This is a genomic window from Sulfitobacter sp. S223 (assembly GCF_025143825.1).
GTDB lineage: Bacteria > Pseudomonadota > Alphaproteobacteria > Rhodobacterales > Rhodobacteraceae > Sulfitobacter.
In genome coordinates this window covers 343612-400479 of sequence record NZ_CP083560.1, presented here as the reverse complement: position 1 = coordinate 400479, position 56868 = coordinate 343612, and the positions used below count along the sequence as shown (strand labels likewise).

The following is a 56868-nucleotide window of genomic DNA, read 5'->3' as shown; positions in this document are numbered from 1 at the left end:
CGGCCCTGACGCACGCCCTAGCCGCCCCAAAGGGCCGAAAAAGTAACTCGGCTCCTGCCAAACGGTAGACGACCAAACGATAAAAGCCGGAGCAGATGCTCCGGCTTTTATCGTTTGGTCGCTGCAAAACCAGTCGGACCGCCCCCTACCAAAGAGCTGCATCCAAATCGTCAGGAGCAGCTGTTGTGAGTCGCTATGTTGGCTGGCACACAACTGACAGGCACATGCCCAGCCTTTTATCAAAAGCCGGACAGAGCAATTTCGCCAAAACCAGTTTAGCCCTTGCCCTTCCATGGTACCAGGATTCGCTCCGCCCCGCGCATCAGCATATCAATGCCAAAGCCGATCACGCCGATAAGAATGATCCCGAGAATAACGATGTCAGTGTTCTGGAACTTGGACGCGACCATGATCATCATGCCTGCACCCTTTTCCGCCGCGACCAGTTCGGCCGCAACAACGGTGCCCCAACAAACGCCCATCGCCACACGTGCGCCGGTAAAGATTTCCGGCAGCGAGTTCGGAATAATCACGTGGCGCATAATCTGCCATTTGCTGGCCCCCAGCGAATAGGCCGCATGAACCTTGGAGATATTTACCCCCGATACACCCGACCGCGCGGCAATTGCCATGATCCAAAGCGCAGCAAGGAACAGCAGTATAATCTTGCCCGTCTCTCCGATACCCGCCCAGATAATGACCAGAGGGATCAGCGCGAGTGGCGGCACAGGGCGCATGAATTCAACAATCGGGTCAAACCACCCGCGAAACCAGTTGCTAAGGCCCATGGCATAGCCCAGCGGAATGCCCACAATTGCGCCACAGATAAAGCCTGCGATCACACGAAACAAAGACCAGCCAAGATGCCCCAGCAGTGACGTCCCGCGGAAGCCTTCGTCCAACACTTTGCCCGTACGTTCAATCACGGCCTCTGGCGACGGCAGATAAAGCGGCTCCATCTGCAGCCCGTTGTCCGGCGCAAAATTCGGCGTCCCCTTATCAGAGATTGTGACCGATCCACCTTTGATCTCAACCGTATCACCGGGCTGAACAGGCGTGCCATTGATCGCAACGATTTTCGCGCCGTCTTTCTTTTTCAGCTCATCATTCTTGTCGAATGAAACAAGCTGGCTTCGGTATTGAGCCACTTTGATGCTGTCGTTCTTTGCAAAGCCCTCGCCTGGCTCTATCGCGGGCTTGTCGGGGGTTTCTTCGCGGCCATGCACCAGAACGGCAACTGTGGCCGTATCGCTGTTTCCATTGGCCTCAACCGTATATTCAAAAGAGGTTTCGCCTGCAAATGGTGCAGGCGCGTGCAGAAATTCCGGCAGGTATTTCGAACCAGTGAACATCCCCCAGAGCAGGAACAACGTCAGGATCGAAAGAATGCCAGCCGCACGATTGGGCCGCACCGCGCTTTCATCGCCAAACGTTACTGTTTTTAGCGCGGTATACCCGTCCTTCCCCGTTCCAACGCGGGTAAAAATAAAGGCTGCAACGACAAAGATTCCGACATAAACAGCCAGCACGATAAAACCGGTCATGCCTTTTCCTCCATGCGGCCCATGATCTCTTCTTCCATGTCCCAGATCATGGCAAGGATTTCCTCACGCCTGACCGCAAACTCGGGGTGCTTCTTTACTTCACGCAGATCGGCATCCACGCCCAACTCAGCGAATGGCAGGCGGTATTCTTTATGAATGCGGCCGGGGCGCGGTGCCATAACGATCAGACGTTCCCCCAGCAACAGCGCCTCCTCAACCGAGTGTGTGATCAGGATGATGGTCTTTCCTGTTTCTTTCCATAGCTTCAGAACGAGGCTCTGCATCTTTTCGCGCGTCAGCGCATCAAGAGCGCCAAGCGGTTCATCCATCAGAATAACATCGGGATCATTTGCCAGACAGCGGGCCAGTGCCACGCGCTGCTGCATGCCGCCAGACAGTTCGTAAACCGCCTTTTCTTTAAAATCCTGCAAGCCAACCACATCCAAAAGATGGTTTACGGTTTCCGCCTTTTCCTTCGCCGGCATACCCTTCATCGAAGGCCCGAATCCAACGTTGTCACGAACGCTCATCCATTCGAAAAGCGCGCCCTGCTGAAAGACCATACCGCGTTCCGCATCCGGTCCTTTGATCTCGTGACCATTCAGTGTCATCACGCCTTCTGTCGGAGCCAGAAAGCCCGCAACGATATTAAGCAACGTTGTCTTGCCACACCCCGACGGCCCCAGAACGCTTAGCAGTTCGCCAGCCTTAAGGTTAAGCGACACATCTTTGAGCGCCTGTACTGATCCACCGTTGGGCAAATCAAACCGCATCGATAGTTTATCTATAACGAGTCCGGACATGTCCCTGCTTTCCGGCCGCAGCTTACGGCCCTGCTGGGCGGGGTTGGCCCCGCTTCGATTATTTGGGAAAGTCCGGCACACGGATGCGCGCCGGACTGAGTTAATCCTTTAAGGGATTACATGCCTTTTACAGCCATCAGTGGACCTGTATTCACAGTTCCTTCATAGCTTTCCAGTGACTTGTCGATAGAACCGCTATCGAGAAAGACCTGTGCGACGCCACCCATAAAGGTCTGGCTGCCGCCACCGAACCACTTGTCGCTCAGCTGCTCTTCGACCGATGGGAAGGAGAATCCGGCCATCGTCTCAGCCGTTGCGGTCTCATCCATACCAGCATCTTTTGCGATCACTGGCAGCATTTTCGCCGCATCATCGCCACCAGCATTCCACATCGCGTTGGCGTCAGCCGTCACCTTGAGGAATTTCGCCAGTTCGTCACCGTTTTCGGAAACGTAGGACGCAGGGGCAGAGGTTACGTCGAAAACCAGAATGCCCAGCTCTTCTTTTTCGGCACCAGTCAACAAGATGTTGCCGGATTCTTTCATACGGCGCAGCGCACCGCCCCAACCACACGACATGTCAACGGCACCCTGGCTAAGCGCAGCAGCGCCTTCCGCAGGCGCCATATCGACAACAGACATGCTGCCCACATCTACACCAAAGTGATCCATCTGCTTGAGAAAGCCATAGTGCGCAGCGGTGCCAAGCGGCACGGCAACTTTTTTGCCAGCCAGTTCGGACGCGGAATCCTTATCAATCTCAAGGCCGGAGGCGACAACGCAGTTGTCATTCTCGGAGTATGACACAGCCACATCAACGATCTGGATGTCCTGACCACCCGAAGTGGCAACCACAAACGGCGGCACACCCTGGCTGACGGAAATCTGAACATCACCCGAAGCCATGGCCGCGGACATCGCCACACCGCTGTCAAAGCTGACCCAGTTGATCTTCTTTCCAAGCGCCTCTTCGTATGTGCCCATCTCTTTTGCGTATTGGAATGGCATCGGCCATTCGAGGAAATAGGCGACGGTAATTTCACCATGGCCTTCGGCAAATGCGGCGGCGCCAGTCATGGAAATTACGGCGCCGGCGGCAAATGCGCTCACTGTTTTTTTCATCATATTAGTATTCTCCCAGTTACATTTTATTGCCCGGCTTTGTTTGCAAAGCTCGGGATGCGTGTTGTAGAAACCACAACCGACGCAGGCATCCTGAGCGAAGGCCCCGTCACTTGCAACTTATTTCACTGTGGTTTTCGGCTGCCAGACCGCGTTCACACCACCGTTCCTAACAGCCTAGACGTACGGCTCAACACAGCTCGCAGAAGCGTCACAGGGAAGGTCGTGCATTCCCGCAAAGATGCCCAACGAATGCGCAGACATTGCTGCCTAGCCCAAGCTTTCATCACTCTGACTGCTCCCCCCTGAAAACAAATGACCAGTTCAACCACCCGCATGAGTCCAGTCTCTCCCCCGAAAAGTTCCTCAAACTGGCCTGCTGAAAAATTAGGCAGCCGTTTTCACACAAGATCATCGCTGAAACGGCAGAAATACGTGGTTTTTGCATACGGAACGAATGTGGACCTAATCATCTCACGCCTCTGGCCCTATTTTTCTTGAACGATTTCTCGTCTGCTATGGTAAGAACGGGCCTGAGCTACGCCCATTTCCCCATTCACCACTCCATTCGAAAGGTCGCCATCATGGACGGTACATTCAACGAAAATGACATCTCCCGCGTCGTCGAGGCCGATCGCGCCCATGTTTGGCACCACCTAAGTCAGCACAAAACCTATGAAACAACAGATCCTCGGATCATCGTTGAAGGTAAAGGTATGCGCGTTTGGGACCAGCACGGCAAAGAGCACCTTGATGCTGTGTCGGGCGGCGTCTGGACTGTCAACGTCGGCTATGGCCGCGAATCGATTGCAAATGCAGTGCGCGACCAATTGGTGAAATTGAACTATTTCGCGGGCTCCGCCGGCTCTATCCCCGGTTCGATCTTCTCGGAAATGCTGATCGACAAGATGCCGGGCATGAGCCGCCTCTACTACTGTAACTCCGGCTCCGAGGCGAACGAGAAGGGTTTCAAGATGGTACGCCAGATTGCGCACAAGCGCTATGGCGGCACCAAGCACAAAATCCTGTACCGCGACCGTGACTATCACGGCACCACAATCGGCTGCCTCTCGGCCGGCGGCCAGGATGAGCGGAACGCACAATACGGACCGTTCACGCCAGGATTTGTCCGGGTTCCTCACTGCCTTGAATATCGCTCTCACGAGCAGGAAGGCGCACCGATAGACGGCTATGGCGTTTGGGCTGCAAACCAGATCGAAAAGATCATCCTTCAGGAAGGCCCTGAAACAGTCGGCGCATTGTGCCTCGAGCCTGTGACAGCAGGTGGTGGCGTCATCACACCGCCCGACGGCTATTGGGAACGCATCCGCGAAATCTGCGACCAGTATGACATTCTGCTACACATTGACGAAGTTGTATGTGGTTTGGGCCGGACCGGCACATGGTTCGGCTATCAGCACTACGGGATTAAGCCGGACATGGTGACAATGGCAAAAGGCGTTGCCTCGGGCTACGCCGCCATCGCTTGCCTTGTGACCACCGAAGAGGTGTTCAACATGTTCAAAGATGATGCAGCAGACCCGATGAACTACTTCCGCGACATTTCTACTTTTGGCGGCTGCACAGCAGGTCCGGCGGCGGCGATCGAAAACATGAAGATCATCGAACGAGAAAACCTGCTGCAGAATACCATCGACATGGGTGCCTACATGACCGGCAAGCTCGAAGAGCTTCAGGACAAGTACAGTGTGATTGGTCAGGTCCGCTCAAAGGGTTTGTTCCTAGGTGCAGAACTGGTTGAAGACCGCGAGACCAAGACACCCATGCCAGAGAAAATGTTGCAGGCCGTAGTTGGTGACTGCATGCAGCAAGGTGTTGTCATTGGAGCCACCAACCGCTCCGTGCCGGGCAAGAACAACACGCTTTGCTTCTCACCTGCCCTGATCGCGACAAAAGACGACATCAACCAGATCATTGATGCCGTTGATAGCGCCATGGGGCGCGTGTTCGGCTAGGCGCGACACGACATTAAGCACGCAAAGGCCCTGTCATCAGACAGGGCCTTTTTCATGCCACCAGTGTCATGTTGTCGGCTACCACGACCATCAATCTAGTTTTCACAACGCTCGGCGCTTGCTAGCAATAGGATCGGGGTTATTCGGCATTCTGTTTTGCCAACAGCGCCTGCTTCATCAAACCTATCAGTACATTTCGCTCTTCGCTTGTCAGACTGGGCAGTATTTCTTCCTGCAAGGAATTTACAACGGGCCTGAGCTTTTCGAGAAGCGCTAGTCCATCAGCGGACAGAGCCAACCGGAATGCGCGCCGGTCCTGATCATCAGGGGTCCGCAGGATCAGGCCCTTATTCAACAGCCGCCTTACCACACCACCGATTGTCGCGCGGTCATACCCGATCCGCCTTGCAAGGCCTGTTTGATCGAGATGGGGGTATCTTTGCAGCGTATCCAAGGCGGCGAACTGGACCGATGTAATATCATATCCGGCCTCTTTCATTCGCTCCTGAAAGACACCGACAGATTGCTGCTGGAGCCTGCGAATAAGGTGTCCGGGCATTTCGGATAGGGACGGATCAACAGGCATAAAGGCACCTCCAAAACATGTATGCATACATACTATGTTGACGTAACCGCTTAGCGCAAGCTAATTAGTAAGCATACTTACCACCAAAGGATTCGCCTCATGCAATATCACCTCAACGGTTTTCAGAGTGGCGATCCATCCGTCGCGCCAGAGGTAGCGCACGGCGACAATGTGGATGTTTTGATTGTTGGCTGCGGGCCAGCCGGCCTAACGCTTGCGGCACAACTGGCGGCTTTCCCCGAAATCTCTACCCGCATCACCGAGCGTAAGTCAGGCCCGCTCAAGATTGGGCAGGCTGATGGTATCGCATGCCGCTCTATCGAGATGTTCGAGGCTTTCGGATTTGCCGAAAAGGTGCTGAAAGAAGCGTATTGGGTCAATGAAGTCGCGTTCTGGCGACCCCAACCAGACGGCAATGGCCTGCACCGCGCGGACAGAATTCAGGATGTCGAAGACGACTTGTCCGAGATGCCCCACGTCATCCTCAGTCAGGCACGCGTGCACGATTTCTATCTGGAGGTCATGAAAAATTCAGCAAGAAGACTGGAGCCTGACTATAACCGCGAACTGCAAAACCTCACCCGAACTGACGATCCCGACTATCCGGTCACTGCAACCTTTCACTGCCTCGACACCGGCAGCATCGAAATCCTGAAGGCGCGTTATGTTGTTGGATGTGACGGGGCGCGTAGTACTGTACGGAAATCTCTTGGCCACACCTTAAATGGTGAAGCGGCGCGGCAACTGTGGGGGGTCATGGATGTCCTTGCCGTTACAGACTTTCCCGACATTCGCCTTAAATGCGCGATCCAATCAGCTGATCACGGCAGCATCCTGATCATCCCGCGCGAAGGCGGCTATCTGGTTCGCATGTACATCGAACTGGACACACTGCACGAGGACGAGCGTGCATCCGACCGCGCAGTAACAGCCGACATGCTGATCGAAAAAGCACGCGACATTCTCGCGCCCTACACGCTGGATGTGAAAGAAGTGGCGTGGTGGTCTGCGTATGAGATTGGCCAGCGTGTCTGTGACGGGTTTGACGATGTCCCCGATGCCGAACGCGGCGTTCGCGCGCCACGCATCTTTATCGCGGGGGACGCCTGCCATACGCACAGCCCCAAGGCGGGACAGGGTATGAATGTTTCGATGGCAGATGCCTTCAATCTGGGTTGGAAACTGGCGGCTGTCCTCCGCGGGCAAGCCAACCCGACGCTGCTGCACAGCTATTCGCAAGAACGCCAAGCAAAAGCGAAAGAGCTGATTGAGTTTGACCGAGATATGGCGCGCCTGTTCAGTGCGAAACCCAAGAATGCCGAAGAGGCCGCTCAGTTCCAGAGCTATTTCAAGAAACATGGGCGCTACACGGCGGGGGTCGAAACACGTTACGACCCATCCGATATTACCGGCGACGAAAACCACCAAGCTCTGGCAAAGCACCTCAAGGTCGGCATGCGGTTCCATTCTGCTCCCGTCATCCGGCTGGGCGATGGCAAGCCGATGCATCTGGGACATACGATAAAGGCAGATGGACGCTGGCGGCTGTTTGCTTTTGCAGGCGCGGAAGATTTTGGTCAGCCAGATGGTCAAATCGCACAGCTATGCCAATACCTTAGCACCAACCCGGACAGCCCGATAAAGCGGTTTACAGCGCAAGGTCATGACGTCGACAGCCTGATAGATTTCCGTGCGATATTCCAGCAAGCGCATCAAGACATGAGGATCGACACCCTCCCTGATCTATTGCTGCCAAGGAAGGGTCGCTATGGCTTGATTGACTATGAAAAAGTGTACTGCCCTGATGTTAAAGTCGGGCCAGACATCTTTGACCATCGCGGCATTGACCGCACCAAGGGCGCTGTGGTGATCATAAGGCCCGACCAGTTCATTGCCGCTGTGCTGCCTCTTGGTCACTTCGACAGGCTTGCCGGGTTCTTCAACAATATCATGATCCAGCAATAGCAAGAGAGCACTCTCATTTCGCAAACCCTTAGGTCCAGATTGCGCGAGAATTAAGTCCAAGCTATAAGATTAGCTATGGCTCTTCCGGTCGAAACCTTTTTCCTGCAGCCTGACGCACAAGGCACTCTGCAATCGCAGATCCAGCAGATGATCGCCCAAGGCATCCTGTCGGGACGTTTCCAACATGGAGAAAAGCTTCCCTCGACGCGCAAGCTGGCCGCTCATCTGGGGGTAAGCCGCATCACAGTGACCATCGCCTACACCGAACTGCTGGCGAATGACTATCTAATGTCGAAGGGCCGTTCGGGATACTATGTCTCCGAAAATGCACCAAGCCCGCCATCCTTCTCACCCAGCCCCGATACCTTGGATGCGGTGGATTGGACCCGCGCCATCGGGCAACGGTTCAGCGGTGGGGTGACCCCAAGCAAACCACAGGATTGGCCAAGTTATCGCTATCCTTTTGTCTACGGACAGGCGGATCAATCGCTGTTTGATCATGCCAACTGGCGGCTCTGCGCGCTACAGGCACTTGGCCAGCGCGATTTCAGCTCGATGACCAGCGACTACTATGATCAGGATGATCCGCAACTCATCGAATTTATCGCCCGACACACCCTGCCGCGCAGGGGAATCACAGCAGCCCCCGAGCAAATCTTGATAACTCTGGGTGCGCAAAATGCGCTTTGGCTCACGGCACAGGTCCTGCTGACGCAACGCCGCCGTGCGGCGCTTGAAGATCCCTGCTACCACGCTTTGCGCGATATTCTGGTGCAGTCACGCTGTCATGTGACCCCTGTTCGCGTAGATAAAGACGGGCTGCCACCCGAAGCTGTTCCGCCCGACACCGATGTCATTTTCACCACCCCCAGCCACCAGTGCCCAACCAATGCCACCATGCCGATGCCCCGACGCCGGGCATTGCTGGCCCGCGCGCGCGAGATCGACGCGCTGATAGTCGAAGACGATTACGAGTTCGAGACATCCTTCCTGAGACCCCCCTCGCCTGCGCTGAAGTCGCTCGATACCGATGGTCGTGTCATCTATGTGGGCAGCTTCTCCAAATCCCTGTTTCCGGGCCTGCGCCTTGGCTATCTTGTCGGATCAGAGCCATTCATCCGTGAAGCCCGTGCCTTGCGTGCATCGGTGCTGCGCCACCCGCCCGGACACATCCAGCGCACCGCAGCCTATTTCCTGTCACTTGGCCATTACGATGCGCTGGTGCGCAAGATGGGCAATGTGCTGCATGAACGACGCACCGCAATGGAAGAAGCCATCGCGCAATATGGCCTCACTATTGCAGGACAAGGCGCGCACGGAGGATCATCATTCTGGATGCGCGCGCCAGATGGAATTGACACCCGAATCCTTGCTACACGCCTGCGCAACCGCAGCGTCCTGATCGAACCCGGGCATTCATTTTTCGGCGGCGAAGACCAACAACGTAATTTCTACAGGCTCGGCTATTCCTCAATCCCGACAAGCCGCATATCAGAGGGAATGAAAGCGCTTGCATCCGAAATTGTTTCCATGACCCATAGTGGCCATATTCCGGCGTGAAATCTGGCCCTAACCCTTTGACCGTAGACCCCGTAACCTGCCCGATAACCAGATTCGTATTCATACAATTCAAGGATCACCTGCGATGAAAATGACCACCGAAGAAGCTTTCGTCAAAACGCTCCAGCGCCACGGTATCCAGCATGCGTTTGGTATCATCGGGTCTGCCATGATGCCCATCTCGGACATTTTCCCGAAGGCTGGCATCAAGTTCTGGGACTGCGCGCACGAAGGGTCGGCCGGTATGATGTCTGATGGCTACACACGGGCCACTGGCAAGATGTCGATGATGATCGCGCAGAACGGCCCTGGCATCACCAACTTTGTGACCGCCGTGAAAACCGCGTACTGGAACCATACCCCGCTGCTTTTGGTCACGCCACAAGCAGCAAACAAGACCATCGGTCAGGGTGGATTTCAAGAAATGGAGCAGATGAACCTGTTCGCCGATTGTGTGGCTTATCAGGAAGAAGTGCGCGACCCGTCCCGCATTGCCGAAACGCTCAATCGTGTCATCATGCAGGCGAAACGTGCCTCTGCCCCCGCGCAGATCAACGTGCCGCGTGATTTCTGGACTCAAGTGATTGATATCGAAATCCCCGAAGTAGTTGAATTTGAACTACCTCAGGGTGGAGAAAAAGCGGTCGCAAAGGCAGCCGAGATGCTCTCTACCGCCAAGTTCCCTGTGATCCTGAACGGCGCTGGTGTGGTGCTGGCAAAGGGCGGGATCGAAGCCTCTCGTGTCTTGGCCGAAAAACTGGATGCACCTGTGTGTGTAGGCTATCAGCACAATGATGCATTCCCCGGTAACCACCCGCTGTTCGCAGGACCGCTGGGTTACAATGGTTCGAAGGCGGGGATGGAGCTGATCTCGAACGCTGATGTCGTGCTTTGCCTTGGCACACGTCTAAATCCTTTCTCTACCCTTCCCGGTTACGGCATTGATTACTGGCCCACAGACGCGAAAATCATTCAGGTCGACATCAACCCCGACCGCATCGGACTGACTAAAAAGGTCACAGTAGGTATTGTGGGGGACGCAACCAAAGTCGCGTCTGCCATCACCGCCCAACTGGCTGACACGGCGGGCGATACTGATCGCGATAGCCGCAAGGCGATGATCGCCCAGACGAAATCCGCTTGGGCACAAGAGCTCACGTCGATGACGGATGAGCAGGACGATCCAGGGACCACATGGAACCAGCGTGCCCGCGCGGAAAAACCCGATTGGATGAGCCCCCGGATGGCATGGCGCGCAATCCAGCAGGCCCTGCCGCAAGAGGCGATTATTTCCTCCGACATCGGCAACAACTGCGCCATCGGCAACGCCTACCCTTCCTTCAGCGAAGGGCGCAAATACCTTGCTCCAGGTTTGTTCGGGCCCTGTGGCTATGGCCTGCCTGCGATCGTGGGTGCGAAGATCGGCCAACCAGATGTGCCGGTTGTCGGTTTCGCCGGTGATGGCGCCTTTGGCATTGCAGTGAACGAACTGACAGCCATTGGTCGCGGTGACTGGCCTCCGGTGACGCAAGTCGTCTTCCGCAACTATCAGTGGGGTGCGGAAAAGCGGAACTCAACATTGTGGTTTGACGATAATTTTGTCGGCACTGAACTGGACACAGACGTGTCCTATGCAGGCATCGCACAGGCCTGTGGTCTGGAGGGCGTCGTTGCCCGCACGCAGGATGAGCTGACCGCAGCACTGGCAAAAGCCATTGATGATCAAATGAACCACGGCAAAACCACACTGATCGAAGCGATGATCAATCAGGAATTGGGTGAGCCATTCCGCCGCGATGCAATGAAAAAACCTGTGTCTGTCGCCGGGATTGATCCTGCTGACATGCGCGATCAAGCTGTCTGAAACGTGCATGTAGCAAAACAACACGAAAGGCGCAGTTCCACATGAGCGTTTTGCGCGACCTTCGGAAACGCGCAGCCGAACGGCCAGCCCACATCGTCATGAGCGAGGGGCAAGACCCTCGGATTGTGTCTGGCGCGCTTGCCGCTCTCGACGCCGGTTTGGGGCCTATCACTTTGGTGGGTCCCAAGACGGCGATCCTCGCGCTCCTTGCTCAGGTTAATGCAACGGGGCGGGAAGGGTTATTTATTCAGGACCCGCAAACGTCGCCTCTGACAGAACGATACGCAGCACTTTATTCTGACCTGCGTCGCCACAAAGGCCTGAACAAAAGAATCGCCGAACGGCAATCCCGCGATCAGATGATATTCGCAGCCCTAATGGTTCATGCCGGTGATGCGGACGGTACGGTGGGGGGATCTATTTCGACAACCGCGCGGACAGTGAGTGCCGCCGAGACGATGATCGGCAAGGCACCCGATGCAGAAATTGTTTCCTCGATCTTTTTGATGGAGTTTCCCGAAAACCATCCATCCGGCCGCAAGGTGATGGTGTTCGGCGACTGTGGACTTGTCATTGATCCCAGCGCGGCCGAATTGGCTGCCATTGCGGCTCAATCCGCAGAGACATGCAAAAACCTTGTGGGCATTGATCCAAAAGTTGCCTTGCTTAGCTTTTCGACCAAAGGCTCTGCAAAGCATGAGCGCGTGACCAAAGTCACCGATGCTCTGGCGCTACTTCAGGCTGCTCATCCTGACCTGCCCGCAGACGGAGAGTTGCAGTTCGACGCCGCGTTTGTGCCCGCCATCGGAGCGTCCAAAGCGCCTAAATCTACCGTAGCAGGTTCGGCGAACGTGATGATTTTCCCCAATCTTGATGCTGGCAACATCGGCTATAAAATCGCCCAGCGCATTGGTGGCTGTGAGGCTATCGGCCCCATCCTTCAGGGTCTCAACAAGCCTGCCAATGATCTTTCGCGTGGATGCAGTGCGGCGGATGTGACCAACATGATCGCCGTGACCACTGTACAGGCCGCAAAATAAACCGTCAGGAGAGACTTATGCCGCATAAACAACCGGTGCTGGACCTAAGCCCGAAAGTCTCCGACGAGGTCAGAAAAACCACCTGCTACATGTGTGCCTGCCGCTGTGGCATCAACGTCCACATGAAGAAAGATCCGCTTGGCGATCTCAAGGTCGCCTATATTGAGGGCAACCGCGACCACCCCGTTAATAAGGGTGTCCTTTGCGCCAAAGGTTCTGCCGGCATTATGCAGCACAATGCCCCTTCCCGCCTGCGCAGCCCCATGAAACGGGTGGGGGAACGTGGCTCTGGCGAGTTTGAGGAGATCAGCTGGGACGAGGCCTACACCATCGCGGAAAGCTGGCTGCGCCCCATTCGTGAGACGAACCCGGAAAAGCTTGCGTTCTTTACCGGACGCGATCAATCGCAAAGCTTTACCTCACTCTGGGCCCAAAGCTTTGGCACCCCTAATTACGCAGCTCATGGCGGGTTCTGCTCGGTCAATATGGCTGCTGCTGGTATCTATACGATGGGGGGCGCGTTTTGGGAGTTTGGCCAACCCGATTGGGACCACACAAAACTGTTCATGCTGTTCGGTGTGGCAGAAGATCACGATTCAAACCCTATCAAAATGGGCATCGGCAAGATCAAGGCGCGCGGTGCGCGGGTAATCGGCGTCAATCCCATCAGAACCGGATACAACGCGGTGGCCGATGACTGGGTCGGCATCACCCCCGGCACTGACGGCCTGTTTATCCTGTCGATGATCCACTGCCTGATCCAAGCAGGCAAGATCGACCTGCACTATCTGGCGCAATACACAGATGCTGCCGTTCTAATCAACGGAGACGAAAAATCCCCGGAATACGGGCTCAAGCTGCGTGATACCGACGGCAAAGAGCAAGTTATCGACCGCATTACCGGAAAGCTTGCGCCATTTGACCGCAAAGGCGTGAAGCCTGACCTTGCAGCCAGCCACCGTGCCAAAGGCATCACGCATCGCCCTGTTTTTCACCAAATGGCCGCGATGTATCTCGACAACCAATATGCCCCCGAAGCCGTGGCAGAACGCTGCGGTATATCGGCCCAACGTATTCGCGCACTGGCCGCTGAACTTGCCCGTGTGGCATTCGAAGAAGCGTTTGAGCTTGATCATGAATGGACCGATTTCCGTGGTGAGCATCACAAAACGATGACGGGTCGCCCTGTCTCCTTCCATGCCATGCGCGGCATCTCTGCCCATGCCAACGGATTTCAAACCTGTCGGGCATTGCACACGCTACAAATCTTGCTTGGCACCGTAGAGGTGCCCGGCGGTTTCCGGTTCAAGCCACCCTATCCAAAACCCGCCACGGCCCATCCCAAGCCACACTGCAAGGTCACAGCCGGTGCCTCGCTGGACGGTCCGCACCTTGGATTTGTGCACGGCCCTGATGATCTGGCGCTTAAGGATGATGGCAGCCCGGCGCGTATCGATAAGGCGTTCACATGGGAAAATCCGATGTCCTCCCATGGCCTGATGCATATGGTGATCTCGAACGCCTATGCAGGCGATCCGTACAAGATCGACACCTTGTTCATGTACATGGCCAACATGTCGTGGAACTCTTCCATGAACACGACAGGTGTCACACAGATGCTTACCGACAAGGACGAAAGCGGCGAATACGTCATCCCGCGCATTATCTATTCCGATGCCTACAGCTCCGAAATGGTCGCCTATGCCGATCTGATCCTGCCCGACACCACCTACCTTGAGCGACATGATTGCATCTCTCTGCTGGACCGCCCCATTTGTGAAGCGGATGCGATGGCAGACGCAATCCGTTGGCCTGTGGTGGAACCTGACCGCAACGTCAAAGGTTTTCAGTCCGCACTATGTGATCTGGGTGCACGCCTTGGCCTGCCAGCCTTCACCAATGAGGATGGCACCCAGAAATACGCCGATTACGCCGATTACATCGTCAACCATGAACGCCGCCCCGGTGTCGGGCCGCTGGCCGGTTGGCGCACAGGGGAAAACGGGCTGCAAAACGGACGCGGTGATGTGAACGCTTCCCAGCTCGATAATTACATCGCCAACGGCGGTTTTTTCGTCGAACATATTCCCGAAGGCGCGAACTACTACAAACCGTGGAACGCAGACTATCAGAACTGGGCAGTGAAGATGGGGCTTTATGACAGCCCGCAGCCCTATCTTTTTACTCTCTACTCTGAACCGATGCGCCGATTCCAGCTGGCGGCCGAAGGCCACGGCAAACGGCAGCCACCCGACCATTTGCGCGCCCAAATTAAGGATAAGATGTCGCCACTGCCGATCTGGTACGAAACCGACCAGCATGGCAACGAAGGCTACACCATTACAGCGCTCACACAGCGCCCGATGGCAATGTACCATTCATGGGGAAGCCAGAATGCGTGGCTGCGTCAGTTGCATGGCCGCAACCCGATGTATCTACCATCAAAGCTAATGCGCGCGCATGACCTGTCTGATGGCGACTGGGCCGAAATCACATCGCCCCACGGCGCGATTACCGTTCCCGTCATGGAGATGGCCGCGTTGAATGAAAATACGATCTGGACATGGAATGCGATTGGCAAGCGTAAGGGCGCATGGGCGCTTGATGAAAATGCGCCGGAGGCGACAAAGGGCTTCTTGCTTAATCATCTGATCCACGAACTCCTGCCCCCGAAAGGCGACGGGCTTCGTTGGGCAAATTCGGACCCGATTACCGGGCAGGCTGCTTGGTTTGATCTGAAGGTAGCCGTCAGAAAGGTTGACGCCCCGGCTGACAGCGAGTCACAGCCAAGCATGCCACCGATGAAATCCCCCGTCGGCAAAGGCCCGTCAGAGCTGAAATGGAAGGTAGGGAAATGACCGCACCACGCTGCACCCATACAGTCGAAGGCTGGAATGGCGTATCCTTATATGTGCCTGAGTACGGTAACGCGAACGGCATCCCCGTCATTCTTGTTCACGGCTGGTCACAGGCACACCAAAGTTGGGCGCGACAGTTTTCCGGACCTCTGGCAGATCACTGCCGCCTTATCGTACCTGATCTGCGTGGCCACGGGTTGTCAGACAAACCGGCCGATGCTGAGGCCTATAACAACTCCGCCCCGTGGGCCGGCGACCTGCACGCCATCATTGAAACCCTTGGGCTAGAGCGTCCGCTGTTGATTGGTTGGTCTATGGGCGGTTGGGTGGTGCAAGATTATCTGCGCGTGCATGGCGATGGGAATATTTCAGGGTTTAGCCTGATAGGTTCTTCCGGTTCGACCGGGCGCTACAGCCCCGTAGCAGCACTTGGACAACGCGAGAACGATACAGCCGTCCGCGCCAGCGATATGTACGAGGAAGAGTTGGGCGCCAATCTTGCAGCCACTCTGGCCTTCCTGAAGGCCTGCTTTGCAACCTTGCCTGACGCAGATGATCTGGCAATCATGACAGGTTTCAACATGCTCTGCCCCCCTCACGTACGGCTTGCAGCGCGCAAGCGACACGAAGACTACGGCCCCGATCTGGCTAAAACATCGGTACCTGCGCTGGTGCAATGGGGCATTCACGAACGTCTTGCCGTCTCACCTATGCCTGAAAAAACCGTTGAGGCCCTGCCAAACGGGCGTGCGATCAAATATACCGACAGCGGCCATGCGCCTTTCTGGGAAGAAACAGAAGCTTTCAATGCCGATCTGCTGACCTTCGCTCAAACCTGCTATGCAAAGGACAGTCACCTATGACAATGCTCCCGACACATACCGACAAAAAGCTTGGCCTTGTCATTGATTTGGACACCTGTGTGGGCTGCCATGCCTGTGTAATTTCCTGCAAGGGCTGGAACACCGAGAACTACGGCGCGCCATTGTCGGATCAAGACCCCTACGGAGAAGATCCGTCAGGCACATTCCTCAACCGCGTCCACAGCTACGAAGTACAACCCGAACAGGGTACAGCCCAGCTGATCCATTTCCCCAAATCCTGCCTGCATTGTGAGGACGCCCCTTGCGTTACCGTCTGCCCGACCGGCGCCAGTTACAAACGCGTTGAGGACGGCATCGTGCTGGTGAACGAAAGTGACTGCATCGGTTGCGGGCTTTGCGCCTGGGCGTGTCCCTACGGCGCCCGCGAAATGGACGCAGCCGAAGGTGTCATGAAGAAATGCACACTCTGCGTGGACCGCATATATAACGAAAACCTGCCGGAAGTTGACCGCACGCCGTCATGCGTCCGCACATGTCCTGCGGGTGCGCGCCACTTCGGGGACCTTGGCGATCCGGAATCAGATGTAAGCCAGTTAGTTGCAGCGCGCGGCGGCATGGACCTAATGCCGGAGCAAGGCACAAAGCCTGTGAACAAATACCTGCCGCCCCGCCCCAAAGATCAGCTTTCCCATCAAGAACCGCAGATCGACGTTCTTGCCCCCTTCCTAGAGCCGGTCGCGACAGAGGCCACCGGCTTTCTGCGCTGGCTCGACAAGACACTGGAGAAACTCTGATGCATCCGGCACCCTCCGTCATCTTTTTCTCCACCTTCTCCGGTCTCGGATTTGGCCTGCTGGTGTTTTTGGGCCTCGGTATGCCGGGCAGTACAGGGTTCAGCGCATTCGCGTTTTTCACCATTGCCTATTTGTTGGCGGTGGGCGGCTTGATTTCGTCCACCTTTCACCTCGGGCATCCTGAACGTGCGCTGAAGGCATTCACGCAGTGGCGCACAAGCTGGCTATCGCGCGAAGCATGGTGCGCAGTTGCCGCTCTTGTGATCATGGGGATCTACGGTGCCGGACTGGTGTTTTTCGGACAGCGCTGGACACTGTTAGGCTTTCTCGGGGCAGCGGCCTCCCTTGGTACTGTGTTCACGACCTCAATGATTTATGGCCAACTCAAAACCGTTCCCCGCTGGCACAGCGCCTATACACCAGCCAACTTCATATCGCTGTGTCTGGCAGGCGGCGCACTATTGTCTGGACAGGTCATACCGGCAGTCGTGCTGCTGGCCATAGCCGGCAGCATTCAAGTAGTCACTTGGTTCAAGGGTGACAGCGCGCTGGCAAATAGCGGCACAGACATGGCAACGGCCACCGGTTTGGGCAACATCGGCAGCGTTCGCGCGTTTGAGCCACCCCATACCGGCACCAACTATCTGTTGCGCGAATTCGTTTATGTGATCGGGCGCAAACACGGGCAGAAACTCCGCATTATCGCAATTCTGCTGATGTCCGTACTTCCCGTCATTTTCCTGCTTGTGCCGTTCAATCACTGGATCGCACTGCTTGCTGTGATCTCTCATATTGCTGGTGTCCTGACCGCGCGCTGGCTCTTTTTCGCACAGGCTGAGCATGTTGTCGGCCTCTACTACGGCAAGCGATAACGGCGATTGTCATAGCGTTACGCGCGCACCTGCTAGGACGAAGGCCCTATCAAACTTTACCTACCGGTCCGAAAATCGATTGGATACACAGACGCCTTGATGCCCTTTTTCAAGGAGGACCTCATGATTGCGACTAATCGGCTGAACAAACGGCAGTTCTGGGTTACAGAAATCGGCAAAATCATAGTCCGGCGTTGTGCGGAACTCTTTCATCGCGCCCCGCAGCATCGGATTTAGTCTCTGGACAGCGCGTATTCACGCCATATCCCAGACAGAATGGTCTCTTACAGGTTCGTGACGTCTAAAGCGGCAGACGCTTTTCAACCATGCGCGCCATTATCGAGGCGCCTACAGGCAGGATTGCAGGATCCAGAGTGAAGGACGGATTGTGCAGCGACACTTTTCCGGCGTGTCCGACAACACAATAGGCGCCTGGCACGACTTTGAGCATGTCAGCGAAATCTTCGGACCCGGTGGCAGGCTCATCTTTCGAAAAGATATTTTCAGGCCCCACAATTTCGGCGGCGGCTTCCAGATAGGCATCCGACAGGTCATTATCGTTGATCAGCACGTCAAAGACATTGCGCAGTTCCAGTGTGATCTTCACATCATGCGCTAGGGCAAACCCATCGCAAAGGGCCCGCATCCGGTCTGCGGCCAATGCGTAAATCTCGTCCTTGAAATACCGGATCGTGCCTGCAAGCGTCGCGACCTCGGGGACTACGTTATAGGCCGCTCCTGCATGCAGCTGCGTCACTGAAAGCACGCAGGTATCCAGCGGGGGGACGTTACGGCTGAGGATCGTCTGAAACTCGGTCGCGAGGCTCGCTGCGATGATCAGCGCATCCCGCCCGTCCGAAGGGCGTGCCGCATGGCTACCCTTGCCCGTCACTGTGATGTCAAAGAACGCCGCACCAGCCATCGCAACCCCTTTGCAAATTCCCACCTTGCCCGGTTGGCCGTTTGGCGTGTTGTGCATCCCGTAAATCTCATCGCAGGGGAATTGTTCGAACAACCCGTCAGCAATCATCTGCCGCGCGCCGCCAAGGCCTTCTTCGGCAGGCTGGAACACGATTACCGCGGTGCCGTCGAACTCACGCGTGGCAGCCAGATGTTTGGCCGCACCCAACAGCATGGTGGTATGCCCGTCATGGCCGCAGGCGTGCATGACACCATCGTTCTTGGAGGCGTACTCCAATCCCGTAATTTCATGAATTGGCAGAGCATCCATATCCGCACGAAGCCCCACGCGGCGGTTGCCCTTTTGCTTGCCGTGAATCAGCCCCACAACACCGGTCTTGCCCAAGCCAGTATATACTTCGTCCACGCCGTATTCATGCAGCTTCTCCGCGACGATGCGGCTTGTCCGCACTTCGGTAAAGCCTATTTCGGGGTGCGCGTGAAGATCACGAAAAATCGCGGTCAGCTCATCTGTGCTTTGGTCAATCAGGGGCAGGATATTCATCAGGCGGGCTCCGGACATGAGGGGTTTATTCCACCTTATGTCCGAAACTTTCCGATGTGTAGGCCGCTGTTTTTACAGCAAACCAGCGTGCTTGAGGCCCGCGTCAATCAGCTTGCGCGTCTCGTCGCCCAACGCTGTCAGTGGCAGGCGCACTTCTTCGGAGCACAGATCAAGCCGCGACATGGCATACTTAACACCAACCAGGCCCGGCTCGGTAAAGATCGCTTGATGCAGCGGCATCAGTTTGTCCTGAATCTCAAGTGCTGTTGTGTAGTCACCCGCAGCGCACGCCGCTTGCAATTGTGCACCAAGCTTTGGCGCGACGTTCGCAGTGACCGAAATACAGCCGACGCCACCCTGAGCATTAAAGCCGTGCGCAGTGGCGTCTTCACCTGACAGTTGAACAAATTCTTTGCCACAGGTCAGGCGCTGCGCGCTCACACGCGCGAGATCACCAGTCGCATCTTTGACGCCGACAATACGCGGCAGCTTGGCCAGTTCACCCATTGTTGCCGGGCTCATGTCGATGACCGAACGGGGCGGAATGTTATAGATAATGATCGGCAATTCGCAGCAATCATGCACGGCAGTGAAATGCGCGATCAGACCGCGCTGCGTCGGCTTGTTGTAATAGGGCGTGACCACAAGAATACCGTCGGCACCGACCTTTTCGGCGTGCTGCGCCAAACGGATGCTTTCCAGCGTGTTGTTGCTGCCCGCACCCGCGATTACCGGAATTCTGCCAGCAGCGGCTTTTACGACCTCTTCGACGACCATCTCATGCTCACGGTGGGTCAACGTCGGCGATTCGCCCGTGGTACCCACCGGAACAAGTCCGTTAGAGCCTTCGCCCACATGCCATTCGACAAGTTTCTTCAGCGTTTCAATATCCAGCTCGCCGTTGCGAAACGGCGTGACGAGGGCAGGCATAGAACCTGAAAACATGTGCACGCTCCTTTATGTGCTGGAGACCGAAAGGCCACCTGAGATGAAGGCCCTCCACGAACGGGAGTGACCGGAGAAAGACCGCCTGCACGCGGACACGTGAATTGAACCCGCGCACATATAGTCTATGTTGCAAGGCTGTACTGTGAGCGAGGTAGGAAATGCAAGCCATGAGACACTATCTGACCGGCCTGTTGCTCGTCTGTGCCATTGCTTCCACTGCCGCCGCCGAACAACGGCCACGCCCGTTAGGCTGGGCAATGGATGCCCTGCGGGGCGGCGATATTGCTGCGGCGGAGCGGATTGCCGAACGCGACGGCCCTGTCGCACGCGATGTGATTGTCTGGCATCGCCTGCGTGCTGGCGAAGGTAGCTTTGCCGAGCTTACCAGTTTCCTCGGCCGCCGCGCCGATTGGCCAGGCATGGATTATCTTCTGCGCCAGTCGGAACCAGAAGTGATCAAGCAAAGCGAAGAGGAAATCATCGCCTTTTTCGATCAATACCCCGCGCAAACGCCGATGGGCGTTTTGGCCCATGCCCGCGCACTGTCCGCGAAAGGGCTTACCGGTCCGGCACAAGCCAACGTTGTGCTTGCATGGCGCACGATGAGAATGAACGCCAATTCACAGGCCGCCTTTCTGGAAGATTATGCAGAGCTTCTAAAACCGCATCATGACGCCCGTCTGGACGCGATGGTTTGGGAACGCGAATATGACGAAGCGCGCCAGATGTATGGCGTTGCCAGCAAAGAAGCAGAGCAAGCCGCCGAATCGCGGATTGCTTTCTATCGCCGCCTGGACAGTGCTGTTGATACCTACGAAAGCCTGCCAGTTGCGCTTAAGATCACTGGGGGCGTGAACCACGCGCGGTTTGAATGGCGTATCCGCAAAGGACGTGAAACAGACGCCAAGGATTTGATGCTTGAGGCTTCGCGCAGTGTTGAAGGGCTAGGCAATCCGGCCGCATGGGGCAACCGCCGCCGTGCGCTAGCACGCGACGAGATGCGTTCAGGCGATCCGAAACGCGCGTATGCGATGGCCTCACAACACTGGCTGACCGAAGGGTCCGACTTCGCGGATCTGGAATGGTTGTCGGGCTATATCGCACTGCGTTTCCTCAAAGACCCAACGCTCGCGCTGAAACACTTTAAGGCGCATGATAGCGCGGTAGAATCGCCGATCAGCCAAGGCCGCGCAGGATACTGGCAGGGTCGCGCACTGGAAGAAGCAGGCGATAATGAAAACGCCACTGCCGCCTACGCTATGGGAGCCAAGTTCCAGACCTCATTCTATGGCATTCTGGCCGCTGAGCGTGCGCGCATCCCCTTTCCGGAAAAGCTGTGGGGTGAGCCACCTGCACAGGACTGGCGCACCAGTCCGCTTGCAAAGGCACCGTTGTTTGAAGCCGGATTGCTGTTGCAGGCCTCTGGCGAAATGGACCTTGCCGAACGTTTCTGGACCCATCTGGCAGACCAGCTCCTTGAGCCGGATCTGGAACTGTTGGGGCAAGCAGCCATTGATGTTGAGCAGCCCCATATTGCGGTGATGATCGGCAAACGTGCAGCGCGTCGCGGGCTCGAAATCGCCTCGGCCTATTATGCGCTTCATCCTGCCGGAGAAGCGGACCTGCCGATGGCCCCTGAAATGACTTTGGCCATTGCGCGGCGGGAAAGCGAATTTGACCCCGTGGTTCAATCCTCTGTGGGCGCGCGCGGGTTGATGCAATTGATGCCCGCCACAGCAAAGGAAGTGGCGCAGGGCCTTGGCATTCTGCCTCAGCACACCACTGACAGGCTCACGGCCGATCCCGTCTATAACGCGCGCCTTGGCTCACAATATCTGTCCGAACTTGCCGGGCGCTTTGATGGCAACGTCGTGATGATGTCAGCAGGCTATAACGCAGGGCCAAGCCGACCGATCCGCTGGATGGAGCAATTCGGCGATCCGCGTGATGGCGACATTTACGTCGTTGACTGGATCGAAATGGTCCCCTTCCGCGAGACGCAGAACTACATCATGCGGGTGACCGAAAGCTTGCCTGTTTACCGCGCGCGGCTCGGGCTCGATCCCCTGCCGATCCCCTTCTACGAAGAGCTGACAGGCTCAACGTTGAAGGCGTTCGCGCCAAAAGGTGAATAGGCCCGCCGCCACGATGATTGCGCAGCCGATGGCGACATTGGCACTGACTGTTTCACCAAACAGCGTAACGCCGATGGTGGCGGCAAACACCAGTTGGAGATAGGCGAAAGGCTGCACCGCACTTGCCTCTGCCACCTCATAGCAGCGGATCAGCAACCAGTGTCCGGTCACACCGGTAAAGCACAGACAGATCATCCAAACCCAGTCACGACCGCTCATCGGCTCCCAGAACCACAGGCCTAGCGCCGTCATCGCAACAGCCCCCACAGTTCCGGTCCAGAAAAAGCTGGTGGCAGTGCTGTCGCGCCGCCCCGCATAGCGGGTCAGCAGGCCATAAACTGCAAACATCGCCGCCGCCAGCAGCGGGATTAGCGCGCGTACATCAAACACTTCCCGACCGGGTTGAAGGATAATCATCACCCCGATGAATCCCACACCGATCGCAGCCCAGCGCCGCCAACCGACACGTTCACCCAACACAGGACCGGACAGGGCCGCGACCAACAGCGGATAGCAGGTGAACACGGCATGGCTTTCTACCAGACCCAGAACCGTGAAAGCGACAACCATCACACAGATCTCTAGCGACAGCAGCAACCCACGCGTGATCTGGATCAACGGTTGTGTCGTGCGCGCCGCAACCAATATGCCGCCTGCGCGCCGTTTAGCGATCGCGATCACGAAAGCCGCAAAGAACCAATAGCGGATCATCACGATCATGAGCACATTGTATTCGCCCGCCAAATGCCTTGAAAGGCCGTCCTGCACCGCAAAGACAAGCGTTGTGGCGATCATCAACATGATACCCAGCGGGATGTTGTTGCCTTGGCTCATTTCAAGACAGCCTGTGTCATGTGTCGTTTGCGGCCATAGCCCTGAACGCGGCGCACTTCAAACCCAGCTTCCTGCAAGCCGCGCCGGACAAACCCCGCAGCAGTGTATGTGGCCGCCGTACCGCCCGCGGCTGTGTGACCCGCCACCTGTGCCATCAGCTCAGGTGACCAAAGTTCAGGGTTCTTAGCGGGTGAAAACCCGTCAAGAAACCAAGCATCCGCGCGACCATCCCAATCGGGGAGCGTCTTGCGTGCATCGCCCAAGATCACACGCAGCTCAAAATCAGGACCATCCAGTTTCGCGGGAAACATATCCACCTCCATCAGATCACTTGGCAGACCTTCAAATGCGCCCAAGGCCGCGTGCAGATCGGCCACAGCCATCGGGTAGGCTTCGAAACTGGTAAACCGTAATTTGCCACCGCAACCGCAGGCACGGAAGGCTTGCAAAGCCACGAGAAAGTTCAATCCTGTGCCGAACCCCAACTCGGCCACATGAAAGCCGTCTGCAAACCGTTCAGGCAGGTCATTTCCGGCTAGGAAAACATGGCGGGTTTCATCCATGCCATTTTCAATGCTGAAATAAGGGTCGTCAAAACGCGTTGAAACAGGCACCCGCCCGTCACGCCATTCTATCTGTGCCGTCTGGTCCTGCACGTGTATGCCCTGTACCTGTATGTTCAGCGCAATCTGCGCCATCAAGGAGGCAGGAGCAATGACAGATATCACCATTCGCGGCGCGGGTATCTTTGGCCTTTCGGTAGCTTGGGTCTGCTGCCAGCGTGGTGCGCGTGTGCAGATCGTTGATCCGCACGGGGCTGCAGCAGGCAGCAGCGGCGGTATCGTCGGTGCATTGGCCCCTCATGTTCCTGAAAACTGGAATCCGAAAAAGGCTTTCCAGCTAGAAAGCCTGTTGATGGCAGAGAGCTTCTGGGCCGAAATCGCCAATGCAGGCGTCAAGAATCCCGGATACGCAAGGACTGGCAGGCTCCAACCCATTGCCGATCCAGCTGCCCACGTCTTGGCCCAGCGCCGCGCGGAGACAGCGCGTGAGCTGTGGCGCGACCACGCAACGTGGGAGGTTGTCACCGCCCAGCATGGCGACTGGCAGCCAAACAGTCCTGATGGCCACCTTATCCACGACAGCCTCAGTGCGCATTTGCACCCTCGTCAGGCCTGCGAAGCAATTGTCGCTGCATTGCGTGGCTTTGGGGTTGAGGTGATGCCGGAGAGCACAGACAAAGGTGCCGTCCTCTGGGCGACGGGTGTGGCGGGCCTTGAGGCATTGAATCGTGATCACACACGCAGTGTTGGCAACGGCGTAAAAGGCCAAGCCGCCCTGCTCCGCTATGATGCAGCAGGCGCGCCGCAGCTTTTTGCAGGTGGCGTGCACGTCATTCCGCATCTGGATGGCACAGTCGCGATCGGCTCCACGTCCGAGCGCGACTATGACGATCCCAAAAGCACCGATACGAAGCTTGATGACGTGATTGCAGCAGCTTGCGCAGCGGTGCCTGCCCTTGAAGGCGCGCCAGTCATCGCCCGCTGGGCCGGTGTGCGTCCGCGCGCCCGCTCTCGGGCACCTATGCTTGGCGCATGGCCCGACCGTCAGGGGCACTTCATCGCAAACGGCGGTTTTAAAATCGGATTTGGCATGGCCCCCAAAGTCGCCCATGTCATGGCCGATCTGCTGTTGGACGGTTCAGACACCATTCCCGAAGGTTTTCGGGTGGAGGACAACCTATGAGCCCCCGTTTAAATAGCCTTGATCATTTGGTGCTGACGGTGGCCGATATTCCCGCCACGCTTGCATTCTATTCCCATGTTCTTGGCATGACGCATACCGGTTTTACCGCGGCAGACGGCAGCGCGCGCCATGCGCTGTTCTTTGGCGATATGAAGATCAACCTGCATCAGCAGGGAGCGGAATTTGAACCGAAGGCGCGAAACGTCCAAACCGGTTCTGCCGATCTGTGTTTTCTAAGCGATACGTCACTGGATGAATGGAAAACGCACCTGACGGATCAGGCGATCCAGATCGAAACAGGCCCGGTGCGCCGTACAGGTGCAACCGGGCCTATCAACTCTCTTTATGTTCGCGATCCCGATGGTAATCTTATCGAAATCAGCGTGCTTGCTTAGCGTGCAATCTCTGCGCGCAGCCCTTCCATCAGCTCTGTCAGTTCCTTGATGTAAATCTCACCGGTAAGATGGCCGTTGGCATCGAATTGTTCATAACTGGCTGCAACATGGATCTCTGGCCCTTGCAGAATACGTGTCCGGAACGGCACCATAAAGCTGCGAAGCATCCGCTGCGACCGCTCACCGCCAGATCGACCCGCAGCCGCTGACATAATCGCCACAGGCTTACCGCCCCACGGCTTCACCTGAGACCGGCTGATCCAATCAAGCGCGTTTTTCAAAACGCCAGACGGACCACTGTTATATTCAGGTGTGGAAATGATAACCGCATCTGCATCCGCAATCTGCCGGGCAAGCGCATCCACCGCCGCAGGCACGCCGTGTGCTTCTTCGTCATCGCCATTGTAAAGTGGCAGGTTCACGTCTGCCTCAGTGTATTCAGCTTCGCCAAACAGACGTGCTGCCTCAGCCAAAAGCAGAGAATTGTGGCTGCCTTTGCGCAGGGAGCCGGAGATGCCGAATAGTTTTATAGGTGCCATCGAATTGATCCTCGTTCGATTAATTTCTTACACTGCAAATTGTGGCTAGCGCCGTCATGCTCAAGGGGGGCTTGCGCGCAGCCACTGTGCGAGCATGCAGAGAAGGCGCAAAATAAAAGCCCCGGCACCCTGCGGTACCGGAGCTTTCCATGTCTTGTGTTGCCGAGTTAGCTTGCGTTCGGCAGGATCACGATTTCAACACGACGGTTTTGCGACTTACCCTGGGGGTTCAGGTTGCTCGCAATCGGCTGGCTTTCGCCGCGACCAAACGCCTGAATACGTGCTGGTGACACGCCATTGCTAATCAGCACAGATGAAACCGCATTGGCGCGGCTTTCTGACAGTTGCTGGTTGAACGCGGCTTCGCCATCGCTGTCTGTGTGACCAATGATCTGGATGGTCGAGTTCGGGTAAGCTTGAAGGTTGCCCGCAACCGCGCCCAGATCGCGCTGCAAATCAGGGCGTACGTTGCTTGAGCCTGTCGCGAACAGAATGTCCTGCGGCAGGGTAACAATCAGACGGTCGCCTGTGTTGTTGATTGTCACGTTGTCGTTGCCAAGGCTGGCACGCAGGTCGCGTTCTTGCTTGTCTAGGATCGCACCGGCGCCAGCACCAAGAGCGCCACCGATAAGGGCGCCTTTCAGCGCGCCATTGTCACGGTTGCCGTCACCCTTGGACAGGGCACCGATAACGGCACCTGCACCGGCACCAATCAGTGCGCCATTTTTCAGACGCTGGTTCGGATCGCTTTCTGGCGCCAGAATTGAACCGTTAGGGGTGGTGCAAGCGCCCAAAGCAACAACTGTCGCCATGGCGGCCAAAGCTGGGAATTTCAAAATAGTCATAGTTTACTGCCTTACTGTTTCGGCTCCGTTCGGGCGAAGCATCTTGTCGATAAACGCAATATAAAACGTAAAGGTTCCCAACAACACGTCACTTTGCGGAGAGTAAGCGACAACCCGCGCACCCAAAGCTGTGTCAGCGGCACTCTGTGCGCGCCGCCTCATACCCCAACATCGCGCGTTTGATAGGTAGCCCCCAATGATAGCCGCCCAGCTCACCCGATTTGCGCAATACCCGGTGACAGGGAATAAGATACCCAATCGGGTTTCGCCCGACAGCCGTACCAACCGCGCGCACGGCCTTGGGTGTGCCAATGGCCTTGGCTATTTCACCGTAAGTTGTGACTTGCCCCTCCGGCAGCTTTAGCAACGCCTCCCATACTTTGATCTGAAAGGGTGCTCCAATGAGGTATAGCGGAGCCTTATCAAGGGTTCGGTCCATTCCGAAAGCCGCCAAGACCCAAGGGCGCAGCCGCTGCGGGTTTTCGGTAAAGGTTGCGGCTGGCCACCGCGCCCGCAAATCGGCCATTGCGGCATTCTCGCCCATCTCGGCTGCCAGCGACAGGCCACAAATCCCCTTGTCAGTGCCCATCACCAGAACGGCTCCGAAAGGGCTATCAAACCAGCCCCAAGAAATCTCCAGCCCCGCCCCACCACTGGCGTACTCCCCGGGGCTCATTGCCTCCCAGCGCACAAAAAGATCATGCAGACGGCCCGTACTAGACAGCCCCGCTTCGTGCGCCGCTTCCAATGTAGTGAGCCGCGCACGAAGCAACGCCTTGGCATGGCCCAGCGTCAGATATTGCTGATAGCGCTTGGGCGAAACGCCAACCCACGCCGAGAACAACCTCTGGAAATGTGCAGTGCTCATTCCAAGCTGAGCGGCCAGCGCGTCAAGCGACAGCGGGTCTTCGGCACAGTCAATCAGTGTGATCGCACGTGCAATGACACCGTAGTGGTAGGTGTTCTCGGGAATATTCGTACTTTGCGGCATCTGTTTCATACAACCATAATATGCCCCTGCCCGCTTGCACGCGACCCGAAACATGCGCATACCTTCCGCCCATGGAAAAAGCGTCAAAACAGCTCGATTATCACACCATCCGCGCCATAATGGAGCGGTTTCAAGAGGCTGAACCAGAGCCGAAAGGCGAGCTGGATCATGTAAACGTCTATACGCTTGTCGTGGCAGTGGCCCTGTCAGCGCAGGCCACGGATGCCGGTGTAAACAAAGCAACCCGCGCCCTGTTCCAAATCGCTGACACACCGCAGAAAATGCTGGATCTGGGGCTCGAAGGTCTGACCGAGCATATCAAGACCATCGGCCTGTTCCGCCAGAAGGCGAAGAACGTCATCAAGCTGAGCCAGATATTGGTGGATGAATATGACGGCGTGGTCCCAAATTCCCGCGCAGCTCTACAATCGCTGCCGGGTGTCGGACGCAAAACCGCGAACGTAGTTCTGAACATGTGGTGGCACCAACCCGCCCAAGCGGTGGACACCCACATTTTTCGTGTCGGCAACCGCACAGGCATCGCACCGGGTAAAACCGTCGAGGCCGTGGAGCGTGCAGTCGAGGATAACATCCCCGCCGACTTCCAGCTTCATGCCCATCACTGGCTCATCTTGCATGGCCGCTATCACTGCAAGGCGCGCAAACCACAGTGCCGCACCTGCATCATCAAAGACCTCTGCCAATACAAGGACAAAACCGAATGAAGACCTATGACCTCGTCGGGATCGGCAATGCCGTTGTAGATGTAATCACCCATGCGGATGATACGTTTCTCGAAAACATGAGCATCGACAAAGGCATCATGCAACTGATCGAACAGGACCGTGCAGAGCAACTTTATGCTGCGATGAACGACCGCCTGCAAACGCCTGGTGGCGCTGTGGCGAACACCATCGCGGGCGTCGGTGCATTGGGCCTGAAAACCGCCTTTATCGGACGTGTGCGCGATGACGGGTTGGGCAAATTCTATGCGGATGCCATGACCGACAACGGCATCGACTTCGTGAACCCGCCCGTCGCTGGCGGCGACCGCCCCACCTCGCGTTGCATGATTTTTGTTACTCCGGACGGAGAACGCTCGCTGAACACCTATTTGGGCATTTCCACTGGCCTCACATCCGAAGATGTCCCGACCAAAGTTGCCGGCAACGCCAAGATCATGTTTCTCGAAGGGTATCTTTTTGATCATGACGCAGGCAAAACCGCCTTCCGCGAAGCGGCCCGCGCGGCCAAAGCAGGCGGCGGCATGGCTGGTATTACCATCTCCGACCCCTTCTGCGTCGAGCGTCACCGCGCCGACTTCCTTCAGATGATCGAACACGAGCTGGACTTTGTGATCGGCAACGAAGCGGAGATCAAATCCCTGTTCGAAACCGATGATCTCGAAGAGGCCATGGCCAAAACTGCCGCCCTCTGCCCAATCATGGTCTGCACCCGCAGCGGCGATGGTGTGACCTTGATCCGTGAAGGTGAACGTGTAGACATCCCCGCCCCCGCCCGCATCACCCCCGTCGATGCCACAGGCGCAGGCGATCAATTCGCCGCTGGCTTCATCTACGGCATGGCAACCGGCCGCGACCTTGAGACGTGCGGACGCATGGGCAACCTCTGTGGTGCCGAAGTAATCTCCCACGTCGGACCGCGCCCGGCCACGGACATGATGGAGATTTTCCGGCGTGAAGGTCTCGTCTAATGCTCGAAAACGGATCTTATAATGTGCCGCCAAACAAGTTGGCTGTGATCGTCACGCACCTTGAGATGCACGCGCGCCCGGACACGAAACAAATAGAGCTGCCGAAAGGCATCACATTCCGCCAAGTGACGCCCACACTGGACTGGTACCGTGATATTTTCACCCGCGTCGGCACGCTGGATTGGCTTTGGTACGGGCGGCACAAACTGTCTGATACCGCACTTCAGGCCATCCTTGACGATCCGGCAATCGCCTTTTTCACCCTGTCAAAAAACGGCGTCGACGAAGCCCTGCTGGAACTTGATTTCCGCACAGCAGGTGCATGTGAGCTGGCCTATTTCGGCCTGACCTTCAAGCTTATCGGCTCCGGTGCAGGCCGCTATCTGATGAATCAGGCGATTACGCGGGCATGGGATGCCGACATCAACCGCTTTCATGTGCACACATGCACAAGCGATAGCCCGCAAGCTTTGGAATTTTATCGCCGCTCAGGTTTTACAGCGTACAAACGCGAGGTCGAGATTGACGATGACCCGCGAACAACCGGCGTGATCCCTAAAACGGCTAGCCCGGCTATACCGATCATCTAGAGGGCTTGCAGGTTTTTCCACCAAAGCAAGCTTTCACCGCGCTGATCATCTTTTGCGTGGGGTTGGAAAATAGGTAACCGCCGCAAGGATTAGTCGCGATCACTTCGCCATCAGCGTCAAGCTCTACAAACGCTAGAACGTCAGAGCTATCCTTAACATTCGCGCACCATGGGCCATAGCAGGCAACCGCCAATGTTACCGGTCGGTCAAACGGGGTCGAAAAACCGTTACGGGACAACGAATTTCCCGTGAACTGTGCCTCAATCAGCGTCATCTCCGGAGTCGCCTGCTGGTTTTCGAAGTCAACCTTAGGCAGCTTTTGATCATCAAAGGATAGTTGCCCACGGACAACGATAAACAGCGCCTCGTCTGCCTGCGCCTCCAGAAACGCGGCCTCTACCGAATGCGGCATGCACGACAATGCCGTAGCCGCAACCGGCATACAGGCGATGAGCAGAGCGAAGACCGCCGATTTCAAAGCAATTCACCGAATTCGCCCAGCACCCGCGCATAGACTTCACGTTTAAACGGAACGATCCCTTCAAGCATCGCATCGGCCTCCAGCCAGCGCCACTCGCTGAACTCCGGATGTTCAGTCTGGATTTTGACCTGATCATCGCGGCCCTGAAAGCGCAGCAAGAACCATTTCTGTTCCTGTCCGCGAAAGCGCCCCTTCCAGATTCGTGGTACAAGGTCATGCGGCAGATCATAGGGCAGCCATTCAGCGGTTTCCGCTTCGACCCGCACCAGATCACGCGTGATGCCAGTCTCTTCCTCAAGCTCGCGCAGCGCCGCATCGCGCGGGTCTTCTCCCGGATCGACCCCGCCCTGCGGCATTTGCCAAGCTTCGGTATCCCTGTCCAACCGTTGCCCAACGAACACTTCGCCAGTCGCATTTACCAACATAACCCCGACACAAGGCCGATACGGTAACTTCTTGATCTCTTCCGGTGTCATGCCCGTCCAGTCCTCTAATCCGATGCTTACCAGACCCTACAACACTCCCCCCTAGACCGGAAGCAGCCCGGCCCTGACGCGGCGTTTTTAATGACAAGGTGACAGACCACCGCCATGCTGCGTCAAAATTCATAACCAAACAGGGTTCCACCATGTCCAGCTACCCCAATATGCTTGCCCCGCTTGATCTGGGCTTCACCACTTTGAAGAACCGCGTGCTTATGGGCTCCATGCATACGGGGCTGGAAGAAACCAAAGACTGGAACCGTGTGGCGGAATTCTATGCCGCACGAGCGCGTGGCGGTGTGGCCCTTATGGTGACAGGCGGCATCGGCCCCAACCTTGAAGGGTCGGTTTTACCTGGTGCTGCCATGATGGTCAGCGATGATGATGTCGCAAACCACAAGATCGTCACAGACCGGGTGCACGAGGCAGACGGCAAAATCGCCATGCAAATCCTGCACGCCGGCCGCTACGCCTATGGTCCGAAATGCGTGGCCCCTTCTGCGATCAAATCCCCCATCTCTCCTTTCCCGCCAACCGAACTTGACGCTGCCGGTATCGAGAAACAGATCGCGGACATTGCCGCCTGTGCAGGCCGCGCCCAAGAGGCAGGCTATGACGGGGTCGAGGTCATGGGCTCGGAAGGGTATTTCCTTAACCAGTTCCTCGTGACGCACACAAACAAACGCACAGACGAATGGGGCGGCTCCTATGAGAACCGTATGCGCCTGCCGATTGAGGTCGTAAAACGCGTACGCGAGACTGTAGGTCCTGACTTTATTGTCATCTACCGCTTGTCGATGATCGACCTCGTGCCCAACGGCTCAACCTTCGAAGAAGTCGTGCAGCTTGCGCAAGAAATCGAAAAAGCGGGCGCAACCATCATTAACACAGGCATCGGCTGGCATGAGGCGCGGATACCCACAATCGCCACCTCCGTACCCCGCGCGGCTTTTGCATGGGTCACGAAAAAGCTGATGGGCAAGGTGTCGATTCCCCTCATTGCGTCGAACCGCATCAACACCCCCGACGTCGCCGAAGAAGTCCTTTCCACCGGCTGCGCCGACATGATCTCTATGGCGCGTCCGATGCTGGCCGACCCCGACTTTGTCATAAAGGCCGCAACAGACCGTGCCGCACAGATCGCCCCTTGCATCGGCTGTAACCAAGCCTGCCTTGACCATACATTCGGCGGCAAGATTTCGTCTTGCTTGGTAAACCCGCGCGCTTGCTATGAAACAGAGTTGGTCCTTGAACCAGTCGCAACAGCCAAAACAATCGCTGTCGTGGGTGCAGGCCCTGCAGGTCTGTCAGCCGCCATCGCTGCGGCAGAACGCGGTCACACTGTCACCGTTTTTGACCGGGCGTCTGAAATCGGCGGCCAGCTTAACCTTGCTAAACAAGTCGCGGGCAAAGAGGAGTTCTGGGGCTTTGTCGACTGGTACCGGACCATGGTTGCGCACCATGGTATCGAGGTGAAGCTCAATACCGAAGTCTCTGCCAACGATCTTACCGATTTTGACGAAGTTATCATCGCCACAGGCGTCGTGCCGCGCGATCCGCAGATCGAAGGCCAGAACCGTGATAACGTTTATAGCTACATCGACGTTTTGAAAGGTAATGCCAAAATCGGCAATCATGTGGCGGTTATCGGCGCTGGCGGTATCGGTTTTGACGTTTCGGAACACCTTGTTCACGATGGTGAAAGCACGACACTGAATCTGCCCGAATGGATGGAGGAATGGGGTGTCGCCGATACAGCTGAATATCGCTCCGGCCTAGCACCCGAAGGGCCGCAGCCGCATAAACCAGCGCGTGCAATTACAATGATGCAGCGCAAGCCGTCCAAACCCGGCAAAGGTCTTGGCAAAACCACCGGCTGGATTCACCGCGCGTCCCTGACCATGAAGGATGTCCAGATGATCGCAGGCGTTAACTATGAGCGCATCGACGACGAAGGCGTCCACATTTCCTTTGGCGAAGCCCGTGATAAGCCGCAGGTTATCCCCGCAGATACTGTGGTGCTTTGTGCTGGACAGCTCTCTGACCGGTCGCTCGCTGATGCATTGGAGGCCATGGGCAAAACATGTCATGTCATCGGCGGTGCAGACGTTGCAGCAGAACTTGACGCCAAGCGCGCCATCAATCAGGGCACAAGGCTGGCCGCCACTCTCTGATCCCTGTTTCGTCTAGTCGAAAGCATCCCGGGGGACTCGTTTTCCCGGGAAACGCTGGCCTTACCCCAAACCGCACTTGCAACACACTCGCAGCAGGTCGACAATGGGACAGGCCATAGACAAAGGACGCGCCATGCCGATCTGCGTTTTCGACATCGCTGAGGATGGCAGCACAACCATCCCCACCGACACGAACCTCACGGGTGCCGCACGCTATCGCTGGTGGCACTTCGATCTCTCCGATCCTCTTTTGCATCAATGGACCGAAACCCATCTACCGGAAATTCCCGCGGGTGCCCTGCTGCAGCCTGAAACCCGTCCGCGCTGTGACGGCTTTGATGGTGGGCTGATCCTGAACCTGCGCGGCATTAACATGAACGATGGGCAACCAGCCGAGGAAATGGTTTCGATCCGTATGTGGGTCACGGACGCTGTCGTGATTACAGTACGCCTGCGCCGCGTCTTCGCGATTGAGGACATTCGCCAAAACGCCCAGGCACAAATGGCACCTACACATCCGGCACAATTCATCTCTGAACTTGTCACCCGCCTGACGGGTCGCGTGCAATCAGAGGTCACAAGCATTGCAAAGCTGACCGAGTTCTTCGAAGCCGATCTGGAGGACGACGAAACCCCCATCCCGACCGAGCTGACCCAAAGCCGCCGACGCGTCATCCGCTTGCGTCGGTATCTAGACCCTCAACGTGCTGCACTGAACAAACTTGCGACCGAAACACTTATGCCACCTGACAGCCGACCTGCCCTGCGTGAACTGGCAAACCGGACAACAATGGCCGTGGAGGAACTGGACGCGCTTCGCGACCGCTTGGTTGCGGTTCAGGATGACCATGATCTTGATGTCGCCCGCAGACAGGCGCGCAACAGTTTCCTTTTGTCCGTCGGCGCAGGCATTTTTCTTCCCATCAGCTTTCTAACAGGCCTGTTCGGGGTGAACGTCGGCGGTATGCCCGGCATCGACAGCCCGTGGGCATTTTCTATTCTATGCCTCTCGATGACCGTGCTGGCGTTGATCCTCGTTCTGGTCATTCGCCGCATGCGCTGGATCTGATTTTTGCGCCTGAAACACACTGTTCTCCTGTTTCCCGCCTTGCAACGGTTCTGCAATTACCTTGCTACTGTCTCACCCCTGCCCAGATTGCGCCCCATTCGGACTTCATAGCTCACCCTTGAAATATGAATAGAAGGGGACGGCAACATGGACCGCCTTACAGAAATGGAAGCGTTCGCCACCGTGGTTGATCAGGGTGGCTTTACCGACGCTGCCAAAAAGATGGGGATTTCGAAATCTGCCGTCTCGAAACATGTCTCCTCCCTTGAGGCTCGCCTTGGCGCGCGTCTTCTGAACCGGACAACGCGCCGGGTGTCTCCGACCGAGATTGGCCTTGCCTATTATGACCGGGCGCGACGGGTTCTGAATGATGCCGGTGAAGCAGATGCATTGGTCACATCGATGCAATCCGCGCCTTCTGGTCTGCTGCGCATCTCAGTCGCGACAGATTTTGGTGTAAACCACCTCTCTCCTGTGCTGTCAGAGTTTCTCGGCGACTTCCCCGATATCACCGTCAACATGGTCCTTAACAACCGATACGTTGAACTGATCTCTGAAGGCTTCGATATGGCCGTGCGGATCGGGGAGCTGGAAGACAGCACCCTGCGGGCTCGCAAACTCACCGAGACGACCAAACGCATGATCGCTTCACCCGCCTATTTTGAGAAATATGGTCGCCCTGAAAAGATCGACGACCTGAACGATCACAAGCTGCTGCATTATTCAAACCAGTCCAGCGGCAATGTCTGGAAACTGACCGCACCGTCGGGCGAAAAACGCCAAGTGCGCACCGCAGGCTGGCTGTCAGTCAATGATGGGCAATCCCTGCTGAACGCTGCCATCTCTGGCCTTGGCATCGCCTATCTTCCCAGCTTTCTCTATTCGGACGCGATGGAAAAGGGTCTCATCGAAGACGCGATCCCTGATCTTCCGATTGAGACGCAAGGCATCTATGCAGTCTATCCGCCAGGACGTTTCACCCAGCCAAAAGTGCGCGCATTTATCGATTTTCTGGTCCACGCTTTCGCCGAAAAAGGCCCAAGCGACTGGTAAGCCAGATACCCGACACCATTTCCCTTGGTGCACTTCCCCCGGTTTCGCGCGAGCGTTTCCGGGGCTTTTTCTTTGGAGCTACTGATAACGGTCTATTCGGCCAACACCACAGCTTCAACGCGCCTGTTGGCCTCGCGGCCGTCTTCGGTTGCATTGGTCGTGTAGGGTGCGAGAAACCCCATGCCCTGTGCTTGCAATCGCGCAGGTGCGATCCCGTAGGCATCAATCATGCGTTGCCGCACTGATCGCGCGCGGCTAACCGACAGGGCAACGTTCCCCTCCAGACTGCCGACATTGTCGGTATGCCCGACCAGTGCGATGCGCATGTCGGGATTTGTGCGCATCGCGCCAGCCAGTTCTTCAAGAACCGCAAACGGCCCCGGCCCCAAATCCGACGTGCCGCTTTCAAAATCCAGCGCTGCAAGGACCGCATGACCGTCCCGCGTCAACGACTGTGCAACGCTGCCAACTTCGGCTACCGGCGGCTCGCTTACTGGCGTTACTGCCTCTGGAACAGATGCCACCGGCTGAACCGCAGACTCTTCCGCGGCGACTCCGGCTTGAATGATCTGCACAAAGGACGCGCCGCTGGAGCTACTGGCGATGATATTCACAGCCTGCCCGGGGGCATCCTGCGGCCCCAGAAAAGCGGTAAGCGCATGATAGCTGCGCAGGTTCACATACATGTTTGGCGCTGGCAGCACTTCGGTTTCAAACCTGAAATCATAGCCACCACACACCTGGGATTCGCAATCCAAGACTACGCGAAACCCCTCTGCCTCCAACTGCGCGCGCAAGGGCGCGATCAATTGGAGCGGCGTAAGATCGGCCACATCCACCCGCCACGCGCTGCGCAGAACCGGCCCCTCGATCACGCGCACCGGCAGAGTTCCCTGCGTGTAGGGCGCAACGGGTGCCGAGAACTGATCTTTCACCGTATCGCGCGCAATCATCTGGCGCGCACCCGTCGGCAGGCGCAGCTCAACTGCATGAGCTGCCCCCGCCAATAAGATCAGCAGCGCACCAAGCTTCAATCTCATCTGGATTGAGCGTGATAAGCTTTATTCGGACGCATGTCAGAGGCACTGGCCACGCGGTTGGTCATGTTGAAAAATGCCGCAACAGAGGCAATGTCCCAGATGTCACGGTCAGAGAAACCTACCGCGCGCAGGGCATCGCGATCGTCTTCTTCAATGATCTCTGGCGCCTCGGTCAGCTTGACAGCGAAGTCCAGCATCATCCGCGTTTTTGGATCCAGATCGGCAACGCGGTAATTCATTACCAGCGTCTCTCCCAGAATCGGGTCACCTGAAAGTTCGCGCACAGCAGCACCATGGGCAGTCAGACAGTAAAAGCACCGATTCACAGCAGACACCACGACCGCGATCATCTCGCGCTCAAGCTTGCTGAGGTTGCTGTCACCGAGCATCAGGTCGTTGTAGAGCGCCGTGAACGTGTTGAGCTTTTCGATATCAAAGGCATAGGCCTGCAACACATTCGGGATCATCCCGAGCTTTTCCGTGCAAATGTCGAAGTATTTCTGCGTGGCCGGTGGCAGGGGATCAACCATTGGAAGGTCTAGGGCGGTGGGGGCTTCATCAGCCATGATAGGCTCCTTTATTCAGGGTATTGGCGGTAATGATACGTGCCGGCGGGCGTAAAGCCCAGCTTGGTATACAGCGCGTTGGCGGGTTTGTTCTGGGTCACGCAAAGAACCGCCAAATGGGTGGCACCATGGTTTGCCGCCCAAAATGCGGCAGCCCGCATCATCCATTCGGCAACGCCCTGTTTGCGTTGGTGCGGCAGAACTTCGACAGCGTGCACCATGGCAACACCGTCATGCACCCCTGCAAATGCCACGCCAGCCGGTTTTTCGTTCCAGCGCGACAGGATGCCTGTTTTCACCTGCACCCGTTCCATAACAGCCAGCCGTGCGGGCCCGATACCGCCCTGTGCCCAAATCTCGGCCATAATCGCCAGCGGTTCCCAAATGTTGAAGCAGGTCACACGCGGAATGGGCTTATCCATCAGTGTCTCGGTCGGGGTGACATACAGCATCACCTCATCGATCAGGTCATATCCGCGTGCCGCAAGTGCTGCGTCCAATGCCGCTTCGCCTTCGCGTATCATGAACAGCGGCCGTTGCTCATGCGCCCGCATGGTAGCCTCGGCTTCATCAATGTCCGCCTCCTCGAAGGGTCCATTCGCCGTAGCGCTTGAAACACGCTTGCCACCGCCGGCACCATCACGCAGCGTCCACGGGCCCTGACGCCAGCTTCGAGCCGGCGGCCATGTGGCTTCTGTTACTTCATAAAGCTTGGTTACATCGGGGTTCATGCGAAGGCCGCCGTCAGCTTTGCCATCGCCTCATCCAGCAAGCCCTCATTCTGGCCGCGCACAACGATATTTGCGCCATAGCTGCCATCGCGTATGAACGGGTAACTGCCCATAGAAAGCGAAGGATACGCTTGGGCCAATTCGCCCAATGGGCCGGCGATATCCCCTTCTCCGCGGTGCACTGTCAAAGTTTTGCTAATCAACGGTGCGCCGCCGGTAAGCGTTGGCAGAACACTTGCAACCATCGCTGTGAAAACGCTGGGGACACCGGCCATCACATGAACGTTTCCGATCGTGAAACCCGGGGCAGAGGAAACAGGATTTTCGATCAATGTGGCATCTGCGGGAATCCGCGCCATGCGCAGCCGCGCCTCATTCAAATCTGTTCCGGCCTTGTCATAATGCGCCTGAAGAATGGCACGCGCATCATCGCGCACATCAATGCTTTGACCGAAAGCGGCAGCCATGCAGTCAGCGGTAATGTCATCGTGGGTCGGACCGATGCCGCCTGAAGTGAAAACTGTGTCATAGGCTTCGGACAGCGCCTGCACGGCGGCAACGATCGCGTCGTGGTCATCTGCGACGACCCGCACCTCTGCCAGCGTGATCCCTGCTTCGGTCAATTGTCCTGCCAAATGGTGCATATTGGCGTCGCGTGTGCGCCCCGAGAGGATCTCATCCCCTATCACCAACATTGCCGCAGTTGGATTCGTCATTGCGCCTCTCCTTGAGCCTGTGTCGCTTACGGTATAGCCCCATGTCATGCGCTTTCAAACCGAACTTGTTCCAGCCCGCCTTATCCGCCGCTACAAACGCTTTCTTGCCGATTGCACGTTGGAAGACGGGCGTGAGATTACCGCTCATTGTGCCAACCCCGGCTCAATGATGGGGCTGGCTGATCCCGGAACAAAAGTCTGGCTTGAGCCCAACGATGACCCGAAGAAAAAGCTCAAATTCGGCCTGCGTCTGGTTGATCATGAGAACGGCCACCTGACAGGTGTGGATACCTCGCTGCCCAATCGCGTTCTGCGCAGCGCGCTGGAACAACAGCAAGTCGCAGAACTGAGCGCCTATACGCATGTGCAACCAGAGGTGAAGTACGGGACGAACTCCCGCGTGGATTTCTTGCTAAAGGCGCAAGGCCTGCCCGATGCCTACGTCGAAGTGAAATCCGTCACGCTGTGCCGCAAACCTCCGTTGGCTGAATTCCCTGACAGCGTGACCGCCCGCGGCGCAAAGCATATGGCAGAACTGGCAGAGGTCGCGCGGGCAGGACACCGCGCAGTCCTGCTGTATCTGGTACAGCGAACGGACTGCACCTGTGTCGATATAGCCGCAGACATTGATCCGACATACGCCGCAGCCCATGCAGATGCTACAAAAGCAGGCGTAGAAACCATGTGTATTGGCACACACATCACCCCAACAGGCATCACGCTTGCAGGGCCTCTGGCCCTTGGCCACCCGCCGCGCTAAACAGGCGCCAACAAACCATGGAGAGACCGGTGACAGACATCCATAAGGGTCGCACGACAAAAGATGGCATCCGCATTCACGAAGCTGCGGATTTCGCAGGTATGCACGCCGCAGGCAAACTTGCCGCGACAATCCTTGATGAGGTCGCCGAGCACGTTTTCGTAGGCCAGAGCACCGCCGAGATTGACCGGATTATCGAAGAAAAGGTCAACGCCGCCGGTGCGAAATCTGCGACCATTGGCTATAAGGGCTATCAGCATGCCAGCTGCATCTCGGTGAACCATGTCGTTTGTCACGGCATCCCCGGTGATAAAAAGCTCAAAGACGGTGACATCCTCAACATCGATGTGACGGTAATTGTCGACGGCTGGTTCGGCGATACATCCAGAATGTATGTGGCCGGAAAGTTGTCCCGAAAGGCAGAGCGCCTGATCGATATCACGCATGAAGCACTGATGCGGGGGATCGAAGCGGTTAAACCGGGCAATACCTTTGGCGATATCGGCCATGCCATCCAGACATTTGTAGAAGGCCATCGCATGTCGGTTGTCACAGATTTTTGCGGTCACGGTCTGGGGCGTGTATTCCATGCACCGCCCAATGTTCTGCACTACGGCAAACCCGGCACAAAGCCCGTGCTGGAACCGGGCATGTTCTTCACAATCGAGCCTATGGTGAATTTGGGCCGCGCCGAGACCAAGACCCTTGCTGATGACTGGACTGCGGTAACGCGCGACAAATCTCTGTCAGCGCAATTCGAACACTCCATCGGCGTGACAGAAGACGGGTACGAGATTTTCACCCTCTCCCCTGCGGGGAAATTCCACCCTACTTATTGACGGGTCAGGCCTCCTAATGGCTGAACTGGGCTTTTGAAAATTTGACGCGCCATTGCTGATGGCGCGTTTCTTGTTTTTGTACCCCAGTCAGCTGACTGACAGCCAGTGATCTCAATCGCGCGTCAGCAAGGTCACATGCGTATCGCCGAATTTGCGCCGGTCCGTCCGGGTAAACCCGTCAGGCGCGTCCATCGGCGCGCTCTCTTCCCAGACAACGGTTGCCCCTTGGGCCAGCCACCCGCCCTTCACCGCTGCGGCCAAGGCTTTTTGACCCATGGCCTTACCGTAGGGTGGATCAAGAAAAACAAGATCGAAAGGTTCGGCAGTCCACGCACCCAGCGTGGTGGCATCATTGCGCATGACGGTAGTATTATCCTCCACCCTCAGCTTTTTCACATTCTCGCTGATAAGCTTTTGCGCCACGCGACCGTTCTCGACGAACATCACCTCACGGGCACCGCGCGATAGTGCCTCAAGTCCAAGCGCGCCGGTTCCTGCAAACAGATCCAGCACCCGCGCCCCGTTGATCACATTCAGGTGGGTCAGCATCGAGAAAAGGCTTTCACGCACTCGGTCAGAGGTCGGGCGCAAATGTGCCGCAGCATCGCCCTCGCCTACCTCGGCCAATCTCGTTGCACGGTATTTTCCCGAGATGATCCTCATGCCTTAAGAAGCGCCTTGAGATCGTATTCGCTATCCGCGACCAGATCAGCGGAGGGAGACTTGCCGCTTTCAATTAACCTTTTGCCCACCATATAGCCGCGCGGGTCATTCGCAGCATCTACAGCCAGCAATTTCTCACCCTGATAATACCAGAACGATACAGGCCCCGGCGCGGCCCCGCGGGTCACCACCCTGTCGTAGCCCGTGTTCAATCCAGCAATCTGCAATTTCACATCATACTGGTCCGACCAGAACCACGGCTTTGCAACATAATCCTTCTCGGCACCCATCAAATTTTCGGCCACGACCTCGGACTGGTCAATCGCGTTTGGCACGCTTTCCAACCTGATGCGATCTCCATGGTAGGGGAAGGAGGCACAATCACCAGCCGCCCAAACATGTGGCACATTGGTCCGCCCCTGCGCATCAACGGCAATCCCGTTGTCTAAGGCAATTCCGGCAGCCTCTGCCAAGCTAGCGGCGGGCGCCACGCCCACTCCAACAATCACAAAATCAACCGTCAATTCGGTGCCATCGGTTAGAACAGCACCGCTGACAGCGCCCTCTCCGGTCAAGTGCCCCAAGCCGACGCCTTCGCGCAAATCTACACCGTGGCTTTTGTGAAGCTGACGGAAAAAGGCAGACGTTTCAGGGGCCGCAACACGCTGCAAAATGCGCGACGCCATTTCGACCAACGTTACAGTCAGCCCCAGCTTGGCCGCAACCGACGCGGCCTCCAGCCCGATGTAGCCGCCGCCAACGATCAACACCCGCGCGCCTGCTACGAAGCGCGGTGCCATAGCATCCACGTCGGCCAGACTGCGCACTACATGCACACCGTCAAGGTCGCCGCCAATGGCAGCAGGCAAACGATGCGGGACTGAACCTGTCGCCAAAACAAGATCGTCATATGCGAGCATCCCACCATTAACCGCAATTTGTTTGTTCACAGTATCAATGGCATCGACATGCGCATCCAGTATCAGATCGATCCCCTGCTCAGCGTAGAAACTCAGGGGCCGCAGATACAGCCGCTCCAGCGCCATATCGCCCATCAGATAGGCCTTGGACAGCGGTGGACGTTGGTACGGCGGCTGCGGCTCTGCGCCGATAAGGGTAATCTTCCCATCGAACCCACCATTGCGCAGCTTGACCACACAAGATGAGCCAGCCTGCCCTGCTCCGATGACAACGATATGGCGCATGGATAATCTCCCTTGAAACACTGGCCCTGCCTGCTTTCAGAACCTATATCTGGCACAAGGACAAACGCAATCACATGAAAGGTGAGCAAATGCCGATTTCACAAGGTGACACACTGCCTGACGCCACGCTGGTACAAATGGGTGCCGAAGGTCCGGCTCCGGTCAACATGAGCGACAAGACCAAAGGCCGCAAGGTTGTCATATTCGCCGTTCCAGGTGCATTCACGCCCACTTGCCACTCAGCACATGTGCCCAGCTTTGTGCGGACCAAAGGCGAATTTGATGCCAAAGGCGTGGACGAAATCATCTGCGTTTCGTGCAATGACCCCTTTGTGATGCAAGCATGGGGTGAAGCCACCGGCGCAACCGCAGCCGGTATCACCATGCTGGCAGACGCGTCTTCGGAATTCACCAAAGCGCTCGGGATGGATTTTGATGCTGCTCCCGCCGGTCTTGTCGCCCGCTCCAAGCGGTACGCCATGCTGGTCGAAGACAACAAGGTGACCTTGTTCCAGCCCGAAGAAAACCCCGGTGTGTGCGACATCTCGGGCGGCGAGAGCCTGCTGGACAACATGTAAGACGAAAACAGGGCCGCAGTTGATGCGGCCCTGTTCACTTTGACAAACTCTATTACTGGCCGCAGCCTTAGCTGGCCTTTGCCTGATAAATCGTACGCGTCGGAAAGGGGATATCCACGCCAGCATTATCCAGCGCCTCTTTCACTTTTCGGGTCATATCCGCGCGATAGGCGAAATACTCTGACGCATCGCACCAGACACGCACCAGAAAATCGACCGAGCTATCGCCAAGGTTTGTCACCTGAATAAACGGCTCCGGCTCGGCGTTCGAACGGGAATCTGCCATGATCGTCTCGCGAATGATGTCTTCTGCTTGCTTGAGGTTAGCCCCGTATCCCACACCAAACGTCCATTCGGCACGTCGCTTGTCATTGGTGGTGTAGTTGGTGATGATGTTTCCCCAAACTTCGGAATTCGGCACGATCACCTGAGCGTTGCTTAGATTTGCCAGCTCCGTAAAGTTCAAGCTGATCGCCTTAACCGTCCCCATCATGCCTGCAACTTCTACAAAGTCACCAATCTTGATCGGACGAAACAGGATCAACATGACGCCCGCTGCAACGTTTGAAAGTGTCCCCTGTAAAGCAAGGCCGATAGCCAAACCCGCCGCACCAATGACTGCTACGACAGACGTCGTCTGTACACCGAACGTGTTGAGCACGAACAGAATTGTGAAGCCCATCACGACATAGCGGACGATCGACGCCAGGAATTCGAACAGCATATCATCGAGATGACGATGCTTTTTACTAAGGTTGACGATCCGGCGTTGCAGCCACGCGGATACCATCCAGCCTATAAGAAGGATGACCAAAGCGCCCAGCACGGAACCGGCGGCTGAGGCCAAGAAGTCTATCGTGAAAAGATCCGCAAACGTGTTGCCGTTCCAGATTTCAGTCTGCATCAAATTGTCTAAAGATTCCATCGTCTCAAAGTCCGTCCATCTTACGTGCCAGTTTCGCATCAAGAGCGCTAAGCCCGTCTACGTCGTGCGTGGTCAAGGTTACCGTCACCTTGTTGTATGTATTCTGCCATTCGGGATGATGATTCCATTTTTCGGCCCAGAATGCCGCGCGCGTCATCCAACCGAATGCATCTGCGAAATCGTCAAACTTGTAGGTTTTAACAATCGCATCGCGGTCTTCGACCATAGACCATCCGTTGGTCAACAGCGGGTCCAGTAGAGCCCCGCGTGTCTCGGCGCTTAATTTCTCTGTCATTCCTGTTCCTCGACTTCTGCTTTCTTGAAGGGGCCGTACTCTGTCAGCACCTCTATTTCTTCGTCCACGGCGGCACGCTCGGCCTCCAGATATTCACCAACTGCGCGGGAAAACCCCGGATCACGCATCCAGTGTAGCGACCACGTAGGCGTCGGCAGATAGCCACGCGCCAGTTTGTGTTCGCCTTGTGCGCCCGCTTCGACAGTGCGCAGCCCCATCGCAATTGCGATATCTATGGCCTGATAGTAGCACAGTTCGAAATGCAGGCATGAATGGTGCTCTATGCAGCCCCAATACCTGCCGTACAACGCATCAACGCCAATAAAGTTCAACGCGCCTGCGATCCATTGGCCATCGCGTTCCGCCAACACCAATGCCATGTCATCACGCAGCACTTCTTGGGCTATGTCGAAAAAGCGCCGCGTGAGGTATGGCTGGCCCCACTTGCGTGCCCCCGTATCCTGATAAAAGACCCAGAAGGCGTCCCAATGTTCGGGTCGCAAATCATCGCCGGTGAATGTTTCAATGGTACCGCCGAATGCTTGGGCCGTTGCGCGTTCTTTGCGCATATTCTTGCGCTTGCGCGAGCTGAGCGTATTCAGAAACGCGTCGAAATCGGGATAGCCCTGATTGCGCCAGTGAAACTGTTGGCTCTTGCGGGCCATCATGCCGAATTCTTGCGCGCGGGCAGCTTCTTCGCCCGTACAAAACGTCGCATGGAGCGAGCTGAGCCCGTTGTTCTCTGTCAGTTGCACGGCACCCTGCACCAAAGCAGCAAAGCCAGCCTCCTCAAATCCTGGTCGGGTCAGGAATCGCCGACCAGTGGCAGGGGTATGAGGTACTGCGATCTGCAACTTGGGGTAATAACGTCCCCCCGCCCGCTCATAGGCATGGGCCCAGGAGTGGTCAAAGATATATTCGCCCTGACTGTGTGATTTGGCATAAAGCGGGGCCACTGCGATGATTTGCCCTTCAATGCAGGCTGTCAGATATTGGGGCTGCCACCCTGTGCCAGCACCTACGCTGCCGCTATCCTCCAACGCCTTGAGAAACCGGTGCGTGGTAAACGGGTCATTCGGGCGCGCGCCGTCCACAGCTTCGGGACAGGCACAAGCATCCCATTCGGTCGCGTCAATTTCTGACAGCGATCCAATGATCCTGATCTCTACCTCTTGGGCGCACATGTGGCTCTTCCTGTTGCTGCTCTGCCCTCTAAAGGTGGCATGCACATCAGGATGTTCAAGCGCCCAATGCGGCGCGATACTTTTCAAACGTAATGTTATCGGCGACTTGACGTGCTTGCGCCTCTTGTTCGGCACTTCGGACCGTCCAGCAGCAGATCACGGCACCGGCGGCCTTCAAGTCTGTTACGCGTGGGCGGTCCAGATCGGCCACCTCATGACTGATGAAAGAAGCACCTACACGGTCATAGTCGGGGATCGCACGCAATTCCGCACAGACGGCGTCGGACAATGGCCAGTCCTCTGGCCGAAAGGCGGAGGTGGTCAACCCCCGTGGTACGTCAGGGGCCAGCATCTGCATCGCAGCAACGGAGTGTGGATTGAATGACATGACGGCAACATCCCCGCCATAGCCGACCAACGCATCGGCAGTCGCGCGTTCCAACGGCCCCACCGAAGCTCCCATCGCGCCATCCTGATCCTTTAGTTCGATCAGCAATGGCACCTGCCCTGCCACCAAGGCCAGAACCTCTGGCAGATCGGGGATGCCTTCAGTACCACCAATCAGGCCAGTTGCCTTCAGTTCGGCGGATGTGAAAAGTTGCACTGCCCCCTGCTTTTCAGTCAATCGCTCAAGATGATAATCATGGAACACCATCGCGGCGCCATCGCCGCTAAGTTGCACGTCAATCTCTATGCCGTAACCGCCGTCAATCGCTGCGCGGATCGCCGCACGGGAATTTTCAGGCCTACCGTCTGAAACATCATGCAAAGCACGGTGCGCCAGCGGTACCTTGGAAAAGCTGCGGGGCAGTGCTGTTTTCGTCATGATATTTCGAAGATGCCTTCGATTTCGACAGCAACGCCCAACGGCAGCGCGCCCGCAGAAACAGCAGACCGTGCGTGACGGCCCATATCGCCCAGAGCCTCGACGAGGAAGTCGGAGCAGCCGTTCACGACTTTAGGCTGGTCAGTGAATTCTTTGGTCGAGTTTACAAAGCCGGTCAGCTTGACCACCCGTTTGAGACGACCGAGATCACCACCGCAGGCTGCTTTCACCTGTGCGAGCAACTGTAGTGCGCAGGTCTTAGCCGCAGCAGCGCCATCTTCTACGCTCATATTGTCGCCCAGAACACCAGCAATCAGGCCATCGTCGCTGCGCGAAATCTGACCTGAAACATACAGTGTGTTACCCACCTGTACGAAAGGTACATAGTTAGCCGCAGGTGCCGATGCATCCGGCAGGGTGATACCCAAATCTGTCAGACGTTGTTCAATGCTCATGATGGTGTTCCTTTGAACGGTTGATTTGCGCAGACGCTAGCGCCCTTGACCGCTTGGCGAAAGACCCTGCATCAGCTTTCACGCCATGACTTGACGAAATAATCAGTTACCGGCTTTAGCAGGTAGGTCAGGGGTGAACGGTCACCTGTCTTGATAAACGCATCCACTGGCATACCAGGCAGCAGGATCGTTCCTTCGGGAAGCCTGTCGATTTCACCGGGCGACAGTGTGATCTCAGCTCGGAAATAGTTGCCGCCTGTTACCTCATCTGTCAGCGCATCCGCCGAGATCAGCAAAACACGGCCTTTCAGTTCCGGCGTGGTGCGTTGATCAAGCGAAGACAGCCGCAAGTTCACTTCTTGCCCGACCGAGATTTCGTCCACGTTGGTTGGCATCACCTGTGCGGCAATTACCAGCGGACGGTCCTGCGGGACCAGATACATCAATGGTTCAGCCGAACGGATCACCGATCGCGGTGTGGTAACCTGCATAGAGTAGACAATACCCGAAACCGGCGCACGAATATCCAACCTGTCGATTTGTGCCAGCAGTGCGCGGCGCTGCTCAATCAAAGACAGCTCGCGGTAACGGATTTCTCGCAACTGGGTGATAGCTTCTTCGCGTCCCGAAGTGCCCAGTTTCAGCCCGACGATCTCGATCTCTGTGATCCGGCCTTCGGCCTGAGCCCGCGAGGCAATCAGCCGCCCGATTTCGCCAGTCAAACTGGCTTTTTCCTGCTGCAACCGAAGGACAGATGCCGCTTGCGCCAATCCATCATTCAACAGCTTTTGCTGGTTCACCAACTGAGGTTCAATAAGATCAAGCTGTGCGGCCAGCGACGTTTCCTGCGCGCGAATACCCTTGATCTGATCTTCGATCTGATTGCGCTGTTTGCCCAATTGATCAATCTCGCGCGCGACACTGTCGCGGCGCGCCTCAAAAAGGTTGCGTTGGCCGTCCATCAATTCCTGCGCATCCGAATTCGTTGCCCCCGCCTGCACCAGAGCCTCTGGGAACTTGATTTTATCTGCCTCGTCGCGCTGCGCCTCAAGACGGCCACGCCGCGCCATAAGTTCGAACAGTTGCCCTTCGATCAGGGTCAGCTCTGATTGCGCCTGTTCAGGATCAAGCTGCAACAATAGATCTCCGGCTTTAACCAGATCACCTTCATCCACCAAAATCTCTGCGATGGTGCCGCCCGTATCATGCTGGACAACCTGACGGTTGCGATCAACTTCGATGCGGCCAGAGGCCACAATGGCGCCCGCGATGTTGGACGTTACAGACCAAAAACCAAAACCGCCAACAAGCACGGCAAGCCCGATAAAACCGATCAGAACGGGGCGGGTGGCGCTCCATTTCTTTGTAGTGCTCATGTCACGCCGCCTTCGTCTTTAGGTGCTTTCTGGATTTCCTGATGGTTCTTCACCATGCCTCTAAGAACCTCATCCTTTGGTCCGAAGGCCATGCGCATGCCGCCATCCAGAACCAACAGCGTGTCACATTCCTGAATGGCCGCTGGACGGTGGGCCATGATCAGCACAGAGCGCCCCGCTTCCTTCATCTTGCGGATCGCCTGATTGAGCGCCTGTGAACCCGTGTTGTCCAAGTTCGAATTCGGCTCATCAAGGACCAGTATGACCGGATCATCGTAAAGGGCGCGTGCAAGGCCGATCCTTTGCATCTGACCGCCTGACAGGCGCACCTGACCGGACCGGATTATGGTGTCATAGCCGTCGGGTAGCTCAAGGATCATCTCATGAGCTGCGGCCATCTTCGCGGCAGCAACAACCTTCGCATCATCCGGTGCATCGGCCAAACGCGCAATATTCTGCGCGATGGTACCGTCAAACAGCGAAACGCGCTGCGGCAGATAGCCGATATGATGGCCCAAAGTCTCGCTGCCATAGTGTTCAAGCGACGCCCCGTCCAATCGAACAGACCCACCCGCCGGGCGCCAAACGCCAGTCAACGTGCGCGCCAGCGTGGATTTTCCGGCACCCGACGGACCAATCACACCAACGGCTTGCCCCGGCTGCACACTAAACGAGACCGATTTGAGCGATGCCTGCTTTTCGCCCGGCGGCACCACGGTCAGATTCTTTGCAATCAGTTGCGCACGCGGCTTGGGTAGCGCCGTGCGTGGAGGCTCAGGCGCAACAACACCCAATAGTTCAGCCAGATTATTCCAGCCGGTCACACCGCGCTGGACCAAAGGCCATTGGTTCAATGCCATTTCTACAGGAGCCAACGCACGTCCCAACAGGATTGACCCGGCAATCATAGCCCCCGGTGTCATCTCGTTGCGCAACACCAGATAGGCCCCCATGCCCAGCATAGCAGACTGAAGGAAAAGACGGATCGTCTTGGTCATCGACGTGAATGTGCCGCCGACGTCTGTTGCCACAACCTGTCCGGAGAGCGCTTCGCAACGCGCCTTTTGCCAACGGGTAAAGGCAGCGTTGCGCATTCCCATCGCCTGCACCATCTCCGCCTCTGTTCGGATTTGGTCGGCCATGGCACCCGCCTGCTGGCCTGCGATCGCAGCACGGGACTGCGCACCGCGCGACAATAACTGGTTCGCGATCGTGATCGCGATTAGAACAGCCGCGCCAGCAAGCGCAAGATACCCTAGATAGGGGTGAAATACGAAAATTCCAGCAAAGAAGATCGGCGTCCACGGCAAGTCAAAAGCGGCCATCAAAACTGGTGATGTAATCAAACGCTGTACGGATTCCAAATCACCGAGGCTGCCATTTGTTTTGCTGTCCGGCGCCACTGCCGACTTGCGCACAACCGCATCAAACACCCGTCGGTCCAAATCATCCTGAAACCGCGCACCGACGCGCGCCATGATCCGGCCACGCGTATAATCGAGAATACCCATGACGCCGTAAAGGAACAGAACCAGCAGCGACAGTGCCACCAGTGTCTCCTGACTTCCCGACCCCAAGACCCGATCATAGACCTGCAACATATAGATCGGGCCCGTCAGCATCAGCAGGTTCGCGAAGGCCGAAAATAGACCAACGGTCCAATAAAGCGAGCGGCTGCGTTTTCGAACTTGCCGAAGCTCTTCGCGACCACGTTTTAGTACATCCGTCTGCATCGATACCTTTCTAAGTGCCGCTCAACGGCTAATCAAATCGCTCCCGTAACCGTCGGGCTATAAATCTTTAACATATCTGCAAATGAAAACTCTGTAGTTCAATAGTAAAGACAATCCCACCCCGCTTATCTGTCCCCCCCTTGGGAACCAGATGACCGGCTGCCATCGCCGCCACCGAAGATGTCCTGCAAAACCTGATCGATAATATTTGACGCGCGCGGTTGCCGCGGCTGACTTTGACCGGAATTCGCGATCGGGGCTACCTCGTTGACATCCCCTTCGAAAATCACCTGCGCAGGCGCTGGCGCAATCATTGGCAGTGGCTTCATCGGGACGCCCTCATGAACGCGCATCATAACTTCACGCCAGATTTCCGCCGGCAATCCTCCGCCTGTCACCCCTTTCAGGGGCGTGTTGTCATCGTACCCCATCCAGACGCCGGCAACGTAGTCAGCAGAGAAGCCGATGAACCAAGCATCTTTCGCCGCTGATGTGGTGCCTGTTTTTCCTGCAAGCTGACGACCACCAAATTGCGCACGCTGTCCGGTACCTTCGGCAACCACTTTTTCCATCATATAGATCAACTGGCCTGCGGCACTCTCCTGAATGACACGCTCCCCGATGCCGCCGCCCGTGCCCATCAAAGGTTCGGTATCGCCACGCAGTTTCAGGTCAATCAATCCGTAGGGTGTCACAGACGAACCGCCGTTCAGGATGCCCGCAAAGGCGCCCGTCATTTCGATCAGCGTACTTTCCGATGCCCCAAGCGCCATTGCAGGGCCTGCCGCCAGATCGTTTTTGATCCCGAATTGTGATGCGACCGCACTTACGGTCTCCCGTCCGACCGACTCAGAAATTTTAACCGCCGGAATATTCAAAGACTGCGCCAGCGCGTTTGTCATCGTTGTCTGTCCGACAAAGCGGTTGGTATAGTTCTTCGGGCACCACTCGCCCGAGCCGGGAGTGTAAACACAATAAGGGCTGTCATCGACCAGATCATTCGGCGAATAACCAAGATCAAGAGCCGCTGCATAAACGAATGGCTTGAAGGCAGAGCCGGTCTGGCGCAACGCCTGCGTGGCCCGGTTGAACGCACCTGACACTTTTGTTTTACGCCCCCCCACCATTGCACGCACCGCTCCGTCCGCGCTCATCACAACAATCGCGGCCTGCGCTTTGGAACCTGGACGCACCTTATTCTCAAATACCCAGTTCAGCCCCGCCACTGCAGCGCGCTGCATGTTCTGGTCCAACGTGGTCCGGATAATCACGTCTTCGGTTGTGTTCCGCGTAAAGAATTCAGGACCGGTCGACATAACCCAATCTGCAAAATATCCGCCGGCGCGCGCCTCTGCCGCATCGGACAATTCCGCCGGGCTGGCTTGCGCCACAGCTTCTTCTTCATCCGAAAGATAGCCCTGTTCATTCATCAAACGCAGCACAGTCGCCGCACGATTGCGCGAACGCTCAAGGTTTGACGTTGGCGAGAGCGTGCTTGGCGCGGTCAACAGACCAGCAATCGTTGCGGCCTCAGCAGGGTTCAGGGTGGCCGCCGATTTGCCGAAGAACCGCTGGGAGGCAGCCTCGGCACCATATGCACCACCGCCCATATATGCGCGGTTCAGATAGATCGATAGAATCTCGTTTTTGGAGTACTTGGCCTCCATTGCCATGGCATAGACCGCCTCCTTTGCCTTCCGCTTCAGCGATCCGCGGCGACACTCGGATTCATACTCGGCCTCGGTCTGGCCAGCCGTCGGGTCAAACGGTTCCCCCAGACACAACAGCTTAGCCGTCTGCTGCGTAATTGTTGAACCACCATGGCCTGACAGAGGGCCGCGGCCTTCGCTCAGGTTGATGCGCACCGCAGATGCGATACCGCGCGGACTGAGCCCGAAATGTTTGTAGAATCTCTTATCCTCGGTCGCGATGACCGCATTCTTCAGATGGCGTGAAACGTTTTCAGCTGTCACCGCGCCACCAAACTGGTCACCACGCCACGCGTAAACTTCGTTGTTGTTGTCCAACATCGTGACAGAGCCTTTGGCACGGCCATCCAAAAGATCGTCAACCGGCGGCAGGGTTGTATAAAAATAGCCGACAATAAGCGCCAACACCGCAAAGCCCACAAGCACGATGCGCGAGAAGATCACCCAGATCAGCCGGAAGAACCAACGCACCAACGCACTCAGCAGTCCCAGAATACCACCACGACGTTGACGGGGGGCCTTACGGGATCTCTTTGCCTTCGCTTTCGGCTTTGCAGCCGACTTCGACGACGCCATGGCCGGTTTACGGCTGTATCGCTTGTCAGCAACCAGCGGGTTTCTGCGCTTTGGTGAATCACTCATGAATTTTGGCCTGCTCGCCTACTGTTTTGCGGCATCTTAGACCGCTCTGACCCGATTGTTTAGCATTTGATCCACTCCAACGCCTCATATTACTGCACACCTTTTAAGCACAATTCAATTTCCGCCTAATTTTTAGTCATGTATACCGAAAGATGGACCGCCAGATACCTAGATCAGCTTCCCTTTCGCCCACCCAATCCGGTTTTCTGCATCTGCATTTAGCAGGATGGCCTGCGAACCAAGAGGGGACAATTAGGTGAAACTCATCATTGCCACGATCAAACCGTTCAAACTCGAAGAAGTCCGCGAAGCGCTGACCGATGCGGGTGTACGCGGGCTGATGGTCACAGAAATCAAAGGGTTCGGCGCGCAGTCGGGCCATACAGAAATTTATCGCGGCGCAGAGTACGTCGTGAACTTCGTTCCAAAGGTAAAGCTGGAGCTTGTCGTCGCAGACAGCGTAGCAGACCAGATGGTCGAAGTCATCAGCAAGACAGCCCAGACCGGCAAGATCGGCGACGGCAAGATCTTTGTGCTCGATGTCGAGCAGGCCGTGCGCGTGCGCACTGGCGAAACCGGCGAAGACGCTCTGTAACCTAAAGGACGATACGATGAATATTAAATCTTTCATTCCAGTCGCCGGCGCCGCAGCCTTGCTGCCGACATTCGCGCTGGCTCAGGATGCCGAAACGGCGGCAGTTACCGCCGAGATGGTCTGGATCATGAACACACTGCTGTTCCTGATCGGTGGTTTTCTGGTGTTTTTCATGGCGGCAGGCTTTGCCATGCTCGAAGGCGGTCTGGTGCGTTCCAAGAACGTCACCATGCAGATGACAAAAAACGTCGCTCTCTTTTCTCTGGCCACCATTGCTTACTGGGCGTTTGGCTACAACCTGATGTATCCGTTGGGCACATGGTCCGTCGAAGGCGTTCTGTCGGGCGTATTCGGCGTTGGTGTTCTGGAAGCAGTTGGCGTTGATCTGGCCGGTGCGGACGATGGCGAATACGCCTCCACCGGTTCCGACTTTTTCTTCCAGCTGATGTTCTGTGCGGCAACAGCCTCCATCGTATCCGGAGCCTTGGCCGAACGTATTAAACTGTGGCCTTTCCTGATCTTCGTGATCATCCTGACCGGCATCATCTATCCGTTGCAGGCTTCCTGGAAATGGGGCGGTGGCTTCCTTGACGAGATGGGCTTCCTTGACTTCGCGGGCTCCACTGTTGTGCACTCTGTAGGCGGCTGGGCTGCTCTGGCAGGCGCGCTGATCCTCGGACCGCGTATCGGCAAGTACAAAGACGGACGTGTAAACCCAATGCCCGGTTCCAACCTCGCACTGGCGACACTTGGTATGTTCATCCTGTGGCTCGGTTGGTTCGGCTTTAACGGCGGCTCACAGCTGGCGATGGGTTCTGTAGGCGATATTGCGGACGTATCCCGCATCTTTGCGAACACAAACGCAGCTGCTGCTGGTGGTGCGGTTGTAGCCCTTATCCTGACACAGGTTCTGTACAAAAAGCCTGACCTGACAATGATCCTGAACGGCGCACTTGCGGGCCTCGTGTCCATCACCGCAGAGCCGCTGACGCCAACACTTGGCATGGCGACACTGATCGGGGGTATCGGCGGCGTGATCGTAGTCTTCGCGGTTCCATTCCTCGACAAGCTGAAAATCGACGATGTTGTCGGTGCGATCCCTGTGCACCTTTTCTGTGGCATCTGGGGCACCATCGCGGTTGTTCTGACCAACGGCGACGCAAGCCTCGGCACACAGCTCTACTCCATCTTGGTCGTAGGTATCTTTACCTTCGTGGTGTCCGGTGCAGTCTGGTTCATCCTGAAGGCAACGGTCGGCATCCGCGTCAGCGAAGAAGCCGAGATCATGGGTCTCGACACATCCGAGCTGGGCATGGAAGCCTACCCCGAGTTCACACGCGGGTAACAAGAACAACGCGGCCCCCGATCTCTTACTCGGCGGGCCGCGCATAACGACGCCAACGAAAAAGCCCCGCATCAGATGATGCGGGGCTTTTTATATCAGGTGATAGGGCGGGTTTAGACCCCGGTATCAACTATAGCTTTTGCAAGAATTGGAACAGTCTGGGCATTAAGCCCGGCAATATTCATGCGGCTGTCGCCCACCATGTAAATGCCATGCTCGACACGCAATGCCTCTACCATCTCGGGCGACGTCCCCAGACGCGAGAACATGCCACGATGCTGCGCAAGAAACCCGAACCGGTCAGATCCGGAAAGCCGCTGCAATTCGGCCGCCAACTGTTGGCGCAGTCCCAGCATGGATTGGCGCACTTCCTCCAGCTCAGCCTGCCAATCCGCCCGCAAGGCTGGATCATTCAGGATCATCGTCACAAGACGCGCACCATGGTCCGGCGGAAAACTAAAGTTCTGACGGTTCAGAAACGCAAGCGTCCCCTGATTAAGCGCCTGCGCACTGCTGTCTGCGCTTACCACCATCAGCAGCCCCGTACGCTCACGGTAGATGCCGAAGTTCTTTGAACAGCTCGCCGCGATGATACACTCGGGGACCGAAGCGACCACTTTGCGCGTCGCTGCTGCATCCTCATCCAAGCCGTCCCCAAAGCCTTGATAGGCGATGTCGATCATCGGTGTGGCGCCGGTTTCCAGCAGCACTTTGATCACCTCGTCCCATTCGGAACTATTCAGGTTAGCGCCCGTAGGATTGTGACAGCAGCCGTGCAGCAAAACCACATCACCCTTCTTGGCTGTTTTTAGATCCGCAATCAGGCCGTCGAAATCAACGCCGCGCGTCTCTTCGTCAAAGTACCGATAATGCACGACCTCAACGCCGAGATACCCGAGCATAGAGATGTGATTGGGCCATGTCGGGTTCGAAACAAACACCCGCGCATCGGGGTTCGCCATCTGGATCAACTCAAACGCCTGACGACAGGCACCTGTGCCACCGGGTGTGGCAGCTGCTGCAATATTCGCACGTGGCACAACATCGCCCAGTACCAGATCAATCATCGCGTCTCCAAATGCAGGATCGCCCGCAAGGCCCGTGTAAACCTTGCTATCTTGCGTTTCCCACAGCTGGTGCTCTGCAGCCTTGATCGCACGCATAACCGGCGTGAGGCCAGTCGCGTCTTTGTACACGCCAACACCCAAGTCGATCTTGGTGTCCCGCGGATCTTCCTTATACATTTGCATCAAGGCCAGAATTTTATCAGCAGGCTGCTGCTTCAGTGTCTCAAACATTACGCATCTCCGGTTGCGATTGGCACAGTCGGGAACATCCCCCACTCAGCCCATGATCCATCATAAAGAGCCCAGTCATGGTGCCCAAGTCGTTCCAAGGCCAACGCCAAAACCGCCGCCGTTACGCCGGACCCACACGAAGTGATAACAGGCTTACCCATATCCACCCCTGCGGCCTCGAAAACGGCGCGGCTCTCATCAACGGATTTCATCGTCTGGTCGGCATTGAGTAGGGTTCCGAATGGCACGTTGCGCGATTTCGGGATGTGACCAGCGCGCAGCCCTTCACGCGGCTCTGGCGCTTCGCCGCGAAAACGGGCGGCGGCGCGGGCATCCACAATTTGGGGGCTGCCTAATTTTGACGCATGAGCCACTTGCGTGACGTCGCGCACCAGATGGTTCTGAAAACGGACGGTCATGTGTCTATCGCGTGGAATTGGCGGCATGTCTTCGGTCGGGCGTTCTTCTGCCAGCCATTTTGGAAAACCGCCATCCAAGACGGCAACATTTTCCTGCCCCATAAGTTTAAAAAGCCACCACACACGGGGTGCCGACATAATACCCGCACCGTCATAAACGACGATCTGGTGCCCGTCGCCCACACCCATGGCCCGCATCCGCGACATGAACTTCTCTACCGGAGGTGCCATATGCGGCAAACTCGACCGCGCGTCAGAGATTTCTTCAATATCAAAAAACCGCGCACCCGGTATATGTGCAGCGTCATATTCCGCCTTAGGATCGCGTTCTTCTGTTGGCAAATACCAGGACGCATCAATAACCCGCAGATCGGGATCTTTGAGATGCTTTGCCAACCATTCGGTAGACACAAGTGTTTTTGGATCATCTGTCATGGTGGCTTCCCCTTGGTTGCACACCCCTGACTACTCCGACAGCAAAATCGGGGCAAGACTATGCACCATGATGCGCATTTCTTTTGGCCGAAAATATCCCGGGGGAGTCTTCGCCAAAGCGAAGGCGGGGGCTGGACCCCGTTTTTTTTTCTACAGTCGCTACCCGTGATCTTTCAGCAGACGCGACTTCTGCCGCGACCAATCCCGTTTGGCGGCATCTTCGCGCTTATCGTGCAGTTTTTTACCCTTGGCGATGCCGATCTTGATCTTCGCCATGCCGCGATGGTTGAAATACATCACCATCGGGACAAGGGTCATACCCTTGCGCTGGGTCGCATTCCACATCTCGGCCAATTGCTTACGGCTAACCAGCAGTTTGCGGCGGCGGCGTTCTTCGTGGCCAAAGGTTTTTGCCTGCTTGTAGGGCGCGATATAGCTGTTCACCAACCAAAGCTCGCCATCCTCAACCGCAGCATAGCTTTCCGCGATATTGGAGCCGCCCATCCGCAGGGACTTCACTTCTGATCCCTCAAGCATGATGCCGCATTCAACATCATCCTCGATCGCGTAATCAAACCGCGCACGGCGGTTTTCTGCGATGACCTTATAGTTCGGGTCCGACTTTGATGATGATTTTACCTGAGCCATGGGTAGCGATGTAGGGCGCTAACGCCCTTCACGCAAGGGTATCAGCTCAACGCAGGCCTTCACGCGCCAGATATTTTGCAAGATCCAGTATGATCTGGCCCCGCGCTTGCGCGATAGCAGTAGGTCCGCCCTTGGGGTCATAGGCGACGGCAAGATCAAAAACGCCCGAACGCTCACGGCCCTGGTAGACGCCGACGAAATACTGACCGGTAGCCCGGAATACCCCGTCGGTACCTGCCACCAGATCGGTAAACCTTACGTCCAACGTGGCTGCAGCCGCTTCCTCGAACGGCCACGGCTCCGACGCAATGCGCGCACGCGTCAGCCGTGCAAGATTCCGGCTCAGCTCAAGCCCAATGGCACGATCCGGCGAATCCGCCCAAAGAACCTTCGACGTAATCAACGTGCCATCCGGCGCTTGTTGAGCGATTTCATCTGCCGAGGCATAACTGGGCAGCGACACGTCCTTCACCTCAACCGAACGATAGCCAATCCCCACAGTCTCGGAGATAGCAGGTGGTTGCACGGCGATACGATTCGGCGCGCCACAAGCGGCCAAGATGGCCAGCGCGGCAGCGGCGGCGATTGGTTTGATCAGTGTCATATTATCTTCCCAG

General features: G+C 56.6%; 56 protein-coding genes (2 of these 56 cut by a window edge). 24 read left to right on the top strand and 32 right to left on the bottom strand.

What is annotated here, in order from left to right; all coding sequences use genetic code 11:
• Positions 1 to 46, top strand: the 3' end of a protein-coding gene (locus K3757_RS01940; RefSeq protein ID WP_259998809.1) for a DEAD/DEAH box helicase. Its footprint begins 2033 nt before the window's first position; the window shows 46 of its 2079 coding nt (coding positions 2034–2079); its start codon lies beyond the left edge, outside the window; the stop codon is at positions 44 to 46.
• Between the two features lie 229 nt (positions 47 to 275).
• Here K3757_RS01940 and K3757_RS01935 read toward each other — a convergent pair whose 3' ends face one another.
• The 3 genes from K3757_RS01935 to K3757_RS01925 form a co-directional block, all read right to left on the bottom strand.
• Entirely contained in the window at positions 276 to 1544 is a 1269-nt protein-coding gene (locus K3757_RS01935) for an ABC transporter permease (RefSeq protein WP_259998807.1), read from the bottom strand.
• Complete coding sequence (locus K3757_RS01930; RefSeq protein ID WP_259998805.1) at positions 1541 to 2347, bottom strand: taurine ABC transporter ATP-binding protein; 807 nt, start codon at positions 2345 to 2347, stop codon at positions 1541 to 1543. Before K3757_RS01930 ends, K3757_RS01935 begins: the two co-directional genes overlap by 4 nt.
• Positions 2348 to 2463: 116 nt before the next feature.
• On the bottom strand, positions 2464 to 3468 hold the full coding sequence (locus K3757_RS01925) for an ABC transporter substrate-binding protein (RefSeq protein ID WP_260001165.1): 1005 nt from the start codon (positions 3466 to 3468) through the stop codon (positions 2464 to 2466).
• A 584-nt stretch (positions 3469 to 4052) separates the two neighbouring features.
• On the opposite strand from K3757_RS01925, the gene K3757_RS01920 reads away from it, so the two are divergent.
• The gene (locus tag K3757_RS01920) at positions 4053 to 5444 is read left to right on the top strand and encodes an aspartate aminotransferase family protein (protein ID WP_259998803.1); all 1392 of its coding nucleotides are present in this window, start codon (positions 4053 to 4055) and stop codon (positions 5442 to 5444) included.
• Positions 5445 to 5583: 139 nt separating this feature from the next.
• Here K3757_RS01920 and K3757_RS01915 read toward each other — a convergent pair whose 3' ends face one another.
• Positions 5584 to 6030, bottom strand: coding sequence for a MarR family winged helix-turn-helix transcriptional regulator (locus K3757_RS01915; RefSeq protein ID WP_259998801.1), 447 nt, complete (start codon positions 6028 to 6030; stop codon positions 5584 to 5586).
• Between the two features lie 99 nt (positions 6031 to 6129).
• Between K3757_RS01915 and K3757_RS01910 the strand changes: the two genes are divergently transcribed.
• The 8 genes from K3757_RS01910 (at position 6130) to K3757_RS01875 (ending at position 17807) form a co-directional block, all read left to right on the top strand.
• On the top strand, positions 6130 to 7995 hold the full coding sequence (locus K3757_RS01910; protein WP_259998799.1) for an FAD-binding monooxygenase: 1866 nt from the start codon (positions 6130 to 6132) through the stop codon (positions 7993 to 7995).
• A gap of 75 nt (positions 7996 to 8070) precedes the next feature.
• A complete protein-coding gene (locus K3757_RS01905; RefSeq protein ID WP_259998797.1) occupies positions 8071 to 9555 on the top strand; it encodes a PLP-dependent aminotransferase family protein in 1485 nt (494 codons plus the stop codon).
• Positions 9556 to 9640: 85 nt separating this feature from the next.
• Complete coding sequence (gene xsc / locus K3757_RS01900) at positions 9641 to 11419, top strand: sulfoacetaldehyde acetyltransferase (RefSeq protein ID WP_259998795.1); 1779 nt, start codon at positions 9641 to 9643, stop codon at positions 11417 to 11419.
• Positions 11420 to 11460: 41 nt separating this feature from the next.
• A complete protein-coding gene (pta, locus tag K3757_RS01895; RefSeq protein WP_259998793.1) occupies positions 11461 to 12459 on the top strand; it encodes a phosphate acetyltransferase in 999 nt (332 codons plus the stop codon).
• Between the two features lie 17 nt (positions 12460 to 12476).
• Positions 12477 to 15317, top strand: coding sequence for a molybdopterin oxidoreductase family protein (locus K3757_RS01890; RefSeq protein ID WP_259998791.1), 2841 nt, complete (start codon positions 12477 to 12479; stop codon positions 15315 to 15317).
• The gene (locus tag K3757_RS01885; protein ID WP_259998789.1) at positions 15314 to 16180 is read left to right on the top strand and encodes an alpha/beta fold hydrolase; all 867 of its coding nucleotides are present in this window, start codon (positions 15314 to 15316) and stop codon (positions 16178 to 16180) included. Before K3757_RS01890 ends, K3757_RS01885 begins: the two co-directional genes overlap by 4 nt.
• Complete coding sequence (locus tag K3757_RS01880; RefSeq protein ID WP_259998786.1) at positions 16177 to 16935, top strand: 4Fe-4S dicluster domain-containing protein; 759 nt, start codon at positions 16177 to 16179, stop codon at positions 16933 to 16935. Before K3757_RS01885 ends, K3757_RS01880 begins: the two co-directional genes overlap by 4 nt.
• Entirely contained in the window at positions 16935 to 17807 is an 873-nt protein-coding gene (locus tag K3757_RS01875; RefSeq protein WP_259998784.1) for a DmsC/YnfH family molybdoenzyme membrane anchor subunit, read from the top strand. The genes K3757_RS01880 and K3757_RS01875 overlap by 1 nt, the downstream gene beginning before the upstream one ends.
• Before the next feature lie 301 nt (positions 17808 to 18108).
• Here K3757_RS01875 and K3757_RS01870 read toward each other — a convergent pair whose 3' ends face one another.
• Together K3757_RS01870 and dapA are read right to left on the bottom strand one after the other, a co-directional pair.
• Positions 18109 to 19272: a M20 aminoacylase family protein gene (locus K3757_RS01870; protein ID WP_259998782.1), complete on the bottom strand. Its 1164-nt coding sequence runs from the start codon at positions 19270 to 19272 to the stop codon at positions 18109 to 18111.
• Between the two features lie 72 nt (positions 19273 to 19344).
• Positions 19345 to 20217 carry a 4-hydroxy-tetrahydrodipicolinate synthase gene (gene dapA, locus K3757_RS01865; RefSeq protein WP_259998780.1) on the bottom strand — a complete coding sequence of 291 codons (873 nt, stop codon included), beginning with the start codon at positions 20215 to 20217 and terminating at the stop codon, positions 19345 to 19347.
• Positions 20218 to 20378: 161 nt separating this feature from the next.
• Here dapA and K3757_RS01860 point away from each other — a divergent pair, with 161 nt between their 5' ends.
• On the top strand, positions 20379 to 22355 hold the full coding sequence (locus K3757_RS01860; RefSeq protein WP_409202566.1) for a lytic transglycosylase domain-containing protein: 1977 nt from the start codon (positions 20379 to 20381) through the stop codon (positions 22353 to 22355).
• Here the strand turns inward: K3757_RS01860 and K3757_RS01855 are convergent.
• Complete coding sequence (locus tag K3757_RS01855; RefSeq protein ID WP_259998776.1) at positions 22320 to 23189, bottom strand: DMT family transporter; 870 nt, start codon at positions 23187 to 23189, stop codon at positions 22320 to 22322. The two genes, K3757_RS01860 and K3757_RS01855, sit on opposite strands and share 36 nt — an antisense overlap.
• A complete protein-coding gene (gene mnmD / locus K3757_RS01850; protein ID WP_260001163.1) occupies positions 23186 to 23845 on the bottom strand; it encodes a tRNA (5-methylaminomethyl-2-thiouridine)(34)-methyltransferase MnmD in 660 nt (219 codons plus the stop codon). Before mnmD ends, K3757_RS01855 begins: the two co-directional genes overlap by 4 nt.
• A 58-nt stretch (positions 23846 to 23903) precedes the next feature.
• Here mnmD and K3757_RS01845 point away from each other — a divergent pair, with 58 nt between their 5' ends.
• Complete coding sequence (locus K3757_RS01845; RefSeq protein ID WP_259998774.1) at positions 23904 to 24935, top strand: FAD-binding oxidoreductase; 1032 nt, start codon at positions 23904 to 23906, stop codon at positions 24933 to 24935.
• Complete coding sequence (locus K3757_RS01840; RefSeq protein WP_259998772.1) at positions 24932 to 25330, top strand: VOC family protein; 399 nt, start codon at positions 24932 to 24934, stop codon at positions 25328 to 25330. Before K3757_RS01845 ends, K3757_RS01840 begins: the two co-directional genes overlap by 4 nt.
• Here K3757_RS01840 and K3757_RS01835 read toward each other — a convergent pair.
• From K3757_RS01835 to K3757_RS01825, 3 genes are all read right to left on the bottom strand, one after another.
• On the bottom strand, positions 25327 to 25869 hold the full coding sequence (locus K3757_RS01835) for an NADPH-dependent FMN reductase (RefSeq protein ID WP_259998770.1): 543 nt from the start codon (positions 25867 to 25869) through the stop codon (positions 25327 to 25329). The two genes, K3757_RS01840 and K3757_RS01835, sit on opposite strands and share 4 nt — an antisense overlap.
• 167 nt (positions 25870 to 26036) lie before the next feature.
• On the bottom strand, positions 26037 to 26714 hold the full coding sequence (locus tag K3757_RS01830; protein ID WP_259998768.1) for an OmpA family protein: 678 nt from the start codon (positions 26712 to 26714) through the stop codon (positions 26037 to 26039).
• Positions 26715 to 26847: 133 nt separating this feature from the next.
• Positions 26848 to 27714 (bottom strand): bifunctional helix-turn-helix domain-containing protein/methylated-DNA--[protein]-cysteine S-methyltransferase, encoded by an 867-nt coding sequence (locus tag K3757_RS01825; RefSeq protein ID WP_259998766.1) that lies wholly within the window; start codon positions 27712 to 27714, stop codon positions 26848 to 26850.
• A 62-nt stretch (positions 27715 to 27776) separates the two neighbouring features.
• Between K3757_RS01825 and nth the strand changes: the two genes are divergently transcribed.
• The 3 genes from nth to K3757_RS01810 are packed head-to-tail and all read left to right on the top strand — an operon-like array spanning position 27777 to position 30009.
• A complete protein-coding gene (nth, locus tag K3757_RS01820) occupies positions 27777 to 28430 on the top strand; it encodes an endonuclease III (RefSeq protein ID WP_259998764.1) in 654 nt (217 codons plus the stop codon).
• Positions 28427 to 29419 (top strand): adenosine kinase, encoded by a 993-nt coding sequence (locus K3757_RS01815; RefSeq protein ID WP_259998763.1) that lies wholly within the window; start codon positions 28427 to 28429, stop codon positions 29417 to 29419. Before nth ends, K3757_RS01815 begins: the two co-directional genes overlap by 4 nt.
• Positions 29419 to 30009, top strand: a complete 591-nt coding sequence (locus K3757_RS01810) for a GNAT family N-acetyltransferase (RefSeq protein WP_259998761.1) — start codon at positions 29419 to 29421, stop codon at positions 30007 to 30009. Before K3757_RS01815 ends, K3757_RS01810 begins: the two co-directional genes overlap by 1 nt.
• Here the strand turns inward: K3757_RS01810 and K3757_RS01805 are convergent.
• Together K3757_RS01805 and K3757_RS01800 are read right to left on the bottom strand one after the other, a co-directional pair.
• On the bottom strand, positions 30002 to 30487 hold the full coding sequence (locus K3757_RS01805; RefSeq protein ID WP_259998759.1) for a hypothetical protein: 486 nt from the start codon (positions 30485 to 30487) through the stop codon (positions 30002 to 30004). The two genes, K3757_RS01810 and K3757_RS01805, sit on opposite strands and share 8 nt — an antisense overlap.
• Positions 30484 to 30966 (bottom strand): RNA pyrophosphohydrolase, encoded by a 483-nt coding sequence (locus K3757_RS01800; RefSeq protein ID WP_259998757.1) that lies wholly within the window; start codon positions 30964 to 30966, stop codon positions 30484 to 30486. Before K3757_RS01800 ends, K3757_RS01805 begins: the two co-directional genes overlap by 4 nt.
• Before the next feature lie 152 nt (positions 30967 to 31118).
• Here K3757_RS01800 and K3757_RS01795 point away from each other — a divergent pair, with 152 nt between their 5' ends.
• The 3 genes from K3757_RS01795 (at position 31119) to K3757_RS01785 (ending at position 35268) form a co-directional block, all read left to right on the top strand.
• Positions 31119 to 33146 carry an NADPH-dependent 2,4-dienoyl-CoA reductase gene (locus K3757_RS01795; RefSeq protein ID WP_259998755.1) on the top strand — a complete coding sequence of 676 codons (2028 nt, stop codon included), beginning with the start codon at positions 31119 to 31121 and terminating at the stop codon, positions 33144 to 33146.
• Between the two features lie 133 nt (positions 33147 to 33279).
• Positions 33280 to 34215, top strand: coding sequence for a CorA family divalent cation transporter (locus K3757_RS01790; protein ID WP_259998753.1), 936 nt, complete (start codon positions 33280 to 33282; stop codon positions 34213 to 34215).
• 147 nt (positions 34216 to 34362) lie between these two features.
• Positions 34363 to 35268, top strand: coding sequence for a LysR family transcriptional regulator (locus K3757_RS01785; protein WP_259998751.1), 906 nt, complete (start codon positions 34363 to 34365; stop codon positions 35266 to 35268).
• A gap of 92 nt (positions 35269 to 35360) precedes the next feature.
• Here K3757_RS01785 and K3757_RS01780 read toward each other — a convergent pair whose 3' ends face one another.
• The 4 genes from K3757_RS01780 to K3757_RS01765 are packed head-to-tail and all read right to left on the bottom strand — an operon-like array spanning position 35361 to position 38321.
• The gene (locus K3757_RS01780) at positions 35361 to 36308 is read right to left on the bottom strand and encodes an OmpA family protein (protein WP_259998749.1); all 948 of its coding nucleotides are present in this window, start codon (positions 36306 to 36308) and stop codon (positions 35361 to 35363) included.
• Positions 36305 to 36874, bottom strand: a complete 570-nt coding sequence (locus K3757_RS01775; RefSeq protein WP_259998748.1) for a peroxidase-related enzyme — start codon at positions 36872 to 36874, stop codon at positions 36305 to 36307. Before K3757_RS01775 ends, K3757_RS01780 begins: the two co-directional genes overlap by 4 nt.
• A gap of 11 nt (positions 36875 to 36885) precedes the next feature.
• Positions 36886 to 37605, bottom strand: coding sequence for a GNAT family N-acetyltransferase (locus tag K3757_RS01770; RefSeq protein ID WP_259998746.1), 720 nt, complete (start codon positions 37603 to 37605; stop codon positions 36886 to 36888).
• Positions 37602 to 38321: a molybdopterin-binding protein gene (locus tag K3757_RS01765; RefSeq protein ID WP_259998744.1), complete on the bottom strand. Its 720-nt coding sequence runs from the start codon at positions 38319 to 38321 to the stop codon at positions 37602 to 37604. Before K3757_RS01765 ends, K3757_RS01770 begins: the two co-directional genes overlap by 4 nt.
• 46 nt (positions 38322 to 38367) lie before the next feature.
• Here K3757_RS01765 and sfsA point away from each other — a divergent pair, with 46 nt between their 5' ends.
• Positions 38368 to 39081 carry a DNA/RNA nuclease SfsA gene (gene sfsA, locus K3757_RS01760; protein WP_259998741.1) on the top strand — a complete coding sequence of 238 codons (714 nt, stop codon included), beginning with the start codon at positions 38368 to 38370 and terminating at the stop codon, positions 39079 to 39081.
• Positions 39082 to 39098: 17 nt separating this feature from the next.
• A complete protein-coding gene (gene map, locus K3757_RS01755) occupies positions 39099 to 39920 on the top strand; it encodes a type I methionyl aminopeptidase (RefSeq protein WP_259998739.1) in 822 nt (273 codons plus the stop codon).
• Between the two features lie 111 nt (positions 39921 to 40031).
• Here map and rsmD read toward each other — a convergent pair whose 3' ends face one another.
• Both rsmD and K3757_RS01745 read right to left on the bottom strand, forming a co-directional pair.
• On the bottom strand, positions 40032 to 40583 hold the full coding sequence (gene rsmD, locus K3757_RS01750) for a 16S rRNA (guanine(966)-N(2))-methyltransferase RsmD (protein WP_259998737.1): 552 nt from the start codon (positions 40581 to 40583) through the stop codon (positions 40032 to 40034).
• Positions 40580 to 41788, bottom strand: coding sequence for an NAD(P)/FAD-dependent oxidoreductase (locus tag K3757_RS01745; protein ID WP_259998735.1), 1209 nt, complete (start codon positions 41786 to 41788; stop codon positions 40580 to 40582). Before K3757_RS01745 ends, rsmD begins: the two co-directional genes overlap by 4 nt.
• Positions 41789 to 41877: 89 nt before the next feature.
• Here K3757_RS01745 and K3757_RS01740 point away from each other — a divergent pair, with 89 nt between their 5' ends.
• On the top strand, positions 41878 to 42366 hold the full coding sequence (locus tag K3757_RS01740) for a peroxiredoxin (RefSeq protein ID WP_259998733.1): 489 nt from the start codon (positions 41878 to 41880) through the stop codon (positions 42364 to 42366).
• Between the two features lie 67 nt (positions 42367 to 42433).
• Here K3757_RS01740 and K3757_RS01735 read toward each other — a convergent pair whose 3' ends face one another.
• From K3757_RS01735 to K3757_RS01700, 8 genes are all read right to left on the bottom strand, one after another.
• Positions 42434 to 43291, bottom strand: a complete 858-nt coding sequence (locus K3757_RS01735; RefSeq protein WP_259998731.1) for a mechanosensitive ion channel family protein — start codon at positions 43289 to 43291, stop codon at positions 42434 to 42436.
• Between the two features lie 4 nt (positions 43292 to 43295).
• Positions 43296 to 43586 (bottom strand): 4a-hydroxytetrahydrobiopterin dehydratase, encoded by a 291-nt coding sequence (locus tag K3757_RS01730; protein ID WP_259998729.1) that lies wholly within the window; start codon positions 43584 to 43586, stop codon positions 43296 to 43298.
• The gene (locus tag K3757_RS01725) at positions 43583 to 44770 is read right to left on the bottom strand and encodes a GNAT family N-acetyltransferase (protein ID WP_259998727.1); all 1188 of its coding nucleotides are present in this window, start codon (positions 44768 to 44770) and stop codon (positions 43583 to 43585) included. The genes K3757_RS01730 and K3757_RS01725 overlap by 4 nt, the downstream gene beginning before the upstream one ends.
• A 55-nt stretch (positions 44771 to 44825) precedes the next feature.
• The gene (locus tag K3757_RS01720) at positions 44826 to 45596 is read right to left on the bottom strand and encodes a glycerophosphodiester phosphodiesterase family protein (protein ID WP_259998725.1); all 771 of its coding nucleotides are present in this window, start codon (positions 45594 to 45596) and stop codon (positions 44826 to 44828) included.
• Positions 45593 to 46051 (bottom strand): RidA family protein, encoded by a 459-nt coding sequence (locus tag K3757_RS01715; RefSeq protein WP_259998723.1) that lies wholly within the window; start codon positions 46049 to 46051, stop codon positions 45593 to 45595. Before K3757_RS01715 ends, K3757_RS01720 begins: the two co-directional genes overlap by 4 nt.
• Positions 46052 to 46122: 71 nt before the next feature.
• Positions 46123 to 47427, bottom strand: a complete 1305-nt coding sequence (locus K3757_RS01710) for an HlyD family type I secretion periplasmic adaptor subunit (protein WP_259998721.1) — start codon at positions 47425 to 47427, stop codon at positions 46123 to 46125.
• A complete protein-coding gene (locus K3757_RS01705) occupies positions 47424 to 49160 on the bottom strand; it encodes a type I secretion system permease/ATPase (RefSeq protein ID WP_259998719.1) in 1737 nt (578 codons plus the stop codon). Before K3757_RS01705 ends, K3757_RS01710 begins: the two co-directional genes overlap by 4 nt.
• Positions 49161 to 49285: 125 nt before the next feature.
• Complete coding sequence (locus K3757_RS01700; protein WP_259998717.1) at positions 49286 to 51511, bottom strand: transglycosylase domain-containing protein; 2226 nt, start codon at positions 51509 to 51511, stop codon at positions 49286 to 49288.
• Positions 51512 to 51767: 256 nt separating this feature from the next.
• Here K3757_RS01700 and K3757_RS01695 point away from each other — a divergent pair, with 256 nt between their 5' ends.
• Complete coding sequence (locus K3757_RS01695) at positions 51768 to 52106, top strand: P-II family nitrogen regulator (protein ID WP_259998715.1); 339 nt, start codon at positions 51768 to 51770, stop codon at positions 52104 to 52106.
• Positions 52107 to 52122: 16 nt separating this feature from the next.
• A complete protein-coding gene (gene amt, locus K3757_RS01690) occupies positions 52123 to 53451 on the top strand; it encodes an ammonium transporter (protein WP_259998713.1) in 1329 nt (442 codons plus the stop codon).
• Between the two features lie 113 nt (positions 53452 to 53564).
• On the opposite strand, the gene K3757_RS01685 is transcribed toward amt, so the two are convergent.
• From K3757_RS01685 to K3757_RS01665, 5 genes are all read right to left on the bottom strand, one after another.
• Entirely contained in the window at positions 53565 to 54749 is a 1185-nt protein-coding gene (locus K3757_RS01685) for an amino acid aminotransferase (protein WP_259998712.1), read from the bottom strand.
• The gene (gene sseA / locus K3757_RS01680; RefSeq protein ID WP_259998710.1) at positions 54749 to 55603 is read right to left on the bottom strand and encodes a 3-mercaptopyruvate sulfurtransferase; all 855 of its coding nucleotides are present in this window, start codon (positions 55601 to 55603) and stop codon (positions 54749 to 54751) included. Before sseA ends, K3757_RS01685 begins: the two co-directional genes overlap by 1 nt.
• A 159-nt stretch (positions 55604 to 55762) precedes the next feature.
• Positions 55763 to 56251 (bottom strand): SsrA-binding protein SmpB, encoded by a 489-nt coding sequence (gene smpB / locus K3757_RS01675; RefSeq protein ID WP_259998708.1) that lies wholly within the window; start codon positions 56249 to 56251, stop codon positions 55763 to 55765.
• A 46-nt stretch (positions 56252 to 56297) separates the two neighbouring features.
• Positions 56298 to 56855 carry a membrane integrity-associated transporter subunit PqiC gene (locus K3757_RS01670; RefSeq protein WP_259998706.1) on the bottom strand — a complete coding sequence of 186 codons (558 nt, stop codon included), beginning with the start codon at positions 56853 to 56855 and terminating at the stop codon, positions 56298 to 56300.
• A gap of 1 nt (position 56856) precedes the next feature.
• Positions 56857 to 56868: the 3' portion of an MlaD family protein gene (locus K3757_RS01665; protein ID WP_259998704.1), read on the bottom strand. The gene runs 2073 nt beyond the window's last position; 12 of the gene's 2085 nt are visible here — the last part of the coding sequence; its start codon lies off the right edge, out of view; its stop codon occupies positions 56857 to 56859.

Coding starts and splice junctions, on each gene's coding strand:
- smpB (WP_259998708.1), bottom strand. CDS start 56,251: ATGGCTCAGGTAAAATCATCATCAAAGTCGGACCCGAACTATAAGGTC.
- K3757_RS01910 (WP_259998799.1), top strand. CDS start 6,130: ATGCAATATCACCTCAACGGTTTTCAGAGTGGCGATCCATCCGTCGCG.
- K3757_RS01785 (WP_259998751.1), top strand. CDS start 34,363: ATGGACCGCCTTACAGAAATGGAAGCGTTCGCCACCGTGGTTGATCAG.
- K3757_RS01825 (WP_259998766.1), bottom strand. CDS start 27,714: ATGAAACAGATGCCGCAAAGTACGAATATTCCCGAGAACACCTACCAC.
- K3757_RS01725 (WP_259998727.1), bottom strand. CDS start 44,770: ATGTGCGCCCAAGAGGTAGAGATCAGGATCATTGGATCGCTGTCAGAA.
- K3757_RS01740 (WP_259998733.1), top strand. CDS start 41,878: ATGCCGATTTCACAAGGTGACACACTGCCTGACGCCACGCTGGTACAA.
- sfsA (WP_259998741.1), top strand. CDS start 38,368: ATGCGCTTTCAAACCGAACTTGTTCCAGCCCGCCTTATCCGCCGCTAC.
- K3757_RS01735 (WP_259998731.1), bottom strand. CDS start 43,291: ATGGAATCTTTAGACAATTTGATGCAGACTGAAATCTGGAACGGCAAC.
- K3757_RS01745 (WP_259998735.1), bottom strand. CDS start 41,788: ATGCGCCATATCGTTGTCATCGGAGCAGGGCAGGCTGGCTCATCTTGT.
- K3757_RS01870 (WP_259998782.1), bottom strand. CDS start 19,272: ATGAATATCCTGCCCCTGATTGACCAAAGCACAGATGAGCTGACCGCG.
- K3757_RS01810 (WP_259998761.1), top strand. CDS start 29,419: ATGCTCGAAAACGGATCTTATAATGTGCCGCCAAACAAGTTGGCTGTG.
- dapA (WP_259998780.1), bottom strand. CDS start 20,217: ATGTTTTCAGGTTCTATGCCTGCCCTCGTCACGCCGTTTCGCAACGGC.
- rsmD (WP_259998737.1), bottom strand. CDS start 40,583: ATGAGGATCATCTCGGGAAAATACCGTGCAACGAGATTGGCCGAGGTA.
- nth (WP_259998764.1), top strand. CDS start 27,777: ATGGAAAAAGCGTCAAAACAGCTCGATTATCACACCATCCGCGCCATA.
- map (WP_259998739.1), top strand. CDS start 39,099: ATGGAGAGACCGGTGACAGACATCCATAAGGGTCGCACGACAAAAGAT.
- K3757_RS01885 (WP_259998789.1), top strand. CDS start 15,314: ATGACCGCACCACGCTGCACCCATACAGTCGAAGGCTGGAATGGCGTA.
- sseA (WP_259998710.1), bottom strand. CDS start 55,603: ATGACAGATGATCCAAAAACACTTGTGTCTACCGAATGGTTGGCAAAG.
- K3757_RS01770 (WP_259998746.1), bottom strand. CDS start 37,605: ATGAACCCCGATGTAACCAAGCTTTATGAAGTAACAGAAGCCACATGG.
- K3757_RS01875 (WP_259998784.1), top strand. CDS start 16,935: ATGCATCCGGCACCCTCCGTCATCTTTTTCTCCACCTTCTCCGGTCTC.
- K3757_RS01845 (WP_259998774.1), top strand. CDS start 23,904: ATGACAGATATCACCATTCGCGGCGCGGGTATCTTTGGCCTTTCGGTA.
- K3757_RS01775 (WP_259998748.1), bottom strand. CDS start 36,874: ATGGCTGATGAAGCCCCCACCGCCCTAGACCTTCCAATGGTTGATCCC.
- K3757_RS01835 (WP_259998770.1), bottom strand. CDS start 25,869: ATGGCACCTATAAAACTATTCGGCATCTCCGGCTCCCTGCGCAAAGGC.
- K3757_RS01800 (WP_259998757.1), bottom strand. CDS start 30,966: ATGACACCGGAAGAGATCAAGAAGTTACCGTATCGGCCTTGTGTCGGG.
- K3757_RS01700 (WP_259998717.1), bottom strand. CDS start 51,511: ATGAGTGATTCACCAAAGCGCAGAAACCCGCTGGTTGCTGACAAGCGA.
- K3757_RS01720 (WP_259998725.1), bottom strand. CDS start 45,596: ATGACGAAAACAGCACTGCCCCGCAGCTTTTCCAAGGTACCGCTGGCG.
- K3757_RS01905 (WP_259998797.1), top strand. CDS start 8,071: ATGGCTCTTCCGGTCGAAACCTTTTTCCTGCAGCCTGACGCACAAGGC.
- K3757_RS01860 (WP_409202566.1), top strand. CDS start 20,379: ATGCAAGCCATGAGACACTATCTGACCGGCCTGTTGCTCGTCTGTGCC.
- K3757_RS01710 (WP_259998721.1), bottom strand. CDS start 47,427: ATGAGCACTACAAAGAAATGGAGCGCCACCCGCCCCGTTCTGATCGGT.
- K3757_RS01880 (WP_259998786.1), top strand. CDS start 16,177: ATGACAATGCTCCCGACACATACCGACAAAAAGCTTGGCCTTGTCATT.
- K3757_RS01795 (WP_259998755.1), top strand. CDS start 31,119: ATGTCCAGCTACCCCAATATGCTTGCCCCGCTTGATCTGGGCTTCACC.
- amt (WP_259998713.1), top strand. CDS start 52,123: ATGAATATTAAATCTTTCATTCCAGTCGCCGGCGCCGCAGCCTTGCTG.
- K3757_RS01930 (WP_259998805.1), bottom strand. CDS start 2,347: ATGTCCGGACTCGTTATAGATAAACTATCGATGCGGTTTGATTTGCCC.
- K3757_RS01780 (WP_259998749.1), bottom strand. CDS start 36,308: ATGAGATTGAAGCTTGGTGCGCTGCTGATCTTATTGGCGGGGGCAGCT.
- K3757_RS01685 (WP_259998712.1), bottom strand. CDS start 54,749: ATGTTTGAGACACTGAAGCAGCAGCCTGCTGATAAAATTCTGGCCTTG.
- K3757_RS01920 (WP_259998803.1), top strand. CDS start 4,053: ATGGACGGTACATTCAACGAAAATGACATCTCCCGCGTCGTCGAGGCC.
- K3757_RS01765 (WP_259998744.1), bottom strand. CDS start 38,321: ATGACGAATCCAACTGCGGCAATGTTGGTGATAGGGGATGAGATCCTC.
- K3757_RS01670 (WP_259998706.1), bottom strand. CDS start 56,855: ATGACACTGATCAAACCAATCGCCGCCGCTGCCGCGCTGGCCATCTTG.
- K3757_RS01925 (WP_260001165.1), bottom strand. CDS start 3,468: ATGAAAAAAACAGTGAGCGCATTTGCCGCCGGCGCCGTAATTTCCATG.
- K3757_RS01715 (WP_259998723.1), bottom strand. CDS start 46,051: ATGAGCATTGAACAACGTCTGACAGATTTGGGTATCACCCTGCCGGAT.
- K3757_RS01830 (WP_259998768.1), bottom strand. CDS start 26,714: ATGACTATTTTGAAATTCCCAGCTTTGGCCGCCATGGCGACAGTTGTT.
- pta (WP_259998793.1), top strand. CDS start 11,461: ATGAGCGTTTTGCGCGACCTTCGGAAACGCGCAGCCGAACGGCCAGCC.
- K3757_RS01815 (WP_259998763.1), top strand. CDS start 28,427: ATGAAGACCTATGACCTCGTCGGGATCGGCAATGCCGTTGTAGATGTA.
- xsc (WP_259998795.1), top strand. CDS start 9,641: ATGAAAATGACCACCGAAGAAGCTTTCGTCAAAACGCTCCAGCGCCAC.
- K3757_RS01855 (WP_259998776.1), bottom strand. CDS start 23,189: ATGAGCCAAGGCAACAACATCCCGCTGGGTATCATGTTGATGATCGCC.
- K3757_RS01730 (WP_259998729.1), bottom strand. CDS start 43,586: ATGACAGAGAAATTAAGCGCCGAGACACGCGGGGCTCTACTGGACCCG.
- K3757_RS01790 (WP_259998753.1), top strand. CDS start 33,280: ATGCCGATCTGCGTTTTCGACATCGCTGAGGATGGCAGCACAACCATC.
- K3757_RS01840 (WP_259998772.1), top strand. CDS start 24,932: ATGAGCCCCCGTTTAAATAGCCTTGATCATTTGGTGCTGACGGTGGCC.
- K3757_RS01705 (WP_259998719.1), bottom strand. CDS start 49,160: ATGCAGACGGATGTACTAAAACGTGGTCGCGAAGAGCTTCGGCAAGTT.
- K3757_RS01890 (WP_259998791.1), top strand. CDS start 12,477: ATGCCGCATAAACAACCGGTGCTGGACCTAAGCCCGAAAGTCTCCGAC.
- K3757_RS01915 (WP_259998801.1), bottom strand. CDS start 6,030: ATGCCTGTTGATCCGTCCCTATCCGAAATGCCCGGACACCTTATTCGC.
- K3757_RS01935 (WP_259998807.1), bottom strand. CDS start 1,544: ATGACCGGTTTTATCGTGCTGGCTGTTTATGTCGGAATCTTTGTCGTT.